The following is a 57104-nucleotide window of genomic DNA, read 5'->3' as shown; positions in this document are numbered from 1 at the left end:
GATCGCCGCCGAAACGGGCGGCTATCATTGCAGGATCCATGTGACGCTCACGTCGCCGGATGGCGCATGCGAACACACGTTCGCGCATAACAGGGCCCATGCCACCGAGCGCGAGGCCGCGGTCGAAGGGCTGCGAGCCGGGATGACGTGGGTCGAGATGAGGAAATCGAACACCTTCACGGTCTGAATCGCCGGCCGTCGCGGACGTGTCGCATCGACGATGATTTCCCGGGGCACGCAAGGCGACACGCGCCATCGCACGCATTCGTGTGACTACTCGTCCGCTGGATCTCGTGCGGAACCCGGTGACGACGGACGCGCGACGTGTTCGCCTTGCCGCTGGACATGATGCGCGACCGCGTCGGTCACGGTCGGAAAGAAGCTGGCTGATCCGAATACGTCGAACAAGCCGTAAGCGCGCAGGCGATCCTTCACCGGGCCCTTCATTTCCGCGAAATTCAGCGCGATGCCTTGCTCGCCGAGTTCCTCGCGAAGCGCCACGAGCCGGTCCGCCGCGCTGACATCGATATCGGTGACGGGTTCTGCCGCGACGACGACTCGATCGACCGGGCCCGTCGCTTGCGTGAGCGCAGCACGCAGATGCTCGCAGAAAATCTCGACATTGGCATAGAAGAGCGGGGCATCCCAGCGGAACAGCACGAGCCCGGGCGTTTGCACGGCGTCCGGATGTCGCGCAATGTCGTGATAACCGCGAACGCCCGCCAGCCGGCCAAGCACCGCATCGTACGGATGCCAGGCCCGCCAGACGAACGACAGCAACGACAGCGCGCTCGCAAGCAGGACACCCGGTACGACACCCATGCCGACGACGCCCGCAAGGCACAGCACCGAAATCAGGCATTCGCCGTGGCGCATTCGATAAAGTCGTACCACGCCGCGGACGTCGGCGATGCCGAACGCGGCGTAAATCACCACGGCAGCCAGCGCCGCACGCGGGACGAGCGTCAGCAGCGCCGGCGCGACAATGAGCAGCAACACGATGCAGGCCGCCGCGACGAGATTCGTGACCTGGCTTTGCGCGCCCGCGGCAATCGCGACGGGCGTGCGGGACGCGCTGCTGCTGACCGCGCAGCCCTGCATCACGCCAGCCAGCAGATTGGCCGCCCCCAATGCGACCAGTTCCTGGTTGCGGTCCGGCGTGTCGCCTGCACGAGCGGAAAGGGCGCGCGACAACATGCTGATGTCGGCGAACGACACCAGTGCCACGGCGACCGCGCCGGACGCGAGCGCGGTCACGTCGGCGAGCGACACGGCCGGAAGATGGGGCATGGGCGCGCCGGCGGGCAACGCGCCGACCGTCGCGACCCCGTGCAACGGCAATACGCGTGCGGCCAGGGTCGCCGCCAACACGGCGATCAATACGCCGGGCCAACGCGGCGTCACGCGTTTCATGGCCGCAATCGCCGCCAGAACGCCCACGCCCAGCACACACGCATCGATGGAAAACCGGTGCTCGACGAGGGCTCGCATGATGTGCGACAGGCTGGAGAACACGTCGTTACCCGGCACGGATATGCCGAACAGCTCTGGCAGCCTGCCGACTGCAAGGGCGATGGCGATGCCGTTCAGGTAACCGTACTGGATCGGGCGCGACAGCAGATCGGTGACGAACCCGAGGCGGAGCGTACCGAGCAGGATGCAGATCGTTCCGGCCGATAGTGCCAGCGCGCCGGACAGCGCGACGGCCCGCTGCGGATCATGGTCGGCGAGCGGCGCGATGGCCGCTGCGATCAACGCGGCCAGCGCGGAATCCGGGCCCAGGACGAGGATCCGGCTCGGGCCGAGCACCGCATAGGCGAGCAACGCGGCGATCGATGCGTAGAGCCCGGTGACGGCGGGCAGGCCGGCCGCTTGCGCGTAGCTCATGCCGACCGGAACCAGCACCGCGGAGAGCGCCAAGCCCGCATACAGGTCGCGCGAGAGCCACGCACGCCGGTAGTTCGCGAGCAGCGCGATTCCCGGGAGCATGCGTGCGATGCGTCCGGAAAGAGGCCGGTTCATCGCGGTTTCGTCACGGAAAAGCCGGGGCAACGGACATGGCTTGCCCCGGCAAGCGTGCATTCGACGGGATGCCGTCGGACCGTAACAGGCGCGCGAAACGCAAGAGCGGGAAGCGCCATTGCGCCGGATGACGGGAGCGCGGCCGCCTGACCGGATACCGGCGGCGCGACACGACGGCGCTCGACATCACGCAGCCTGGAGCGCCGAAAGCTGCAGCGCCTGGGCAAAACGGGCCAGCGAGGCAAGCGATCCCGTCACGCTTTCGTAGCGTTCGCGCCCGATCTGGGCATCGAGCATGACCATCATGCCGGCTTCGCGCGCAAGTGCGAGGAGCGTCTGCGTATCGGGTACCGTGCATCCTTGCGCAGCGGACCTCGAGGTGCCGGTGCGGCCGGCTGCCCGGCTTCCCGGTTCGAAACAAGACATCGCATGTGGCATGACGGCTCTCCTGGGCGAACGGCCGGGAATCGATGTGCGGTACGACCGGTCGTCGTGCATCCAGTATCGTTTCCGCTCCCGCGGGATTCAATCAGGCAGCCCCGAACCGCGTGTAGGAAACGGGCAGATAAAATCGGCCGATTCCTACATCGCGCGGCTCGCCCGTGAAGTCACGCGCCGCGGCGGCCGTGATCGCCGCTGCGCATACCAGCAGCCGATTGCGTGCCAGATGTCCTGCGCGGATTCGCAATAGACGAACAAGTCGAGATCGCTGCGATCGATCATCCCGTCGTCCGCGAGAAAGGCGAAATCGACGACGCGGCGCCAGTATGCTTCGCCGACGAGTATGACCGGAAGCGGCGCGATCTTCCGGGTTTGCAGGAGCGTCAGCACCTCGAACAACTCGTCGCAGGTGCCGTACCCGCCCGGGAAGAACACGGCGGCTTTCGCGCGTTCGAGCAGATGCAGCTTGCGGATCGCGAAATAGTGAAAGCGAAAGCACAGGGCCGGCGTGAGATAGGGATTGGGCGCCTGTTCGCGCGGAAGTTCGATGTTCAAGCCGATGCTCGGTGCTCCGTTTTCGTAGGCGCCTCGATTGGCGGCCTCCATGATGCCCGGGCCGCCGCCGGTGATCACGGCGAGCCTTGCCGTGCGGGTACGCCGGTCGGCACGTCCGACGATGCGCCCGAATTCGCGCGCGACGCGATAGTAGGCACTGTATTTGACCAGACGACTCGCGACCGCGACGGCGCGACGCCGGCGCGCATCGTGCGGCCGCTCCGCCAGCGCACGGCTCGCTTCGCGCAGCCGCGCATTGGCTTCGGCGGGCGCGACGATGCGCGTGCTGCCGTAAATCACGATCGTGTGGCCGATGCGTTCCTGCTGCAGACGCTCCTCGGCTTTCCAGTAGTCGAGTTGCAGCCGGATGCCCCGCATGCCGGGGCGCTTCAGGAGCGTCGTGTCTTCATCGGCCTGTAGGCAGTTCGCGGTGTCGGCCCGGCGCCGCATCCGCGGCGACAGCGGGCGCGAGGGGCGCGCGCGACGTTGCCGGGCCCTGACAGCGGTCGGTTTGACGGCGCTCATGGTGGAAGGGGGGGCTGACAAGGCCGGTTACTGACTCAGGACCCATTGCACCAGTTGACGGGCGTCGTCACGCGTGAGCGGCCCGCCGCGCTCGGCGGCGGACGGCATCGGCGTATCGCCCCAATGCGCGCGGCCGCCGAGGCGCAGCTTGATTTCGAGTTGCTCCTGGGCGTGCGGCACGCCCCGGTAACGTTCTGCAATCTGGTGGAACGATGGCGCAAGAAACGGCATGTCGGATGTATGACAAAACATGCAGTGCTGGGCATCGACGAGCGCGGTCGGTTCGGGCACCGCCGTCTGGGCGGCCGCGATGCCGGCCGTCGCGGCGAGCATGCAGGCGGCGAGTAGGCGCGTGACGTTCATGTTTTTTTCCTCGTCAGGACGAAAGCGGGCGCGGCGCGCGATCAGGAAATCACTTCGTCGAGCGGTCGGCGCGGCGAATGCTGCACATGCGGGCCGCGCCCGATGCGCAGCAGCAGTTGCGGATGCCCGCGAAGCGCGAGCATGTCGCACAGCTGCGCGCGCAGTCCGGCCGTCTCGATCGGCTGGTTCAGGTACGACGCCGTGTAGCCCGCACGCGTCGCGACGAGCAGCATGCGCTCGAGCGCTTGCCCGGCGGCGAGCCAGGCCTCGCGATCGTCGCGAGCCGTCGCGATGCAGACGATCAGCGGCGACGCACCGACGAGCTGGTGATGCAGCGCGGCCAGGCCGTTGCCGAGATCGAACGTGCGCACCGCGGTCGTCACGAGCGGCGCCGCGAAATCCAGCAGTGCCGGCACGCCGGCCGCGAACGCGGGCATGCCGTCGACGTGCCGGCGCGGATCGATCCAGCTCGCCAGTTCGCGCCGGAACCGCGGGTCGGCGAACTGCTGGCGATCCGCGTCGGCGATCACCTCGGCCACCCGCGCGCGCCGCGCGATCGAGTCGGCACAGGCCACGTCCGCGCCTTCCGCGGCGCCCGCCGCGATCAGCTCGTGCTGGAGCGCGTCCGGAACGGGTTCGGATTCGAACGGGGCGCGCGTCGTGACGCGCTCGGGGATCGCGGCGAACAGCGTACCCAGCTCCGCGTCGGTGTAGCCGTCGTCACACACGCGCACGAGTGCCAGGACGTCGGGATCGACGTCGGACGGGAACGCGCTGATCGTATGCGCGATCCCGGCATGATTGAGCGCGACGCGGAGGTTGAGCAACGCCGCCCCGCAACTGATGATCAGTTCGCGATCGTACGGATCGACCACGGGCAGCGCGCGAACCCGGTCCGCGCAGACAGCAATCGTCGTGCCGTCGACGATGAACCGCCACGGCTGGGAATTGTGGCTCGACGGCGCCAGCACCGCGTAGCCCAGCAGCGACCGCAGTCGATCGTCGAGACGGGGGCTTGCAGCAACGGGGGTAACGGATGTCATTCGGCAATCTCCAGGGAGCCGGCCAGCGGCGGAACGCCATTTCATCCTGTCAGCAACCGGCCGGCGGCCGTTGACCCACGTCAAGCCCGCGTCAGCGAGTCGTACGGACACGGTTCCAGGCGCCTACGCTTGGAACAAGCGAAGCGCGCGACGCCGATCGCGCGGGGGAGGCCCATATGCTTGCGATGATGTTCGACGGTACGACACCGGATTTGCGCGAGGCACACGTGCCGGACCCACGGCCCGCGGCGGGCCAGCTGCTGATCGACGTGCACGCATGCGGCGTGTGCCGTACCGATCTCCACGTCGTCGACGGCGATCTCGCGCATCCGAAGCTGCCGCTGATTCCGGGGCATGAAATCGTCGGGACGGTGCGCTCGCTGGGCGCAGGCGTGACGGGTTTCGCGGTCGGCGACCGGGTTGGCGTGCCATGGCTCGGCCGGACCTGCGGGCATTGCGCGTATTGCACCGCCGGACGGGAGAATCTGTGCGACAGCCCCGGATTCACCGGCTATACGATCGACGGCGGTTATGCCGAGCGCACCGTTGCGGACCACCGTTATTGCGTGCATCTGCCGCAGCGCTACGCCGACCGGGAGGCCGCACCGCTGCTTTGCGCCGGCCTGATCGGCTACCGTACGTTGCGCATGGCCGGCGACGCACGGCGAATCGGGATCTACGGGTTCGGCGCGGCAGCGCATCTCGTCGCGCAGATCGCACACCATGAAGGACGCCGGGTGTTCGCGCTGACGAAACCCGGCGATACCGCTGCGCAGCAGCTTGCGCTGTCGCTGGGGGCGGCATGGGCGGGCGGCAGCGACGAAGCGCCGCCCGAGACGCTCGACGCCGCGCTGATTTTCGCGCCGGTCGGCGCACTGGTGCCGGCGGCGCTGCGGGCGGTCGACAAGGGCGGGATCGTCGTGTGCGGCGGCATTCACATGAGCGACATCCCGGCTTTTCCGTACGCGTGGCTGTGGGGCGAGCGCCGAATCGCATCGGTGGCCAACCTGACGCGCGCGGATGCCGTCGCGTTCATGCGGATCGCCGACGCGACGCCGCTGCGGGTCGAAGCAACGCGCTATGCGCTGACCGACGCGAACCGCGCGCTCTCGGACCTGCGCATGGGGCATCTATCGGGCGCCGCCGTACTCGACATGCGCGGCTGAACCGCGCGACGTGCGAGCCGGAAAATCCGCGCGGTCAGATGCGCGCGAGTTCTTCCGAATCGACGATGCGGATCTGCTTGCCCTGCGCCGCGACGAGCCCTTTCTGCTGGAACTTCGACAGCATGCGGCTGACCGTCTCGAGTTTCATGCCGAGATACTCGCCGATCTCGTCGCGGGTCATCCGCAGCACGAACTCCGCGGCCGAGTAGCCGCGTGCCTTGAAACGCGTGGAGAGATTCAGCAGGAACGCGGCCACGCGCTGTTCCGCGCTCATCGTACCGAGCAGCAGCATCAACGCGGACTCGCGGACGATCTCGCCGCTCATCATCTGGTAGACGTGGTGCTGCATCGTCCGTACTTCTCGGCAAATCTGTTCGAGCTGGCCGAACGGAATGATGCAGACGGTGCTGTCCTCGAGCGCGATCGCATCGCCGTTGTGATGGCCGGTGTGCACCCCCTCCAGTCCGAGCGATTCGCCGACGATCTGGAAGCCGGTCACCTGCTCGTCGCCGTCGCGATGCATGACGACGGTCTTGAACGATCCGGTTCTCACCGCATAGATGCTGTTGAATGTATCGCCGGCCCGATACAGGGTGTCGCCGCGCTTGACATGACGCGTCGTGCAGATCATCGCGTCGACCCGCACGAAATCGTCGGGTGTCAGTTCCTGGGGCAGGCAAACGGCGCGCAGCGCGCACGAAGAACAGCGGGACGACGCGCGCTTCGGCTGGTCCGACCGCTCGACGGGGTGCAGCGGAATAAAGGGGCGCGACTGCGGCGGCATCGACACTTCGGCATGGCTCTGCATGATCTGCTCCGGTTTGTTGGGCGGCGGCGAATCGCGTGGGCACGGTCGCGCTGGCCGCTACGGGCGGCGTGAATCTTCGCCGCCTTCATCAAGGACGCGCCGCACCGGGGCGTCGGGACGACGATGCAGTCGAGGCAGGACTGCGCCGCCGCGCCGCTCCGGGAGGCACGCGTGTTTGTTTTTCTTGACGGGAAGTATGGACAGCCGGACGCGCGAATGTAATCAGCGGAAATGGAAGATTAAGTAGGCGTTGAAGAAGGGCTGTAGGGCAATTCCTACAAGCGTGCGGCGTCTTGTCGCGTTCAGGGTTCGTCCGTGTCGTCGAACAGCTTGTGGCGTACGGCGTAACGCACGAGCGCCGCATCGTTCGGCATCTGCATTTTCTCGAGGATGCGCGTCTTGCAGGTGTTCGCCAATCGGGGCGCATGCACGGGGCCGCCATGTCCGCCCCGAGGCCCGCTTGATCGGTGTCAACGGGCCGGACGGCGGCGGGCCCAGACTGAAGATCCCGATCCGGCCGGAACGGGATGGATAAACCGGGAGGCGCCATGTATGAACGGATCTTCGCCGCGCTCGACGACAGTCGCGGCGCACGGCTCGCGCTCGACGAGGCGATAACGCTCGCCCGCGCGTCGGGCGGCCTCGTCGTCGCCGTGTGCGTCGTGTCGGATACGCCGCGGCTGACGAATATCGACAGCGGCTACGTCGATCGGAGCGACCCGGGCGGAGTAGGGGCAGGCCGCGCGGCGACGGCGCTCGCCGATGCCGAGACCGCGTTCCGGCTGTGCGGGGTGCGCGGCACCGCGCAAACGATCGATGCGTGTGGCGAGAACGTGGCGTCGGTGCTGGCGCGCGCGGCCGCCGACTGCGATGCCGACCTGATCGTGATGGGGACGCACGGCCGGCGGGGTGTTCGCAGGGCGTTGCTCGGCAGCGTCGCCGAGTCGCTGCTGCGCACCGCGGACCGGCCCGTGCTGCTGGTCCGCGACGATTCGGGCGCGTCGTGATCCGCCAGGACGACGGGGCGGCCGACCGAGGCCGCCCCGTTCGCGTTCATGCTCAGTGCGACAGCAGCACCGGCACCGTCATGGTTTCGAGGATCGTGCGCGTCGCGCCGCCGAGTACGCGCTCGTGCGTCCGGGTATGGCTGTACAGGCCCATCACGATCAGGTCCGCGTGAAGGTCGGTGGCCCGGTTCAGCAGCGTCGCGCCGACGCCGACCGTGCCTGGGCGTGTCGTCGTCGAGAACGATGCGCGGATGCCGTGACGCTCCAGGTACGCGGCGACGTCCACGCCTGCCGGCGTCTTGTCCGGATCGGGTTGCCCGTGGCTGACCGTCTCGACGTTGACGAAGCGCGCACGCGCGAGCAGCGGCAGCGCGTCGGCCATTGCGCGCGCGGCTTCGCGTCCGCCGTCCCAGCCGATCAGCACGTTCTCGCCGATCTTGCGCACGTCGCCCGCGTACGGCACGACGAGCGCCGGACGGCCGCTGCCCATCACGACGTCCTCGATGAAATGGTGCGCGACGTGCGTCAGGCGGTCGTCCGGATCCTCCTGGCCGAGCACGAGCAGGTCGGCATGGCGCGCATGCAGGATCGCGGCGTCGGTCGCGGCGCCGGCGGGCGCCTGCCATTCGACGCTGCGCCCCGCGCGCTCGGCGGCTTCGAGGAATTTCTCCTCCGCGTCCTTGCGCCGCTGTTCGCACAGGCGCTCGTACTCCGCGAGCTTGAGCGGCTCGTCGGGCCGCCGCAACGGTTCGAAGAGATCCTGGCAGACCACGTACAGGCCGATCAGGTGCGCGTTCCAGCGTCCTGCGAGTTCGAGCGCCAGTTCGACGCGCGTCGCGCAACGATCGCTATCGTCGAGATGGACGAGCAGGGTCTTGTAGCTCATGACGGCTCCTTTTCGGTCGATGCGGCGGCGGGCGCCGCAGCGGACACCGGCGCGCAACTCGCCGGAATCATCAGCACGGGGCACGCGGCGCGCCGCAGCAAGCGCTCGGCGACGCTGCCCAGGACGAGGCGGCTGAAGCCGCGCCGGCCGTGGGTGCCCATCACGATCAGGTCGGCGCCGGCTTCCTTCGCGACGATCAGGAGCCGCTGCGCGACGTCTTCGCCGCCCGGATCGACATTGGCGATCCGCGGCGTGCCGGTTACGCCGCGCGCAGCCATGCGCTTCGCCGCGTCGTCGGTGACGCGCAGCCCTTCCTCGCGGAACGCGTCGATCAGGATCGACGGATCGTAGCCGTACATGTCGTAGGCCGGCACCAGGAAATCGACGACGTAGACCGGCGTGAGCCGCGCGCCCGATTCCGACGCAAGCGTCAGTGCGGCGTCGAGCGCGCGGGACGACGGTTCGCTGCCGTCGAGCGCGACCAGAATGTTCGAGTACATGGCGGTTCCCTCTGAACGCGTGTCAACGATTTCATCATCGGCGCACGCGCGCCGATCGCGCTGATCTGGATCAAGCGGCACCGTCGCGTCGCAGCAGCCGCACCGCATCGCGTGCCGCAATCCACGCTGCGTCGGCCGGCTCGACGACGAGCAGCGCGAGCGTACGCATCGGCGCTCTCAGTGCGACATCAGTACCGGCAGCGTCATCGACGCCAGCACCGTGCGCGTGGCGCCGCCCATCAGCAGTTCGCGCCAGCGCGGATGGCCGTACGCGCCCATCACGAGCAGATCGCTGCCCGTTTCGTACGCGCGCGACAGCAGCGTGTCGCCGATGGACGTGCCGGCGCCGCTATCGATGTCGAGCACGTTGACGTCCGGCGCGTGGCGCGCAAGCATCAGCGCGGCATCCGCGGCGGGAATGCGGGTGGTCGCCGCTTCGGAATCGCCGTCGACCACCGCGACGACCGTCGTGCGTTTCGCGTGCTCGAGAAAGGGCAGCGCGTCGTGCGCGGCGCGCGTGGCCTCGCGGCTGCCGTCCCACGCCACCAGCGCGCGTTCGCCGAGCGACGGGAATTCCCCGGCATACGGCACGAACAGCACCGGACGCCCCGCCGACAGCACGAGCGTTTCCGGAAACTGGTCGTCGATATAGGTTTCGGGATCGTTCGGGTCGCTCTGGCCCGCGATCACGAGATCCGCGAGACGCGCGAGACGCGGCACCGCGACGTTGGCGCGCTCGTCGGCGCGAATCCAGGCCGACGATACGCCGGCCCGTGCCGTTTCGGCATGAAACAGGCGTTCGAGCGCGGCGAGACGCTCGTCGCGCTGGTCGCGCTGTTCGCGAAAGTAATCGGCGGAACCGGCCATCACGTAAAACGAAGTCGGCTCCGGTGTGTAGATCGCGAACACCCCGGTCAGGTGCGCCTTGAAGCGCCGCGCGAGACGCAACGCGAGCTCGAGGCGCGAATGCGCGCGAACGCTCGTATCGAGATGCACGACCATGCTCTTGTAGCTCATCTGGATCGCTCCATCGACGGTGTATCCGCCATTGCAATTCAGTCTACGAAGCGGGCTTCCCGCGCGCTTGACGCAGATCAACGGCCGCCGTGCCGCACAGCCGCACAGTGAGGCGGTCGCGGCCGGTACCGGGCAGGCGGCGCAAGACGGGTGCCGCCCGGGGTGCAGCCGGGGGCCGACCCTTCGACCGAATCGACAGAGGGAAGACGATGACCACCGACGCTTTGACGACACCGAACGGCGCGTGCCGGGCAGCCTGCGACATCGCGCTGCGCCTGTTCGCGCTGAATCGCGACTGGCAGCACGAATGGCATGCGCTGACGGGACGGCGTATCGAGCGGGATCGCGACGCGGCGCGGCAGTTGCAGCAGGCGCTCGCGGAAACGCGCGAATGGACCGAGTTCGGCGCAGCGGCACAGCGCGTGATGCGCGATTATGCGATCGCGAGTGCCGCGATCTGGCAGGACGCCGTCGAATGGGGCATGCGCACGCAATACGAGGAGGCGGGGGTCTGGCGCACGTGGCTGCGCGAGTATGGCGCGGACATGCTGTCTCGCTACCAGACCGACTGGCTGCCCGACGTGAGCCGGCTGGTCGTGGTCAACGAAGCGAGCATGCCGTGGCACGAATGGATGGCGGCGTTCGGACGCGGCATGACGGACATGGCCGGCGCGAATGCGACGCAGGAGCACGATCATGTGCGCTGACCGTGTCGCATTCGTGACGGGCGGCACGGGCGGCCTGGGCGCCGCGATCAGCCGTCGTCTGCACGCCGCTGGCATGACCGTCGCCGTGTCGCACACGGAGCACAACGACCATATCGCGACCTGGCTGGTACAAGAACGCGAAGCAGGGCGCACCTTCCATGCGTTCGAGGTCGACGTCGCCGACTACGATTCGTGCCAGCACTGCGCGGCGCGCGTGCTCGCGCAATTCGGACATGTCGACGTGCTCGTCAACAACGCCGGCATCACGCGCGACGCCAGCTTCGTGAAGATGACCAAGAGCATGTGGGACGCGGTGCTGCGCACCAATCTCGACAGCATGTTCAACATGACGAAGCCGTTCGTGCCCGGCATGATCGAAGCCGGCTTCGGCCGCATCGTCAACGTCGGCTCGGTGAACGGCTCGAGAGGCGCGTACGGGCAGGCCAACTATGCGGCCGCCAAGGCGGGCATTCACGGTTTCACGAAGGCACTCGCGCTCGAACTCGCGCGACACGGCGTGACGGTCAACACGGTGTCGCCGGGCTACCTCGCGACCGCGATGGTCGAGTCGGTGCCGAAGGACGTGCTCGACACGAAAATCCTGCCGCAGATTCCGCTGGGGCGCCTCGGCAACCCCGACGAAATCGCGGCGCTCGTCGCGTGGCTTTGCTCGGACACGGGCGCATTCGCGACCGGCGCGGAATTCGACGTCAACGGCGGCATGCACATGCGATGAATGATTCCGTCATCCGCGTGCCGGTCACGCGCCGTCCGGCTGCCGACGCCGGTGAACTCGCGCAGGCCCCGCGTCCGTGCGCGGGCGAGCGGCCCGACGTGTCACCGGCCGAACAATGGGATCGCGCGGCGCGGGCGAGTCTGGCCGCGATGACACTCGGCTTGTCGCCGGTGTCGCTGGCGCTGGCCGTGATCGACTGGGGCGCGCATCTCGCCGTGTCGCCCGGAAAGTGCTTCGAACTGGCGTGGCAGGCATGGCGCGCGGCCGGTCCGTTGCCTGCGGCAAACGGCGCGTCCGACGACCCGGACGAGGCCGGGCTGACGGTGCATGCCGGGCAGGCCGATCCGCGTTTCGCCGCACCGGCATGGTCGAACTGGCCGTTTTGCGCGTATCGCGACGGCTTCCTGTCGATCCAGCACTGGTGGCACGATGCGACGCGCGGCGTGCGGGGCGTCGAGCGGCATCACGAGGCACTCGTCGGGTTCGCCGCGCGGCAATGGCTCGACGCATGCTCGCCGGGTAATTTCATCGCGACCAATCCGGTCGTGCTCGACGCGACGATACGCAGCGGCGGCGCCAATTTCGCGGCCGGTGCGCGGCACTGGCTGGACGATCTCGGCGCGCTGATCGATCGCGCCGGCGGCGCCGGTCCGCGCGATGGCCGGGCCTATCTGCCCGGGCGCGACGTCGCGATCACGCCGGGCCGGGTCGTGTGGCGCAACGCACTGTGCGAATTGCTGCAGTACGAACCGACGACGGCCGGCGTCGCACGCGAGCCGATCCTGATCGTGCCGTCGTGGATCATGAAGTACTACATCCTCGACCTGCAGCCGCACAATTCGCTGATCCGCTTCCTGGTCGACGCGGGCTACACCGTGTTCGCGATCTCGTGGCGCAATCCGGGCGCGGAGTCGCGCGATCTCGGGCTCGACGATTACCTGCGCGACGGCTGCCTCGCCGCGCTCGACGCCGTTCGCGAGCGGTGCGGCGAAGCCGTCCACGCGGTCGGCTACTGCCTCGGCGGCACGCTGCTGGCCATCGGTGCGGCGGCGCTCGCGCGCGACGGGCGGCAGCACGACGCGTTGCGTTCCGTCACGCTGCTCGCGGCCCAGACCGATTTCAGCGAACCCGGCGAACTCGGCCTGTTCGTCGACGCGAGCGAGCTGTCCGCGCTCGACGCGCTGATGTGGCGGCAAGGCTACCTGGACGGCTCGCAGATGTCCGCCACGTTCGAGCTGCTGAATGCGCGAGACCTGATCTGGTCGCGCATGATGAGCGAGTATCTGCTCGGCAAGCGCACGAAGCCGAACGACCTGATGTCGTGGAATGCGGACGTCACGCGCGTGCCGTACCGGATGCACACGGAATACCTGAAGCGGCTGTTCCTCGACAACGACCTCGCGGCAGGCCGCTATTGCGTCGACGGCCGGCCGGTCGCGCTGTCGGATATCGACGTGCCGATGTTCGTGGTCGGAACCGAGCGCGATCACGTGTCGCCGTGGCACTCCGTCTACAAGCTCCACCTGCTCACGCACAACGCGCTGACTTTCGTGCTGACCTCGGGCGGCCATAACGCAGGCATCGTGTCGGAACCCGGCCATCCGGGCCGCCACTATCGCCACGCCACCCGCGAACCGGGCGCGCCTTACCGCAGCCAGCACGACTTCGTGAACGAAACGCGCGCCGTCGACGGGTCGTGGTGGACGTGCTGGCGCGACTGGCTGCGCGCGCACGGGTCGGGCGACGTGCCGGCACGCACGCCGGACGCCGGCCTGGGGGCGGCGCCCGGCGCTTACGTGCTCGAAACATGAAGAACCTGACCGGCGGCGTTCTCGATCGCGCCGCTCGTTGTCGCGGCGGCATCGGGCCTGCGCATCGGCAGCGCTGCCGGCGCATGCGACGCCGGCCCGCAACGCGCACGCCGGGCCCGATCGACGAACGAACCTCCCTTTCGACGGAGACAATGCAATGAAAGCACTCGTATACCAGGGGCCGCGGCGCAAGGCGCTCGAACGGCGGCCGATGCCGGAGCTGCAGGCGCCGACCGACGCGATCGTCCGCGTGACGCGCACGACGATCTGCGGCACCGACCTGCACATCCTGAAGGGCGACGTGCCGTCGTGCGAACCCGGCCGCGTCCTCGGCCACGAGGGCGTCGGGATCGTCGAGCAGGTCGGCGCGGCGGTCGACTCGCTGCAGCCGGGCGATCACGTGCTGATCTCGTGCATCACATCGTGCGGCCGGTGCGAATACTGCCGGCGCGGCCTGTACTCGCATTGCACGACGGGCGGCTGGATCCTCGGCAACCGGATCGACGGCACGCAGGCCGAGTACGTGCGCATTCCGCACGCGCAGACCAGCCTGTACCGGCTTCCGCCCGGCGCGGACGAGGATGCGCTCGTGATGCTGTCCGACATCCTGCCCACCGGATTCGAATGCGGCGTGCTGAACGGCAAGGTGCAGCCGGGCTGTTCGGTCGCGATCGTCGGCGCGGGGCCGATCGGGCTCGCGGCGTTGCTGACCGCGCAGTTTTACTCGCCCGCGCAGATCATCATGATCGACCCGGACCGCAACCGGCTCGACGTCGCGCGGCGCTTCGGCGCGACCGACTGCTTCGACGGCGCCAATGGCGACCCTGTCGCGGACGTGATGAAGCTGACCGACGGCGTCGGCGTCGATTGCGCGATCGAGGCGGTCGGGATTCCGGCGACGTTCGAGATGTGCACGTCGCTCGTCGCGCCGGGCGGCGTCGTCGCGAACGTCGGCGTGCATGGCGTGAAGGCCGACCTGCATCTCGAGAAGCTGTGGGATCGCAACATCGCGATCACGACCCGGCTCGTCGATACGGTCAGCACGCCGATGCTGCTGAAGACCGTGCGCGCGGGGCGGCTCGATCCGAAGCGTTTGATCACGCACCGTTTTTCGCTCGACGACGTCGAGCGCGCGTACGACACGTTCGGCCGCGCCGCGGAAACGCATGCACTGAAGGTCATCATCGAAGTGGCGTGATGGCGGCGCGCGGCGCGGCGGGAGCGGGCGCCCGCCGCGCAGGATGACGGGACACGTGCGGCATTCGTGTGCCGCACGTCGTCAGGATGACGGCGCCGCCGATTCGCGCGTGTCGTCGCGCTCGGCTTCGTCGAGATCGACGGTCTGCCCGTAGGTCGGCACCTCGCACGGCCAGTGCAGGGTCTCGGCGATGCGCCGCCGCAGCGCATCGGCCGCCGCCGGCTCGCCGTGCGTGACGAAGGTCCGGAACGGCGCGCGCTGCATCGTGCCGAGCCACCGCAGGATTTCCTCGTAGTCGGCATGCGCGGACAGCGACGCGATCGACTCGACCCGCGCACGCACGCGCACGTATTCCCCATGAATCTTCAGCGTCGGCTCATGAGCCGCCAGCGCCGCGCCGCGCGTGCCCGCGGCCTGGTAACCCACCAGCGCGATCGTGTTGCGCGGATCGGGCGCATAGCGGGTCAGGTGATGCAGCACGCGCCCGCCCGTCGCCATGCCGCTTCCCGCAATGATGACCATCGGCCCCTGGTGGTCGGCGATCGCCTTCGACTGGTCGACCGTGCGGATCATCGTCGCCGCGTGGCCGAGCGCGTTCGCTTCCGACAAGGTCAGCCGGTGCTCGAGGACGTGGTGGCGATAGATCTCCGTCACGTCCGTCGCCATCGGGCTGTCGAGAAACACCGGCACGCGCGCCATGCGGCCGGCCGCTTTCAGGCGCGCGATGTAGTGCAGGATCTCCTGCGCGCGGCCGACGGTGAAGCAGGGGATCACGACCACGCCGCCGCGCGAGAAGGTGTTTTCGAACAGTGCCGCCAGCTCGGTCTCGGGGTCCGATGCCGGATGCAGCCGGTCGCCGTACGTCGATTCGACGACCAGGTAATCCGCATGCGCCGGCGGCGTCGGCGGCTGCATGATCGGGTCGTGATAGCGGCCGAGATCGCCGGAGAACGCCAGTACCTTGTGATCCCAGTGCATGACGACGCTGGCCGCGCCGAGGATGTGACCGGCGGGCAGCAGCCGGAACGACAGGCTGCCGCCCAGTGCGACGCATTCGTCGAATGCGGCGGGTTTCATCAGATGCAGCGCGCGTTGCGCATCGTCGGTCGTGTAGAGCGGCTGGGCCGGGTGGTGCTTCGAATAACCGTGCCGGTTCGCGAAATCGGCTTCTTCCTCCTGCAGCCGCGCGCTGTCGCGCAGCATGATGTCGCAGAGTTCGGCAGTGGCCTGCGTGCAGTACACCGGGCCGCGAAAACCGTCGCGCGCGAGCACCGGCAGGTAGCCGGTGTGGTCGAGATGCGCATGCGTGAGGACCACCGCATCCAGGGTGTCGGGCGCGATCGGCAGCGGGTTCCAGTTGCGCAGCCGCAGGTTCTTCGTGCCCTGGAACAGGCCGCAGTCGACCAGGACGCGCCGGTCGCGATGCTCGACCAGATACTTCGATCCGGTCACGGTTTCGGTCGCACCGAGAAAAGTCAGTTTCATGGCTTGCCCCGCCGGGAGTTGAGGAGTTCGGTGTTCCGATTACATCGCGTGTGCGCGCAATCGCTTTGACGGAAGTCAGGGATTGCCGTGTCCGCGTGCGAGGGAAGGCGCGCGACAGCGGCGATTCGACAGGAGAATGGCGGCGAGCGGCCGTCCGGCATGCGGGGCGCTCCGTTTCGCGGGCTTGATGTGCGTCAACCGCGCCCGTCGGCACCCACATACAGTCGACACCAAGGCTTGCGCACGTGGTGCGCGGAGCCGACCAGCGCGGGACGTTCGGAGGCCGGATGATCCAGCCGATGCCGCGCGTTTGCGTATGGAACTCACGGCGGTGCGAGGCGTTGGCGATGAAACGACGATGGTTGGCGATTAGCGTGCTGCTCGCGTTGAGCGCTTGCGCGGCAGAGGAGCATGTCGCCGCGTTCAGGAAGAAGGAAACGCAACTGCTCGAGACACGCCAGACGGCATTGCTGCGGTGTGCGACGCAATCCGAATGCGATCGTGCGTGGAATCGCACTCGGGACTTCATCGAAAGACATTCGTCGACCCGGATCACGCGATTCGGCCCGGACCTGATCGAAACCGCGCAGTCGCATCTGGCCGGAAACGTCTATCTGTGGGCGTCCCGCGCAGCGTCGGCAGACGGGAGCGCGACGATCCGGCTCAAGGCGATGTGCAAAGGCATGTACGACAGCAATGGCGGCCCGGGCTGGCAATACGACGGTTGCGCGACGCAGATCCTCGAGATACAGGAAGGCTTCCGCTCGCTCCAGGATCCGTCGTCTGCACAGGGAACGCCTCCAAGATAGTGCGACAGCGCGCGCGGCGCAGTGCCGCTCGCCGGGTCGGTCACGTCATCTGGCCGATCGTCTTGCGGAACCGCATCAGCGACAGCAGGAACAGCGCGCATCCGATCGCGAACAGCACCGCGAACTGTACCCAAACCGCATCGAAGCCGGCGCCGCGATACAGGATGCGCTGCGCCAGCTCGACGAAATGGGTGGTCGGCGCGGCCAGCATGATGTCCTGCACGGCCAGCGGCATGCTTTCTCGCGGCGTCAGCCCGCCTGAGAGCAACTGCAGCGGCAGCAACACGAGCACGAGCAGCATCCCGAACTGCGGCATGCTGCGCACGAGCGTCGCGAGAAAGATCCCCATCGACGTCGTCGCGAACAGGTGCAACGCCATCCCGGCGACGAACAGCGGCGCGGAGCCCGGAATCGGCACGTGCAATGCGCCGCCCACCACGAACGTCAGCGATGCGACGGCCGCAACCGTGACGACGAGCCCCATCGACCAGACCTTCGCGAGCATGATTTCCGCCGCGGTCACCGGCATGACCAGCAGATGCTCGATCGTGCCGTGCTCGCGCTCGCGGATCAGTGCCGCCCCGGTCAGGATCATCGACAGCATCGTCACGTTGTTGATCAGCTCCATCAGCGCGCCGAACCATACCTCGTCGAGATTCGGGTTGAAGCGCATCCGCATCGCGAGATCGACGGGCGGCCGCGGCGTGCCGCGATAGCGCCGCACGAACGCGTCGATCTCGCCGGACACGATCTGCTGGACGTAACCGCTGCCGGTGAATGCCTGGGTCATGCGCGTCGCATCGACGTTGAGCTGAATCGTCGCATGGCGGCCGGCCAGCACGTCGCGCTGGAAGTCCGGCGGAATGTCGAGCGAGAACGTGTAGTCGCCGTTGTCGAGACCGCGATCGGCCGCGACGGCGTCGATTATCGGCGGCGCCGCGAACTGCGGCGGGAAGAACGCCGCGGCGATGCGCGCCGACAGCGGCGACGCGTCCTCGTCGACGATCGCGATCGGCACTTTGTGCAGCGTTTCCGGGCGAGCGGTGGCGGCGACGTAGATCGACGCGCTGAACGTGTAGACGATGAGCGCGAGCAGGATCGGGTCGCGGGCGAGGCTCCAGAGTTCCTTGATGCCGAGCCGGTAAATGGCGAGCAGGCGCGACATGGTCAGCGCTCCTGTTTGCGCAGCAGGAGACCGGTCATGATCAGGATGACCGGTGCCGCCGCGAGCAGCGGCCAGAACTGGGACGACAGGTCGGCCAGCCCGAGCGCCTTGTTGTATACGCCGCGGCTGATCGCGAGCATGTAGGTGGCCGGGTAGACCGTCCCGACCCACTTGCCGCTGCCTTCGAGCGACGACAGCGGCGTGAGCAGGCCCGAGAACTGCACGACGGGGATCAGGGTGCCGATGATCGTCATGAAGATCGCGGCGATCTGGCTGCGGGTGAACGTCGACGCGAACAGCCCGATGCCCGTGGCCACGACGTTGAATATCAGCACCGCGGCCGCCAGCGTCGCGAAACTTCCCTTGATCCGCACGCCGAACACGACGTCGGCCAGCACGACCATCAGCAGGAAATTCAGCATCGCCAGCATCACGTAGGGCGCCTGCTTGCCGAGCAGGAATTCGGCCCGCGTGACCGGCGTCACGTACAGGTTGACGATCGACCCGAGCTCCCGTTCCCGCACGACGGCGAGCGCCGTGAGCATCGCGGGCAGCATCAGCAGCAGCATCGGCATGATCGCCGGAATCATCGCCGGCAGGCTCTTGACGTCCGGGTTGTAGCGATAGCGGACGGCGACGTCGACCGCGGGGGTGAGCGACGCGCCGAGCCGGCGCTTCGCCTGATCGCGCAGCCAGTTCTCGTGCATGCCGGCGACATAGCCGCGGATCGTCTCCGCGCGCATCGGCATCGCACCGTCGACCCATGCGCCGATCTCGACGCGCCGGCCGCGCGCGACATCGCGTGCGAATCCGGGCGGGATCTCGATCGCGAGCGACAGGTGGCCGCCGCGCATGCGGCGATCGATGTCGCGATCGTCCACGAGCGGCGCGCGCGGCACGAAGTAGCGCGAGCCGGCGAGGTTCTGCGCATAGTCCTGGCTCAGGATCGACTGGTCGCGGTCGAGCACCGCGAACGTCAGGTTGTCGACGTCGAGACTGATGCCGATACTGATCACGCACATCAACACGAGCGAACCGAACAGCGCCAGCGTCGCGCGCAGCGGGTCGCGTCGCAGTTCAAGCACCTCGCGCCACAGATAACTGCCGGCGCGCGCCGGGCTGAACCACGCGGCCCCGTGGCTCGTGCCGGCCGCCTCAGGCGGCGCGGCAAGCCAGCCGGCGTCGGACGGTGCCTCCGTCAACGCGCCGTCCGCTTGCTGCGCATCGGTCAGGTATCCGATGAACGCCTCCTCGAGCGTGCCGGCGCCGCGCATGCGAACCAGTTCCGCGGGCGCGGCGCTCGCAAGCACGCGGCCCGCGTGCATCAGCGAGATGCGATCGCAGCGCTCGGCCTCGTTCATGAAGTGCGTCGAAATGAAGATCGTCACGCGATCGTGCCGCGCGAGCTCGATCATCAGTCGCCAGAAATCGTCCCGCGCGACGGGATCCACGCCCGACGTCGGCTCGTCGAGGATCAGCAGTTCGGGCTTGTGCACCATCGCCACCGCGAGGGACAGCCGCTGCCGCATGCCGAGCGGCAGCCGCTCGGGCAGCGCGTCGAGCGCGTCGGCGAGCCCGAAGCGCTCGACCATTTCGGCAACCCGTCCGGATACCTCCGGCTCCGGTACGCCGAACAGGCGCGCATGCAGCACGAGGTTCTGCCGGACGGTCAGTTCGCCGTACAGCGAAAAACCTTGCGACATGTAGCCGACTCTCCGGCGGGTGTCGATGTCGTCCGCGGCGACCGGTCGACCGAATAGCGTCGCGGTGCCTTCGGATGCGGGGAGCAGCCCCGTGAGCATCTTCATGGTCGTCGATTTGCCGCAGCCGTTGGAGCCGAGAAAACCGAAGATTTCGCCCCGGCGGATCTGCAGGCTCACGTGATCGACCGCGACGAAATCGCCGAACCGCATCGTCAGCGCATCGGCCTCGATCGCATAACCGGCGGAAGCATCGGGCTGAAAAGGCTCGATCCGGATCGGCTGGTGCCCGCGCCGGCGCGCGTCCGGGAGCAACGCGACGAACGCGGCTTCCAGCGTGTCGCAACCGGTATGGGCGAGCAGTTCGCCGGGGCTGCCCGTCGCCAGCACGCGGCCGGCGTCCATCGCGATCAGCCAGTCGAAACGCCGCGCCTCGTCCATGTACGCGGTGGCGACCAGTACGCTCATCGCCGGGCGAGCGGCGCGAATGCGTCCGATCAGATCCCAGAACTGCGCGCGCGAGAGCGGATCCACGCCGGTCGTCGGCTCGTCGAGGATCAGCAGGTCGGGATCGTGGATCAATGCGCAGCACAGGCCGAGCTTCTGCTTCATGCCGCCGGACAGTTTGCCGGCGGGACGGTCGAGGAACGGGTGGAGGCCGGTGCTGCGCGTAAGCGCGTCGATCCGGCGGCGGCGCTCCGCCGCATCGTGGCCGAACAGTCTCGCGAAGAACTGCAGGTTTTCCTCGACCGACAGCGTCGCATACAGGTTCCGGCCCAGGCCTTGCGGCATGTATGCGATCCGCCGGCAGACGCGTTCGCGGTGGCGCCGTGACGACAGATCCCCGTAGAGGGTCCAGACCTGACCCTGCTGGACCTCGCGCGCGCCGGACGCGAGCGCGAGCAGGCTCGACTTGCCGACCCCGTCCGGCCCGATCAGCCCGACCATGCGGCCGGCCGGAATCTCGAGCGTCACGTCGTCGAGCGCGTACTTGCCGCCATATCGCAACGAGACGCCCGACAGCCGGACGACCGTGCCGGGTGCACCCGCAACAGGCGGGCCTTCGGTCGATCCGGCGTCGGCGCCGGCCGGCGACATCGATTTCATTGCGGCACCCTGATCGCGAGGCGCTCGGGCCACGCCATGCTCGGATCGACCTTCAGCCACGCGACACCCGGCAGCCCGGTCTTGACGAGCTTCAGATGGCGCTGCAGCAGATCGCGGTCGATGCGCGCCTTGACGCGAAACATCAGCTTCTGCCGCTCGGTGGCCGTCTCGACCGTCTTCGGCGTGAACTGCGCGGTGCTCGACACGTACGACACGCGTGCCGGAATCACGTATTCCGGCGCCGCGTCGAGCACGATCCGCACGTCGGCGCCGAGCGGCACTCGACCGACGACCGTTTCGGGCAGGAAAAACGTCATGTAGACGTCCGACAGGTCGACGACATTGAGCACCTTGCCGCCTGCCGGCAGCACCTCGCCCGATTCGGCCACGCGATACTGGACGCGCCCGTCGCGCGGCGACGTCAGATCGCTGTCCGAGATGTCGGCCTGCACTCGCGCGACGGTCGCCTGCGCGGCCGTCACGGCGGAGCGCGCCGCAACCAGCTGGGCCTTCGTGGCGTCGATCGCGGCCTGGGCGGCTTCCGCCTGCGCGCGCGCGGCGCTCACGGTTGCCCGCAGGCTGCCCGCGCGCGCGCGATCGTCGTCGAGTTCCTGCAGCGACGACGCCCCGTCGCGCGACAGCGTCTCGGAACGCGCGAGCCGCCGCGTCGCCGCATCGAGTTCGCTTTCCCGCTGCACGACGACAGCCGTCGCCGCTGCCTTGTCGCTGCGCCGCTGCGCGACCTGCGCGTCGATGCTCGCCGCGGTGTTCACCGCCTGCTGCTCCCTGGCGCGCGCTTCGTCGAGCTGCGCCTGCAGGACGACGACGTCCATGTGCGCGAGCGGCTGCCCGGCCTTCACGAAGTCGCCTTCGTCGACGAGCATCGCGGCGACGCGCCCCGGCAGCTTGGTCGCGACGTCGATCTCGGTCGCCTCGATCCGGCCGTTGCCGCTCACCAGGCCGGCATCCGCGTGTCCGTCACGCCAGCGTGTCCACCCGTAGTAGATCAGGCCGATCGCGAGCACGGCGGCGCCTGCACCGATCAGAAGAGGGCGCTTGATGGTTTTCATCGTCTGGAATCCGGATCGGTCGAAGTGTTGATCGGCGACGCGGCGGCCTCGTCGTCCTCGTGCGTTGCGCCGCCGAGCGCGCCGTACAGCGCGACGCGGCTCGACAGCAGCGCACGGCGCGCCATTACCCATTGCTGCTCGGCGTTCATCAGGTCCCGTTGCGCGTCGAGCACTTCGAGAAACCGTGTGGCACCGCTGTCGTAGCGCAGCTTCGCGAGGCGTGCCCGTTCGGTTTGGGAGGCCAGCGTGGCGCGCTCGATGCGTACCTGGTCGGCCAGCCAGTAGCGGGACGCGAGCGCGTCGGACACGTCGCGGAAGGCGCCTTGCAGCGTCTTTTCGTACTTCGCGAGCGCCTCGTCGCGCTGCGCATGCGCAAGGTCGAGATTCGAGCGATTTCGGCCGCCGTCGAAAAGCGGCAGCGTCACGGTGGGAACGATCGACCATACGCCGGCGCCGGACGACAGCAGATCATGCAGCGCGCTGCTGCCCGAGCCGATCGAGCTCGTCAATGCGATGCGGGGAAAGAATGCGGCGCGCGCCGCGCCGATGTTCGCGCGCGTCGCCTGCAATTCGCGCTCGGCTGCAATCACGTCCGGACGGTTGGCGAGCAGCGAGGAGGGCAGGCCGGGGGCGAGCGACGGCGTCACGGCGCCGTCGTCGAGCGCGAGCGGCGCGTCGGGCAGATCCGGCGGCCCGCCGACGAGCAACGCCAGCGCATCGGCAGCCGACGCGCGTGCCTGCTGCAACTGAACCCCAAGGGATTCCGCCTGTTGCAGCAGGATCTCCGATTGCGTCAGGTCCAGTCGCGAGATCGCGCCGGCCGCATGACGAAGCCGGAAAATCCGCAGCGATTCGCGCCGCGTGTCGATCGTCGCGCGGGTCAGCGCGATGCGTTCGTCGAGCTCGCACAGGGTCAGGTACGCGTCCGCGACCGCGGTGATCACGCTCAGCGTCGCGGCTCGCCGGGCCGCATCGCTCGCCAGGTAACGCTGGAGCGCCGCGTCTTTCAGGTTGCGCACACGGCCCCAGAAATCGATTTCCCATTGCGTCTCGGCCAGCCGAACCTCGTAGACCTGGCCGATCATGGGCGTCGGGGACAGGAAGCCGCCCGGGGTACGAAACCGTGCGTAGGCCGCGCCCGCATCGATCGACGGCCACTGGTCCGAGCGGCGGATGCCATAAACGGCGCGTGCCTGCTCGACGCGCGCGACGGCCGCGCGCAGATCGCGATTGTCGGTGAGCGCCCGCGCGATCAACGCGCGAAGCCGCGCATCGACGAAGTACTGCTGCCACGCCGGCACCTGAGCCGCGGCCAGGGCGTTGGCGTTGGCGTTGACGGATGGATCCGGAAATGCGGCAGGGATCGGCGCGGCGGGACGCTCGTCGGGCGGTGCCAGCGACAGGCATCCCGAAAGCAGTCCCGCGCCCGTTGTCATCGCAACGAAACGCACGCACCGCGCAACGGCAATGTGGAAGTCAGCGGGAAGCGCGATGGCGCGCATGGAATGCCTCGGTAAATACGGAAACACGGGATGGCGCCGCCTCATGGCGTCGCCGCTTCGGGTTCACTTATATCCGACGAGTGCGGTTCCCCCCCTTGATCTGTGTCACTTCGACGGAGATGCGTTTCGAGCGGTGCTTCGCTTGACATCTGCGCCGGGCATGTATCAAACCCACGGGTTGCGTCGTACGCCGGGCTTGAGCAAACCGCCGGGGGGGAGAAGTGCAAAGCGTCGACGCCTGCGCCAATCCACCGCCGACCGCTTGCAGGCTCCCCGCTCTTCTCTGTTGCAGCCCCCTGGTTTCCGCTTGACATGAGTCAACCGATACCGGCGATTCGGTACCTACTATCGTCATTGGAATCGACGGGCGCCGCGATCCGATCGCGCGATATCCGGTTTTCTTCGATCCGAACCACATCGATCGATATAAGCAGGACTCCAATTTTTCCCGATTGGACCACGGTTTGTTACCGACGCGTTTCCCGTTCGCATTGACGAAAAACGCATCGGCCGGTTGCGCTGCCGGCAGCCGGGAAGAGTGCCCGTCACGGTGCGACGTTGCAGCGATCCAGTCGCATGCCGTGGCCAGGCCAAGTCAACGCATTCGGAGAACTGGTATGAGCCAACCTGTAGTCGAAAAACCGCCGGTCGACGGCAAGCAGCCGTCGAAGCCGGCGGCAGGCGGCCCGGAAACGCGCAAGCTCGGCCTGCTGCTGCTGAGCGGCATCGTCGTCGGTTCGATGATCGGCGGCGGTGCTTTCAACCTGCCACAGAACATGGCCGCGGGCGCCGGCCTGGGCGCCATTGCGATCGCATGGGCCATCACGCTCGTCGGCATGTTCTTCATGGCCAACGCGTTCCGCACGCTGGCGGACCAGCGTCCCGACCTGACCGCCGGTATCTATTCCTATGCACGGGAAGGTTTCGGCAAGTTCGCCGGCTTCGAGATGGCGTGGGGGTATTGGCTCAGTTCCGCATTCGGCAACGTCGCGTTCGCGGTGCTGATCATGCAGACGCTGGGGTATTTCTTTCCGGTGCTCGACGGCAAGAACTGGCAGTCGATCGTGGGCGGTTCGCTGTTGATCTGGGTATTGCACTTCATGGTGCTCTCCGGCGTGAAGCGGGTGGCGATCCTCAACACGATGGCGAGCGTCGTCAACATCGTCACGCTGTCGATCGCGATCGTCGTGATCGCGCTGTTCTTCCAGAAAGGGCACTTCACGTTCGACGTCTGGGGGCAGCAGCAACACCTGGGCGGCACGCTCGCGCAGATCAAGAGCACGATGCTGGTCACGCTGTGGGTGTTCATCGGCATCGAGGGCGCCGTGGTCGTGTCCGATCGCGCGCGCAACCAGCACGAAGTGGGTACCGCGACGTTCATCGGGCTCGCGGTCTGCACGACGCTCTACTTCCTGCTTTCGGCGCTGCCGTTCGGCGTCATGTCCCAGCACCAGTTGGCCGGCCTGCAGAATCCGTCCTCCGCGTATGTGCTGGAGCAGCTCGTCGGGCACTGGGGCGCGATCTTCATCGTCGTCGCGTTGCTGTTTTCGGTGCTGAGCTGCTGGCTCGCCTGGACGGTGCTCGTCGCCGAACTGCCTTATGCGGCTGCCAAGGACAACATTTTCCCGCGCTTTCTGTCCCGCGAGAACCGGCATCACGCTGCCGCGCCGTCGTTATGGCTGTCGAGCGCGGTGATGCAGGTCATGATGTTCGTCGTGCTGTTCGCGCATGACGCGTGGATATGGCTCATCAGCGTGGCCGGGGTCATGATCCTGCCGCCGTATCTCGCGAGCACCGGCTTTCTGTGGAAGTGCGCCACGCAAAAGAGCTTTCACGAGCGGGCGGGCGAGGGCAAGCGCGCATCGATCTGGACCGGCGTGCTGGGAACCGTCTATGCGGCCTGGCTGCTTTATGCGGCCGGCCCGACCTATCTGCTGATGTCCACCATTTTCTTCGTCGTCGGCATCCCGGTGTTCTGGTATGCGCAGCGCGAGAAGGACCCGCAGTCGAACGTCTTTACCGCTCGCGAACGCGTCGCGGCCGTCGTGCTGCTTGCGGTCGCGGCGAGCGCGGTCGTGCTGTTCGCGAAGGGCATCGTGTCGGTCGGCTGATGCGCGCGCCCGCCGGCTTCCGGGTTTCGACAGCGTGACCCGGAATCGCGACGGCAGGCATGGACGCGACGGCCGCAGGCGATTCCCGACCGCCGTCGCGATCGAACCACTACTTCAGGATCAAGGACAATCAAACCATGACATTGGGCGTTCACTCCGAAGCCGGCAAGCTGCGCACCGTGATGGTGTGCGCGCCGGGCCTTGCTCATCGGCGGCTCACGCCGGCCAACTGCGGCGCCTTGCTGTTCGACGACGTGCTGTGGGTCGACAAGGCGATCGAGGATCACCAGACCTTCGTGCGCGTGCTGCGCGAACGGGACGTGGAAGTGCTGGAATTCCAGCACCTGCTGGCCGAAGTCTGCCTCGATACCAACGCGCGAGACTGGATCCTCGATCGCCGCATCACCGAGGAGGAGGTCGGCACCGGCATGTTGCGGGAGCTGAGGTTATGGCTCGAATCGATGCCGGCGCAGCGGCTTGCCGAGTTACTGATCGGCGGCGTCGCGAAATCGGAGCTGCCGTTCGACGCGCACGGCCTGTTCGGCGGCTATCTGGAGCGGTCCGACTTCGTGATTCCGCCGCTCGTGAACCTGATCTTTCAGCGCGATCCGAGCGCCTGGATCTACGGCGGCGTGACGTTGCATCCGATGTTCTGGCCGGCGCGACGCAAGGAAACGCTGCTGCTCGCGGCGGTCTATGCATTCCATCCGCGTTTTGCAGGCCAGGTTCGCACCTGGTGGGGCAATCCCGACGTCGACCACGGCGCACAGACGCTCGAAGGCGGCGACGTGATGGCGATCGGTAACGGCGTGGTGCTGATCGGCATGGGCGAGCGTTCGAGCCCGCAAGCCGTGACGCAGGTGGCGCGCGCACTGTTTGCCGGCCATGGCGCGAAGCGCGTGATCGCCTGCCAGTTGCCGAAGTCGCGCGCGTCGATGCATCTGGACACGGTGTTCTCGTTCCTCGACGCGGACTTCGTCAGCATTTATCCGGACGTGGCCGACGAGATCCGCTGCACGAGCCTGTACCCCGGCGACGCGCTCGGGCAGGTGCGCTACGAGCGCCACGACGGCCGGTTCCTGGAAGTCGTGGCCAATGCGCTCGGCGTCGGCTCGCTACGCGTGCTGACGACGGGGGGAGACCGCTATGAGAGCGAACGCGAGCAATGGGACGACGGCAATAACGTGCTCGCGCTGGATCGCCGCGTCGTGCTCGCCTACGACCGCAATACCTACACGAATCGCAAGATGCGCCAGGCCGGCGTCGAAGTCATCGAGCTGCCGGGCGGCGAACTCGGCCGCGGGCGCGGCGGCAGCCATTGCCTCAGCTGCCCGGTGGCGCGCGATCCGATCGCGCTCTGACCGCGCATTCGACCGATATCGACAGACGGAATCTCACCATGTTCAACGTACACAACCGCAGCTACCTGACGCTGATCGACTACACGCCGCGCCAGATCCGCTATCTCCTCGACCTGTCCCGCGACCTGAAGCGGGCGAAATATGCGGGCACCGAGCAGCCGCGCCTGACGGGCAAGAACATCGCGCTGATCTTCGAGAAGACCTCCACGCGCACGCGCTGCGCGTTCGAGGTCGCCGCGCACGACCAGGGCGCGCACGTCACCTATATCGACCCGACCGGCTCGCAGATCGGCCACAAGGAATCGATGAAGGACACGGCGCGCGTGCTGGGCCGCATGTACGATGCGATCGAGTATCGGGGCTTCGGCCAGGCCATCGTCGAGGAACTCGCGCAGTATGCGGGCGTGCCGGTCTACAACGGGCTGACCGACGAATTCCATCCGACCCAGATGCTGGCCGACGTGCTGACCATGCACGAGCACAGCGACAAGCCGCTGCACGAGATCGCGTATTGCTACATCGGCGACGCGCACAACAATACCGGCAATTCGCTGATGATCGTCGGCGCGAAGCTCGGCATGGACGTGCGTCTGTGCGCGCCGCGGCATCTGTGGCCGCACGACGAGCTGATCGCGCAATGCCGCGAGATCGCCGCGAAAACCGGCGCCCGGCTCACGCTGACCGAGCAGCCCGCGGAGGCCGTGAAGGGCGCGGACTTCATTTATACGGACGTGTGGGTGTCGATGGGCGAGCCCGAGGAGGCCTGGGTCGAACGCATCCGCACGCTGCTGCCCTACCAGGTGAACGCCGCGCTCCTGGCGGCAACCGGCAACCCGCGCGTGAAGTTCATGCATTGCCTGCCGGCGTTTCATGACGCTCATACGGTAGTGGGCAAGCAGCTCGCGGATCGCTTCGGATTGACCGACGGCGTGGAGGTCACCGACGAGGTATTCGAGTCGGACGCGTCCATCGTCTTCGAGCAGGCCGAGAACCGGCTGCATACGATCAAGGCCGTGCTGGTCGCGACGCTGGCGAACTAGGGGAGGAATGAACCGATGCGTATCGTGGTCGCTCTGGGTGGCAACGCGCTGCTGCGACGCGGCGAGGCGATGACCGCCGCCGCACAGCAGGAAAACGTGAGACTGGCCGCCGCCCAGCTCGCGGGCATCGCGCACGGCAACGAACTCGTGATCGTGCACGGCAACGGCCCGCAGGTCGGCATGCTCGCGGCATTGTCCGGGCAGGTGCCGGCTGCCGAACGTTTCCCGCTCGACGTGCTCGACGCCGAGACCGAAGGCATGATCGGTTACCTGATCGAACTGGAGTTGCGCAACCGGCTGTCTGCATCGCGCCCATGCGCGACGCTGCTGACGATGGTCGAGGTCAGTGCGGCCGATGCCGCGTTCGACCGACCCGACAAGCCGGTCGGCCCGGTGCTGACGCAGACGGCTGCGACCGAAGCGGCGCGTTCGAATGGATGGACGATCGTCGCCGACGGCAGCGGTTATCGTCGTGCCGTGCCGAGCCCTCGACCGCTGCGCTTTCTGGAGATCGAACCGGTGCGCGCGCTGCTCGCGACCCAGGCTATCGTGATCTGCGCGGGTGGAGGCGGCATTCCCGTCGTGAAAGCGGACGACGGTCGGCACCGGGGAATCGAGGCGGTGATCGACAAGGACCGCAGTGCGGCGCTCCTCGCTCGCGAACTCGACGCGGACCTGTTCGTGATCGCAACCGACGTGGCTGGCGTCTACCTCGACTGGGGCACGCCCGACGCACGCCTGGTCCGGCGCACGTCGCCGGAAGCGCTCGCGGCGCTGCAGTTCGCGGCCGGATCCATGGGGCCGAAGGTCGAGGCAGCCTGCGACTTTGCGCGGACAACCGGGCGACGCGCGGCAATCGGCGCGCTCCCGGATATCGCGCGGCTCGTCGACGATACGGCGGGCACATCGGTTCTGGTCAGTCAGGCAAGCATGTTCGTGGAGCGATGAGGCCTCGCGCGACGCTGGTTGCCAAGGTGCGGCTCCGAGCATTGCTGACGACGGAGTGAAGAACCGGCTCGCCGATTCCGTCGGGCGCGTATCGTGAAGCATCCGAACACCGGTACGCGCGTTCATTCGATCGCACGGACAAATGCCTGCATCAGGTGAAGTTCGTTCGTGCTTCATCGTGACGCCCTGACGCTCGTGCGGATCCATTCCTGCGTGTCGCCGAAGATTCAGTTGCCCGTCTCACGCGCACCGAGCGGGCCGGCGTGCGCTTGAGCGCCCCGGCCCGCCTGATGCCGCCGGAGCGGGGCGGTTGCGACGCAGCGGTCGGTGAGGGTTGCTTCGTCGCGGCTCCCGCGGCACTCCGGCCTGTCCGGTTTCACGGTGAAAGCGTGCGATCCGCTGCTTGACCACGGTCGACGCGAACCGCCGGTTCGTCACGCGACCGGCGCCGGTTGTCGGGCGGCGTCGGCGATGTCCGTCGGTTGACGCACATCAACGACGCAGGGCTGTCGGCACGGAAGATGGATGTACGAGTACGAAATCAAGTATTGCGAGCGCACCACACTGATGAACCGGCTCTGGCCATCAATCGGCGCAATCAACAGGAGCGGAACATGGGAATCTGGATGCAAATCGCCTACTTCGGCTTCGCCGGGTCGACTCAGCTGGAGGCGGAAGCGAGCATCCAACTGATGCGTCTCGAGCCGTTCGGTACGCAACTGGCCGGCTGCCATCTCGCGATCGAGGCCATGGGTGCGTCGACTCGCCAGCCGAAGTATGACGTGCGACTCGATCTGATCACGCGCAACGGGGAATTCCGTCCGGTTCCGCATATGACGGGCGTGGACCCCATGGACGCGCTGGAGCGGGCATTCGACCTTGCCGAGCGGCAACTCGCCACGACCGCGGCCACTGGAACCCATGAGAACCCGCGCTGACACGTCCTGCCCATCGAGCGGGATTCGCCATGGCCCGCTGCGCCGGCCCGCCGCGGTTCACAGCAGTTCCCGGCGGTTCGCGACGCGTGTACCGGTCCGCCGCAGCAAGGGAGACGGTGCGGTCGGCAGTCCTGGTCCAGCTAGCTTTCTTCGTCGCCCGTGAAGACCTCGTGTTCCGGCATCTCCGCCGTATCGTCGACACACTGCACCCGCCATGCGCCAGGCACTGGCGCCTGCCGGGCATCGCGCAACCAGCGCGCGATGCCGGCCTGGCCTTCGAACGGCCCGGACGGTGCGTCGAGATCGAAATCGTCGAGCCAGCACAGGGCGCCCGCGTTGTCGGGGCCCGTCATCACGGTGGCGCCGTCTTCGCGGACGAGCATCCCCCACACGGGCAGGTCCATCCCTGCATGACCTTCGCGCGACCAGCGACGCATGGCCGTGTCGATCCAGAGAATGGCATAGGCCGAAGGGGTGTCGCAGGCGAAAGTATCGAGATGCAGGGTGATTCGCACGATGGGCTCCGAATCGACGAAGGAGGGCGGCCGCCGTCACCGGCGGGTCGCGGCTTTTACTGGCTCATGACCCGGCGAATCAGCGCATGCTCGGAGCACAGCGGGCCGCCGTGCTCGGCGGACAGCGGCATCGCGGTATCGCCCCGGTGCGCGCGGCCGCCCGGTCTCGGCGGGTCATTGGAGCGGTAGTCGTCGCGCGGTGTCCGGCAAGTAGTCCGACTCAGTTTATGCGCGGCCCCGAGCCGGCGATTGATGCAGGTCAAACGCCGGAACGCGCTTGCCGACCGGTTCCTGTCGAGCCGGCCCGCGGCCGGACCGGAATCGGCAGGGATCGAAAGTCAGCCGGCGTTTGGAGAACGGCCGTAGGGGTATGCCAACGGTCTTTGTGCTCACGCATAGGGCCTGAGCGATCTCGGCAATCGTCTCGCCGGCGCCGTCCCTGGAAACGAACCGACGCGCGGATGCTTCGTCGCGTCTGCGGCGGCGCGCCCCCGTTCCGCGCGCAACGCGGCCAGCAGCGGCCGCCAGTATCCCGCCGACCGGAACCGTTCGATCGGCACCTCGGTGTCGAAGGGAAGCGAGATCGCCGCTTCGTCCGGCGTCAACGGCTCGGCGTCGCGCCACTGCGCGTCCAGCACCGCGGGCCCGGCATCGGACACGTCGTTTCCGGCCAGCCAGCGCCGCTTGACGCGTTCGGCCATGCAGGTCCGGCCGGCGCGGAAATCGAGGATGAACACGGGTACGCCAAGCGCCCCGGCCAGCGCGACGAAGCGCGTACGGCGGGCATGGGCCAGGAAGGTGGCGTCGACAATCGTCGGGTAGCCGGCCCGCAGCGTGGTCTCCGCGATCTCGCGCAGCCGATCGTATTGGGCATCGATCGCGTGCGCCGCATAGGCGCTGTCGGACAATGCGCCGAGCCCGACGGGGGCGAGCGGATGCGTGCGTTTGCGCTCGCTGTCGCTCGACACGCGAACCGCGCCGATCAGATCGGCGAGCGCGCGGCTTGCGACGGATTTGCCGGAGCCGGACGCGCCGTGGCATAGCAACAGATACGGCGGTGGCCTGTCTGCGACGCGCGCGGCGAGCGCAATGTAACGTCCGGCCGCGCGCAGGTCGTCGCTTTGCGCCGATGTGAGTCGCGGGCCGCCCGAGCCGGCGCGCAGCACGGCCACCTGCGCGCGCACCAGCGCGCGATAGCCGACGTACAGCGGCAGCGCCGCGAGGCCGGCAAAATCGCCGGTCGCCTCCAGCCAGCGATTGAGCAGGCGATAGGCGAGGTCGGCGCGGCCGTGCGCACACAGATCCATCGCCAGGAATGCCAGGTCGTTGACGACGTCGATCCAGCGAAGTGCGTCGCTGAATTCGATGCAGTCGAACATCAACACGTCGGTGCCCCGGCGGACCAGATTGCCGAGGTGCAGGTCGCCATGGCAGGCGCGCACGAAGCCGTCCGCCCGGCGCGCGTCGAGATGACGGGACAGTGCCATGCAGTTGCGTCGGTAGCTGTCCTGCAGCGTGGCCGGCAGGGCCATGGGCCGGACCGCGAGCGACGCGAGCACGGCGTCGAGTTGCGCGTTCAGCAAGGCCGCGCTGCCGAACGCGGTGGACGGCACGTCCTTGCTGGCGCGCGCATGAAAGTGCGCGAGCCGGGCCGCGACGCGGTCGATATCCGCGTTCGTGAGCGCTCCCGCCGCAAGCAGGCGGGAAAACAGCGCTGCCTGGTCGAAACGGCGCATCTTCACCAGATAGTCGATGGCCGCCACCGCACGCGTATCGCAGCCGGCAAGCCGGCAACCGCGCCGCGTGCGTTCGAGCGGCATGACGTCCAGATAGAGTTCGCGCGCCAGCGGCCGGTTCAGGACCAGCTCGGCGGCGCAGCTGCGCCGCCGGGTGGCGAGGGGTCTGAAGTCGGCAAAGCCCAGGTTGAGCGGCTTGAGCCGCTTGTAGGCGAAACGCCCGGCCAGGTAGATCACCGAGAGATGCGTCTCGATTCGTTCGATCCGGCCGGCAGGGTGCGGGTAGGAGGACGCGCGCCGCAGCGCCGTGTCGAGCCGCCGCGCGTGACGGCGGGCGGCCCGCAACTGGTTCTGCTTTCGCGCCGGGCCTAAACGCCGGGGGATCACGGCAAGCGACATGATTTCCCTGGGATTCGACAATGAATCGCGCATGGCGGGCGGCCGGCCGCCGGATGCGGCTGGCGCCACCGATGCGATGCCGCCGCCTATCAGATAGAACCGACCATTGTCCCGATCGATGCCCGCCGCGCGTCGACGAGCGGCTCGATCCGAATCCCGTGCGCGGCGTTGCATGGAAAAGCTCCTGTTCAGATTGAATGGATCCACTGTCGACGTCCACGGACGCGCCGAATCGCGCTGCCGCAATTCGCGAGCGCCCGCACCACGATATCCGCGTTCCGGACACGGCAATTGAGATGCGTCAACCGATCCGGCTGGCTGCATGGTCGGCTCCGCGCTTGCTCAACGAGCCGTCCAGCGTGCCAGCAGTCAGAAACACGACATCTGTAAATAGCCAGAACACGACATTTCTAAAAAGCTACTACAATTTTCCGTTCGCTAATTATGATTATGTCAAATTAGATACTCACATCCGAAAACCCCTGATCCCACCGCCAACAACCCGCCCGCGGCCCTCAATCCACCTCCAGATCCCCAACCGTTTCCGCCCGCCGCGCGTCGCGCCTCGTCATCGCAGCGTGCCGTCCACGCCGGCCGACGGACACCACCACGCGAAACGCCACCGGCGCGAACACGAGCCCGAACATCGTCGCCGCGAGCACGCCCCCGAACGCGCCTGTGCCGATCGAACGCCGGCTTTCCGCACCGGCGCCAGTCGCCAGCACGAGCGGCACGACCCCGAGCAAAAACGCCATCGACGTCATCACGATCGGCCGGAATCGCGCGGCGGCCGCGTCGATCACCGCTTGCCGCAGCGGCACACCGCGCCCGGCGAGATCGCGCGCGTACTGCACGATCAGGATCGCGTTCTTCGCCGCCAGCCCGACCACGGTGATCATCCCGACCTTGAAGTACACGTCGTTCGGCATCCCGCGCGCGAGCGCCGCCGCGATCGCGCCGATCATGCCGAGCGGCACGATCGTCAGCACGGACAGCGGAATCGACCAGCTCTCGTACAACGCGGCAAGCGCCATGAAAACCGCCAGCACGGACAGCCCGACGAGCAACGGCGTTTGCCGCGCGGCAACCTGCTCCTCGCGCGCCGCATCGACCCAGTCGAAGCCGATCCCGGCCGGCAGCGTGCCCGCCAGCCGCTCCATCTCCGCCATCGCCGCGCCCGAACTCGTGCCGGTCGCCGCCCGGCCGCTGATGTCGAGCGACGGATAGCCGTTGTAACGATTCAGCATCGCCGGCCCGATCGTCCAGTGCGGCGCGGCGATGGCCGATAGTGGAACCATGTCCCCGGTGCGGTTCGGCACCGTCAGCGCCATCAGTTGCGCATCGGTCGCGCGTGCGACCGGCTCGGCCTCGACGATCACCCGCCGCATCCGCCCCGACGCCGGAAAATCGTTGACGTAGTTCGAGCCGAACGTGCCGCCCAGGAGGCCCGCGATCCGCTCGAACGGTACGCCGAGCGCATACGCCTTCGCGCGATCGACATCGAGTTCGACACGCGGCGCGTCCGGCAGGTCTTCGAAATGCACGGTGGCCAGCAACGGATCCACCTTCGCGCGTTCGGACAGCTGCTCGCGAGCCGCCTTCAACGCGTCGAGCCCGACGCCGCCCCGATCCTCGAGCCGGAACGTGAATCCGTCGGAATGCCCGATGCCGCGCACCGACGGCGGCAGCGACGCCTCGACGTCGCCGTCGAGGATCGTGCCGAAACGCCCGTTGAGCCGGTCGCGCAACGCGATCGCGTCGACGTCGCGCTGCGCCCAGTCCTTCAGCTCCACGAACGCCATCCCGACGTTCTGTCCGCTGCCCGCGAAACTCCAGCCGATCACGCTCGTCACGTTCGCGATCGCCGGCTCCGCGCGCAGGATCGCCTCGACACGCTCGACGACCGCAAGCGTGCGCGCCTGCGTGGCGCCCGCCGGCAACTGGATCATCACCTGCAGTTGCCCCTGGTCCTCGGTCGGCAGGAAGCCGCCCGGCATCATCCAGTACAGCAGCCCGCATGCGATCACGAGCGCCGCGTACACTGCCACGACCATGCCGGTGCGGCGCACGGCGAACACGGCGATGCGGCGATAACCCGTTTCGACGCGTGCGAACGCCGCACCGAACCGGTCGGCCAGACGCGCGCCGATACCGCGTCGCCGCGCGCGGCCGGTTCCGCCATCGTGTCGCACGACCGGCTTCAGCAGGTTCGCGCACAGCGCGGGCGTGAGCGACAGCGCCATGAACGACGACACCAGCATCGATGCGATCATCGCCACCGCGAACTGCCGGTAGATGCCGCCGACGGTGCCCGGGAAAAACGCCATCGGCACGAATACGGCGGTCAGCACCGCGGTCACGCCGACGATCGCCCCGCCGATCCGCTTCATTGCGCGGCGCGTGGCGTCGCGCGGCGACACGCCCTCCTCCATCACCCGGTGCACGCTCTCGACGACGACGATCGCGTCGTCGACGAGGATGCCGATCGCCAGCACGAGACCGAACATCGTGAACACGTTGATCGACAGTCCGAACGCCCACATCGCGACGAACGCGCCCATCAGCGTGACGGGAATCACGACGGTCGGCACCAGCGTGTAGCGCAGATCGCGCAGGAACAGCCACATCACGCAGAACACCAGCACGACCGCCTCGACGAGCGTCAGCACAACCTCCCGGATCGCGATCGTCACGAAATGCGCACCGTCGAACGGAATCTCGATCGCCACGCCCGGCGGCAACACCCTCGACAACTCGGCGAGCCGCGCACGAATCGCGTTCGACGTTTCGAGCGCGTTGCCGCGCGGGCCGAGCTGGATGCCGACCGTGGCCGCCGGCCGGCCGTTCAGTCGCGAATAGAACGAGTAGTCGTCGCGGCCGAGTTCGACACGCGCGACATCCGCGACGCGCACCGCCGAACCGTCCGTCTTCGACTTCAGCACGATCCGGCCGAACTCGTCCGGCGACGCGAGCTGCCCCTTGACGACGATCGACGCGGTGAGTTGCTGGCCGCCGGGGAACGGCGCATCGCCGATCGCGCCGGCCGTCACCGTCGCATTCTGCGTGCCGATCGCCGCGATCACGCCGTCGGCGCCGACACCGTATTCGCGCAGCTTGTGCGGATCGAGCCAGACGCGCAGCGCCTCGTCGGCGTCCCACAGTTCGGCCGCGCCGACGCCCGGCGCACGCTTCAGTTCGCGCAGCACGTAGCGGTTCAGATAATCGCCGAGTTGCGCGGAATCGCGCGTGCCGTCGGTCGACGTCAGCGTGACGAGCATCAGGAACGTGTTCGCCGCCTTGAATACGCCGATCCCTTGCTGGACGACCTGCTGCGGCAACCGTGACTCGACCTGCTTCAGCCGGTTGTTCACGTCGACGAGCGCGATGTCCGGATCGGTGCCGGGCGAAAACGTCACGTCGATCTCGAGGTTGCCGTGACCGTCGCTGCTCGTCTCGTAGTACAGAAGCCCGTCGGCGCCGTCGAGGCTTTCCTCGATGATGCTGCCGACGTCGCCGTCGACCGTCTCGGTCGACGCGCCCGGATACGCGGCCGTGATCACGACCCGCGGCGGCGCAAGGCGCGGATACTGCGCGATCGGAAGCTGCGGAATCGCGAGCACGCCCGCGACGACGATTGCGAGCGCAACGATCCACGCAAAGACGGGACGATCGATGAAGAACGACGGCATCGGCATGCGTCAGCGAACCGCCGGCGTTCCGGCGCGGGACCGCGGGACCGTATCACCGTCGGCACCGCCGCACGGAGCGTGGGTGGCCTGGGCGCGCTTCGCCCGGTTCATGTCAATCATCGGTTCCCTCTTGCGGGCCGCGCACCGGAGCCAGCATCGACGACGCAAGCAGCGCGCGTGTATACGGATGGGACGGCGCATGCAGCACGTCGAGCGTATCGCCCTCCTCGACCACGCGCCCCGCCTTCATCACGACGACCCGGTGGGCCATCGCACGCATCACCGCGAGATCGTGCGTGATGAACAGGTAGCTCAATTTGTACTTCTTTTGCAGAATCGTCAGCAGATTCAGCACCTGCTTCTGGATCGACACGTCGAGCGCGCTCGTCGGTTCGTCCAGCACCAGCAATTCGGGCTCCACCGCCAGCGCACGTGCGATCGCGATCCGCTGCCGCTGGCCGCCGGAGAATTCGTGCGGATAACGCAGCATCGACTCGGCCGCCAGGCCGACCTCCTGAAGCAGCACGGCGATTCGCGCGCGGCGCGCGTCCCCGGCCACCTGCGGCCGGTGCACGGCGAGCCCCTCGCCGACGATCTGCTCGACCGTCATCCGCGGCGACAGCGAGCCGAACGGGTCCTGGAACACGACCTGCATCCTGCCGTACAGCGCGCGCCTGCCACCCGTCGTCCGCAGCGCTTCCAGCGGCATGCCGTCGATCTCGATCGAGCCGGCCGCCGGTCGCTGCAGGCCGAGCACAGTCGCCGCAAGCGTCGATTTCCCCGAGCCCGACTCGCCGACGATCCCCACCGTTTCGCCGCGCCTCAGGTTCAGCTTCACGTCGTGCACGGCCCGGAACGTCGTCTTGCCGAGCACCGCGCGCCAGCCCTTCGCCGCGATGCGGTAATCGACGGCGAGGTCCTGCACGTCGAGGATCGTCGGTGCGCCAGCTGCGACCGGCTCGACGTCCCGCTGCGGCGCGCTGTCGAGCAGCCGGCGCGTATAGGCGTGCTGCGGCGCGGCGAACAGCGCGTCGGTCGTGTTCGTCTCCACGAGCACCCCCTGCTCCATCACGGCCACGCGCTGTGCAAAGCGCCGCACGAGATTCAGGTCGTGCGTGATCAGCAGCACGGCCATCCCGCGCGCGGCCGCCTCCTGCTCCTGCAGTTCGATCAGCAGATCGACGATCTGCTGGCGCACCGTCACGTCGAGCGCCGTCGTCGGCTCGTCCGCCAGCAACAGCCGCGGCCGGCACGCCAGCGCCATCGCGATCATCGCGCGCTGCCGCTGCCCGCCCGACAACTGATGCGGAAAGCTGTCGATACGCCGCTCCGGCTCCGGAATCCCGGTGCGCCGCAGCAGCGCGATCCCCCGCTCGCGCGCGTCGCCCGGCCGCAGCCCCTCGTGCAGCCTCAAGCTCTCGGCGATCTGCTTGCCGATCGTATACAGCGGATTCAGCGCGGTCATCGGCTCCTGGAACACCATCGCGATGTCGGCGCCGCGAATCCCGCGCATCTGCTGTTCGGACTTCGCGAGCAGGTCCTCGCCGTCGAACAGCATCCGTCCCGACAGTGTCGCGTGCTGCGCGAGGCGCAGTATCGACAGCGCCGTCACGCTCTTGCCCGACCCCGATTCGCCGACAGCGCCACGCGCTCGCCGCGCCCGATCGACAGGCTCAGGTCCTGCACGGCCGCCTTCGCGCCGAAGCGTGCCGAAAACCCGTCGATCTGCAGCAACGCGTTCGCCATCATCGCCCCCCACCGAACGCCGAGCCGCGCGAGCGCGTGTCGAGCGCGTTGCGCAGTGCGTCGCCCATGAACGTGAGCAGCAGCAGCGTGACGACCAGCGCCGCGAACGCGGAGATCGAGATCCACCACGCGTCGAGGTAGTTCTTGCCTTCCTGCAGCAGCTCGCCGAGGCTCGGCGTCGGCGGCTGCACGCCGAGGCCGAGGAAGTCGAGGCTCGTCAGCGACAGGATCGCCGCGCTCATCCGGAACGGCAGGAACGTGATCACCGGCGTCAGGCTGTTCGGCAGCACGTGCCGCCACATGATCTGCCAGTTCGATAGCCCCATCGTGCGCGCGGCCTTCACGTAGTCGAGCGCGCGGTTGCGCAGGAACTCCGCGCGCACGTAATCGGACAGCACGAGCCAGCCGAACATCGACAGCAGGATGAACAGCAGCCACAGCGACGGCGTGAAGATCGACGCGAAGATGATCAGCAGGTACAGGTCCGGCAACGCGCTCCAGATCTCGATCAGGCGCTGCCCGACCAGGTCGGTGCGGCCGCCGTAGAAGCCCTGCAGCGCGCCCGTCAGCACGCCGACCAGCACCCCCGACACGGTCAGCGCGAACGCCATCAGCACCGACAGCCGGAACCCGTACAGCAGCCGCGCGAGCACGTCGCGCCCGAACTGGTCGGTGCCGAGCCAGTTGCTCGCCGACGGCGGCGCCGGATACGGCTGCGATGCGAAGTAGTCGATCGTGTCGTAGCGGTAGCGGTTCGGCGGATAGACCGCGAAATTGCCGTGCGACTCGAGCTTCGCGCGCATGTAGGGATCGAGATAGTTCGTCATCGCGGGAAAGTCGCCGCCGAACGCGGTCTCCGGATAGTCCCTCACGATCGGAAAGTAATAGTGCCCGTCGTAGCGCACGAGCAGCGGCCGGTCGTTCGACAGGCCGTCGGCACACAGGCTGAGCACGAACAGCGCCACGAAGATCACGAGGCTTGCATAGCCGAGCGGCTGCGCGCGAAAGCGCTGCCACGTGCGCCGCCACGGCGACGGCGACGGCGCGCACGCGGGATCAGTGGTCCAGGCGGCTGAACTGGATACGGGGGTCGACGACGACATAGCAGATATCCGCGATGAGCTTGGTCAGCAGACCGATCAGGGTGAACAGGAACAGCGAGCCGAGCACGACCGGATAGTCGCGGCGGATCACCGAGTCGTACGACAGTTGCCCCATCCCGTCGAGCGAGAACAGCGTCTCGATCAGCAGGTTGCCGTTCAGGAACGCGCCGACGAATGCCGCCGGCAGCCCGGTGAGCAGCGGGATCGCCGCATTGCGCAGCACGTGCTTCCACAGCACGTCGCGCTCCGGCGCTCCCTTCGCGCGCGCGGTCAGCACGTACTGCCGGCCGATTTCCTCGAGGAACGTGTTCTTCGTCAGGATCGCGACGATCGCGAAATTGCCGATCACCGCCGCGGTCACCGGCATCGCGATGTGCCACAGATAGTCGAGCGTCCTGCCGATCAGCGTCAGGTCGTCGAAGTTGTCCGACGTGAGCCCGCGCATCGGAAACACCTGCCAGAACGTGCCGCCGCCGAACAGCATCAGCAGCAGCACGCCGAGCACGAAACCCGGCACCGCGTAGCCGGTCAGCACCAGCACGCTCGTCACGGTGTCGAACCGCGAGCCGTTGCGCACCGCCTTCGCGATGCCGAGCGGTACCGACACGAGATAGGTGAGGATCACCGTCCACAGCCCGAGCGTGATCGAGACCGGCAGCTTCGACCGGATCACCGCCCACACGCTCCGGTGCGCGAAGTACGACTGGCCGAGGTCGAACGTCGCATAGCTTTTCAGCATCAGCAGATAGCGCTCGAGCGGCGGCTTGTCGAAGCCGAACTGTTTGCGGATCTGCTCGATCTGCTGCGGGTCGACGCCCTGGCTGCCGTGGTAGCCGCCCCCGCTTCCGCCCGCCTCGCCCCCGTGCGCGCTGCCGTGGCGCAGCTGCGCGAGCACCTGCTCCACCGGGCCGCCCGGCACGAACTGCGTGACCGCGAACGTGATCGTCACCACCCCGATCAGCGTCGGGATCATCAGCAGCAGCCGCCTGAATATGTATGCCAGCATCGTTGCTCCCCGTCAGGCCGCCGGAGCGGGTCGTGCCGCCGGCTTCTTCACGTACCAGTAGTCGATGATCCAGTCCTCGTACTGATAGGAGTCCGGCACGATCGCCGGGTGGCCAAGCGTCGCCTTGTACGCGATCCGCGCGTTCGGCAGGTAGTACTGCGGGATCAGCGCGTACAGGTTGATCAGCACGCGGTCGAGCGCGTGCGTGGCCGTTTCGAGATCGTCGAGCGTGTCGGCCGCGAGCGCCGCCCGAATCAGCGCATCGACGGCCGTCGACTTCACGCTCGGATAGTTCTCCGAGCCCGGCTGCGATGCGGCCGCGCTGCCGAAACGGCGCGTCAGTTCCGCGCCCGGGATCGTCACGGGCAGATAGATGTACGTCGTCATGTCGTACTCGAAGTTGTCGAGTCGCTTCAGGTAGACGGCGCTGTCGATCTCGTGCAGGTACGCATGGATGCCGAGCGTCGCGAGCGCCTGCGTGTACGGCAGGATCAGGCGGTCCATGCCCGGCTGATCGTCGATGATCTCGATCGTCATCGGCGTACCGTTCGCGTCGCGCAGCGCGCCGTCGCGGTAATGCCAGCCGGCCTGCGCGAGCAGGTCGCGCGCTTCCTTCAGGTTCGCGCGCAGCGAGCCCGGCGGCAGCGTCGACGGCTGGCCGACCATCGGCCCGAACACCGCCGGCGGCAGCGTCGACCGGAAGGGTTCGAGCAGCGCGAGCTCCCTGGCGCTCGGCACGCCGGACGCCGCGAACGGGCTCGCCTCCCAGAAGCTGCTGGTGCGGCGATACTGCCCGTAGAACATCATCCGGCTCATCCAGTCGAAGTCGAACGCCAGCGCGAGCGCATGCCGTACACGCACGTCCTGGAACATCGGCTTGCGCATGTTCATCAGGAAACCCTGCATCTGCGCGGGGCCGTCCGGGAATTCCCCCTTCTTCAGCATGCCGTTGCGGAAATTCTTGCCGACGTACTTGCGGGCCCATTGCGTCGAGCTGTACTCCATGCGCGCGTCGACATCGCCGGCCTTGAACGCCTCGAGCGCCGTGTACTGGTCCAGGTACAGCTTGAACGACACGTGGGCGAAACGAAACATCCCGCGCCGCGACGGCAGGTTCGCGGCCCAGTAGTGCGGGTTGCGCACGTATCGGATCTGCTTGTCGTTCTTGCGCTGCTCGATCAGGTACGCGCCGCTCGCGATGGGCGGCACGGTCGCGAGCTGGTCGAACGGCGGCCGCGTGCCGTCCACGCGTTGCCCCCATTTCGGCGAGAACACCGGCAAGTCGCCCGCGATCAGCGCCGCGTCGCGCTCCGCGTGCTTGAATTCGAAGCGGATCGCATGGCTGTCGACCACCACCGCGCGCTTGATGATCGAGAACTGCGCGTTGTAGATCGGCGACGCCTGCGGGCTCGTCAGCGTGTCGAACGAATACTTGACGTCTGCCGCGGTGATCGCGTCGCCGTTCGAGAAACGCGCGGCCGGGTTGATGTGGAACGTCGCCGACAGCCGATCCGGTGCGACCTCGACGTCGTCGGCGATCAGCGCGTATTCGGACGCGAGCTCGTCCCAGCTGCGCTGCATCAGCGTGTCGAACATCAGGTTCTTGATGTCCGGCGCGGGCGAGCCGCGCACGAGGAACGGATTCAGCGAGTCGTAGCTTTGCGCTTCGTCGTAGTTTTCGAAATTCAGCGTACCGGTGTCCGGCGCATCCGCATCCGCGTAATCGAAATGCGTGAAGTCCGGCGGATATTTCGGCTGGTCGTATTGCGAAATCGCCGACACCGCGAACGCGGCCCTCGGCATGGCGCCGGCCGACGCGAGCAGCACCGCGCATGCGAGCAGCACGGCGCGCGTGCCGTTGCCCATCAGGTATGCATGGCGCGGCACATGTGCCCCTCGCCATTTCAACAGTGTCATGGTCAGTCTGTCCGGAAGCGTGCGGGCGCAATGCCTGCGCGCGGTCGATGCCTGTGCCGGACACGGCATGCCGCCCGCGTCCTGCTGGTAATTCGTGCTGCAAACGATCCGACAAGCTGCGCCGTCGCGGTCCCATTCGCAGACCGTCGTGGCGCCAGGCGAAAAAAGGCCGCTCCAAAGAAAGGGGGGGTGGACGTGGAGCGGCCGGTCTAAAGCCTGTCAGTGCATCGCGATCGCCGTCAGAACTTGTACGTCGCGCCGACCTGCGCGAAGCGGCCGATGTACGAATACACCGACGTGTCGTACCCGCTCTGGCTCAGCGTGCCGTTCGCGAAGATCGGATCGTACGGCGGCGTGCGGTTGAAGATGTTGTCGATGCCGCCGTAGATCGTCCAGTTCTTGAAGCCCGTGTACGTCAGCATCAGGTTGAACTGGCTGTACGAACCGACCTTCGGCGGCTCCGGCAGCAGGTTCTGCGCGTATGGGCCCGTGAACTGCCACGTCAGCGCCGCATCGAACTTGCGATAGTTCCAGTCCAGCGTCGTGTTGCCGCGCCAGCGCGGGAAGCTGCCGCCGAACGGCTGCGTGATCGTGAAGTTGTTGCCCGCGCCGTTCACCGGTGCGCCGCCCGGGAAGCCGATCTTGTAGCTGTTGATGTACGCCCAGTCGCCCGACAGCGTGAGCATGCCCCAGCCCTTGAGCGGCAGCCCCTGGCGGAACGTGCCTTCGAAGCCGTTCGTGTCGAGGTAACCGAGGTTCTGGTACGGAATCACCTTGTACAGCAGCTGGCCGGTCGTCGGGTCGGTCACGACCTGCGACGGCTTGCCCTGGCCGATCACGTTGTCGATGCGGATCTTGTACCAGTCGAAGCCGATATCCGTGTAGCGGGCCGGCGAGACCTGGAAGCCGATGTTGAAGTTGCGCGTGCGCTCCGGCGCGAGATTCGGGTTGCCGACCGTGATCGACGTGTAGTTCTGGCCGGTGGCCGGGTCGACCTGGATGCCGAGCGTCTGCGACTTGCTGTCCTCGACGAAGGTCGGCGCACGGAACCCGCGGTTGTACGACGTATACAGCGTGAGCGCCTTGATCGGCTGGTAGCGCAGCGCGAAGCGCGGCGAGAACGCACCGCCCACGTCCGTGTAGTGGTCGTAGCGGCCTGCCTGGCTGAACGTCAGGTTCTCCAGGATCGGCACGTTGATCTGGTAATAGACGGCCGCGACGTTGCGCGCGCCGTTCACTGTCTGCAGATCGGGCGAGATCACCGCGCCGCTCAGGTATTCGGAGCCCGGTGTCAGCGTTTCGCTCTGGTGCGTGAACTGCGCGCCGAAGCCGATGCCGACGTCACCGGTCGGCAGGTGGAACAGGTTCGGCGTCGACAGCGTCGCGTCGATCGTGTCGAGCTTCGAGATGCCGAGATTGTTCGCTTCCTGGTACAGGCCGTTGAACGCGCTCGGTGTCGCCGCCGGATTCGCGAAATTCAGCGTGCCGTTCTGGTAGATGTTGTTCAACGCGTTCACGTTCAGCTGGTTCGTGAACACGTTCGATACGGTGCTCTGCGAATGGCTGACCGAGGTCGCCCAGTCCCAGTCGCCGTACGGCAGCGTAAACGAACCCTTGATACCGGCCGACGCGCGCCAGTAGTTGGCCCAGGTCTTCTGCGCGACCGTGTTCGGGAACGCGTAGGTCAACGGCGTCGCCGCGCCCGTCGTGTTGTACGGGTTGCTCACCGGTACGACCGTGTTGAACGGCGACAGCAACTGCGTCTGCGGATTCCACACCAGCGCCGGATTCTGCGGGTTGCCGATCACGTTGTTCCACAGGCCGTTGTTGGTCGTGGTCGTGTTGTAGCTCTCGAGGAAGTCCGCGAAGGCCGTCGTCGTGTCGTTGATCTTGAAGTCGCCATGCAGCTTCGCGTTCAGGCGCTCGGTCATCGGCAGGATCGACGTGCTTTCGGCCGTGTTGTACGAGCAGATCGTGCCCGGCAGGCCGGCCGACAGCGAGTTCGGCGCGGCCGGTCGGACCGCCCCGCCGAACGGGCAGCCGCTCAGCGCCTGCGCACTGCCGTCGGGCATGTTCCAGTAGGACGGCGCGAGCAGCGAAAAGCCGCCCGGCTTGCCCGTGAAGTCCTGGTTGCGGGTCGAATCGCGATCAGCAAGGGTAAAACCGTTCGACTTGTAGTAGCTGAGCGCCGCTGTCACGTTGAAGCGGTCGGCGTTCAGGTCGCCGAAGCCGCCGAGCACGCCGAACTTCGTCGTGCCGTCGCCGTTGCCGGCGTTGATTGCGCTGCCGATGCTGCCGTCGAGCTGCAGCCCGCGGAAATTGTGTTTCGTGATGATGTTGACGACGCCGCCGATCGCGTCCGACCCGTATTGCGACACCGCGCCCGTCTTCACGATTTCGATGCGCTCGATGTCGTTGAGCGGCAGCGTGTTGAGGTCGAAGAACGAATCGACGCTGTTCGAGAAGAACGCATACGGTGCCACGCGCTGGCCGTCGATCAACACGAGCGTGTATTTCTCGGACAGGCCGCGCAGCGCGATGCCGGCCGCGCCGGCCGCGAAGTTGCCCGACTGCCCTTCGCCCCAGCTGTTCGCCGAGTTGGCCGTCGCATTGCGCAGGAAGTCGGCGACGGTCACCGCGCCGCTGCTCTGGATTTCCTTCGGCGTGATCGTCTGCACCTGCTGGAAACCGGTCTTGTCGGATTGCCGGATCAGCGAGCCCGTCACCTCGAAACGCTTGATCTGCGCGACCTTGCCCTGCCCGTTCGCGCCGGGTGTGGCAGGCGTCGCCTCGGTTGCCGCACCGGACGCCGCGGCCCCCGTTGCAGCGGCGGCATCCGGCGTGCTGCCCGCCTCCTGTGCGACGGTCACGGGCGCGCCGTTCGCGACCGCATCCGCGATCGCGACGGCGCCCGGCGCCGGCTGGCTCTGGGCGAACGCCGGCGGCACCAGTGCGGCCGTCAGCGCCAGTTCCGCCCAGACTATCCTCTTGATGGCCAACGCCAAAACTCTCTGCTTCATCTTGTTCCCTCTCGCTCGTAGTAAGACCCCACCTGCAGTGCGCCGGAACCTTGTGAATTCCTTGCGCGTCCTGGGCGCCGGTGTATCGGAACCCGCGATTGCCACTCTTCCGACTGCCATGACTCCAACGGATCGGCCTCGGGGCACCCGTGCCAGTCAGCACCACCGTCTTTTATGATTTTGATTCGTCATACTTATTACCTACATTGAGCGCACTTCCCTGCTACCTCCCGATTCGATGGACGGCGAATCCTGCTGGCGACGAGCATGTCTCGCGCGCCGTACCGCGTGCCATCCGCTGTCGATCGGGTACTTCTCCTTCATCGCGGCGCGCAGCGCCGGCCGCCCCCGGCTAGAACAACCTCGGCGTGCCGACCCAGACGATTGCCGCCTCTTCATCGGCCGTGTTGTGCCACGCATGCGGCATCGTCGATTCGTAATGCGCGGTATCGCCCTCGTTCAGCGTGAGCGTGCAATCCTCGAGGGTCAGCGCGACCTGCCCGCGCATCACATAGACGAACTCCTCGCCCGCATGCGTCGTCATCTCGGACGGCGACTGCCCTGCCGGCATCCGGACGAGAATCGCTTCGAGCTTGCGGCCATCCACCAGATTCGTCAGCCTGGCGAACTGGCTGGCCGAGTTCGCGAACTGGAAATACTGCAGCGCGTCCCTGCGGCACACCGAGCGCGCTTCCGTCGGCGTGTCGATGAAATACTGCATCGTCACGCCCAGCGCCTTCGCGATCCGGACCAGCGACGTGATCGATGGCGTTGCCCGCCCGCGCTCGACCTGCGACAGGAACGGCTTCGAAATGCCGGCGATCGTGGACGTTTCGTCGAGCGTGAGTTTCAGGCGCTGGCGCAGCGCCCGGATCTTGTTGCCGAGCGACACGGCAACGAGCACCGACTCATCAGGGGGCAAAACCATGGAAAGTCGGAGCCTCGCAGTCGAAATCGATTTGATGTCGGCGATCCTTGACCGATGCGATGACGCGATCGGCCCGGCGCGATACCCGGCTGCGCGCTGCCGCTGCGTGCAGGCGGCGCGCAGCTCAGCACGGCACCGTCGCCGCACGGTCGCGCAGCCTTCGGATATTTCATTCGGTTTACTAACTAACAAGGCTGCCCCTTTTCTTCGTTTAACCTGACCGTCAGGCACTCGTGCTGACGTACTGCCGCGGCGGCCCGCCGCTTTTCGACCGCGCCCGTGTTGCGCGCCGTCGCGCCCTTCCGTTGCGTTACCGGGACGCCACCGCCGTCCAGAGTTTTGCCAGGTCGCCGGAACCGTCGGCTCCCTTGACCGTGCGCAGCACCTGGACCGCGCGCGCCTTCTGACCGGCCACGTAGTACGCCTCGCCGAGCCGCAGCCGCGCCACGTCGGGATGCTCGAGCCCGCCCTTCGCGATCGCCTGCTCCATCATCGGCAAGCCCTGCTGCGGGTGGCCCGCAAACACGAGGTTCATGCCCGCGTCGATCGGCGCCGCCGGCGCGGCGGCGTCCCCGCCCGGTTGCGCGCGCTTGGCGGCGAGCGCCTGCAGCCGCTTCTCGCGGTCCGCCTGCGCGTCCTTGCCGAGTACGCCGGACGCGAACCCCTGGTCGATCACTTGCTTGCCTTCGGCGGGAGACCCTGCAACCAGCGCGAGCTGCGTCATCTCCATATACGCGTCGGCCGTCGCGAGCGACCCCGTCGCCCGGCGCAACCGGTAGATGTCGAGGTCGAGCGACGACAGATACCCGGGGTTGCCGCGAATGGCCGTGACCAGTTCGTCCCAGTACGCGGGGCTCGGATGGTAGGCCACCAGCAGCCCGAGCGCACCGCGGTATGCGCTGCCGTCCTTCATTTTCTGCGCGCACGTCGCGAGCATCTGCAACTGCCCTTCATCCGGTGCGTGTCCGCCATTCGCCTGCGCGTCCGCGCTCGCCTTCAACTGGCTCACGACCGGCGCGCAATCGCTCGACAGGTAATACGACTGCGTGAGCAGCGTGCGCATTTCCGGATCCGTCCCGCCCACCTTCAGGTAGCGCTGCGCGGTCCGGATCGCCAGCGGGTAGTTCTTCTGCTGGAAGTAGATGCCGGCGAGCGCCGCCGTCGTCCGCTGCTCGTCCTCGCCCGACAGCCGCCCCGAGTTCAGCACGGTCTCATACGCCTGCGCGGCCGTGCCGGACTCGCCGGCCGCCATCGCCGCCGCACCGCGCATCTCTTCCACCATGTACGTTTCGTACGGCGTCCGGCTGGGCACGGCGGCGGCCTGTGCGATCCTGCCGAGCGCCTCGCGATACTTGTGCGCCCGGTACAGCTCCTGCGCCGCCGCCAGCGGTTTCGCCACGTCCGGCCGCAGCGCGTCCGCCGGCAGCGCAGGCCGGCCGAGCAGGCATGCCGCGCCGAGCGCGGTCACCGCCATCATCCGTTTCCCTCGTCGCTGGTTCATCGGCTCGTCCGTTTCGTCATTGCATGAACTGCTCGTTGCCGATCAGACCGATCTTGGTCGCACCCACGCGTTGCGCGGATGCCAGCACGGCCGCCACGTCCTTGTACGGCACCAGCTTGTTGGGCCGCAGATGGATCTCCGCCTGCACGGGTTCCGCCGCCACCTGGGTCAGCTTCGCCTCGAGCGCCGCGCGGTCCGGCACCGGCGCGCCGTTCCACGTCGTCGTGCCGTCGAAGTCGATGTCGATCTGCACGATTTCCGGCGGTGTCGCCGGCGGCGGCGGATTGCCCGCCGGCAAATCCATCTTCACCGAATGCATCTGAATCGGGATCGTGATGATCAGCATGATCAGCAACACCAGCATCACGTCGATCAGCGGCGTGGTGTTGATGTCGACCATCACGTCCGGTTCCGCATTGCCTCCGCCCGAAGGCACGTTCATTCCCATCGTCGACTCCTGTCGATCCGAGTAAGTGCTTCAGCACTTACTCTGCCCCATGCTTCGCATCTGATCCCATGCTTCGCGGTCGATCAGCGTTAGCGCTTTAGCGGTTATGTCGGCTGGAGTGGGTGCTTCGGCACTTACTCCGGCCCCATGCTTCGCAGCAATTCCCGTGCGACGCTAGCCACCGCGCGCCGGCGGCTCCGTAATGAATGACAGCTTCGCGATCCCCGCACGCTCGCACATCGTGACCACCCGGCCGATGAACTCGTAGCGCGTGTTCTGGTCGCCCCGCACGTGGACGCTCGGCTGCGGCTGCTGCTGCGACACGCCCTTCAGCTTCGCGAGCAGCGTCGACGCATCCACCAGTTGCTCGCCCCAGAAGAAATCGCCATCGCGGTTCACCGCGATCTCGATGCTTTTCGGCGTCGTCTGCAGCGGCTGCACCGTCTCTTTCGGAAGCTGAAGCTGGATCGTGTGCGTCACGACCGGAATCGTGATCAGAAAGATGATCAGCAACACCAGCATCACGTCGACGAGCGGCGTCGTGTTGATGTTGGCGATCACCTCGTCGCTATCGTCCTGCCCGACGTTCATGGCCATCGCGCGTCTCCGTCAGCCGATCAGTTCGCGAGCGATGCCGCCGGCGCCGACGCGCGCACCGGGCGCCGGTTGCCGGCCAGCAGCACCGTGTGCAGTTGCGCGCCGAAGTTGCGGACGCGTTCCATCACGGACTTGTTGCGCCGGACCAGGAAGTTGTAGCCGAGCACCGCCGGCACCGCGACGGCAAGGCCGATTGCGGTCATGATGAGCGCCTCGCCCACCGGGCCAGCGACCTTGTCGATCGACGCCTGGCCCGCGATGCCGATCGCCGTCAGCGCGTGATAAATCCCCCAGACGGTGCCGAACAGCCCCACGAACGGGGCCGTCGAGCCTACCGTTGCCAGAAAAGCAAGCCCGTCCTGCATCCGGTTCGACACGTTCGTGATCGAGCGCTCGACCGATACGTCGATCCACGTGTTGCGATCCACCGCTTCCAGCAGTGCGTCATCGTGATGCTCGCCGGCCTCGATCGCCGTTTCGGCGATGAAGCGGAACGGCGACGCCTCGTCGAGCAGCCTGGCGCCCTCCGCCAGCGACGGCGCGGTCCAGAGCTGGGCGTCCGCCAGCTTCGCGCGACGATTCGCGCGCAGCTGTTCCAGGAACTTGGTGATCATGATGTACCAGCTTCCCATCGACATGATCACCAGCAGGATCAGCACGAAACGCGCGACGAAGTCGCCGTTCTTCCATAGCGCGCCGAGGCCGTACGGATTCTCGACCGCTTCCGTCGTGGCCGGCGCGGGCGGCGGCGCCGGCTCGGCGGCGGCCGGTGCCGGTGCCGGTGCCGGCGTGGCCGACGGTGCCGCGGCCTGCGCCGACGTGCCGGCCGCCCCGCTTGCCTGCGCATGAGCGAGCTGCGGTGCAACGAACCCGTCGACTGCCGCGACGGACATCAACATGCTTGCCGCCAGCGCGGCCAGTGAACGCTTCGTCATACCCCACTCCAGTTCTTTCGGTGAACTTAATACTTAAGTTCGATATGGTTTTCCTCGACCCGGCGCGTGCCGGGCCGCCCACTGCATCAATTCAGATTGAACGAGAACGGCACCTGGACCCGTACCGGCTGGCCCTGCGCGACGCACTTGAACCGTTTCACGGTGTTGTAGGCGGCGCGATCGAGGATCGGATCGGCGGACTGCGCCACGCGCTCGTTCGTGATGTTCCCTTCCGCATCCACGACGAATTCGATCGTCACGTCGCCCGTGATGTTGTTTTCCTGCGCTTCCTTCGGGTACTGGATCGACGCGCGCAGCGTGTCGGAATTCGGGCAGACGACACCTACGTCATGGCTGACCGGCTTGGCCGGCGCCGGAGCGGGCGCCACGACCGGCGCCTGCACGGCCGGCGCGGAAGGAACCGGGGCCGACTGGTGCGTGATCGTCGCCTGCGGCGGCGCCTGCACCGGCACTTCCGGCGGCGGGACGAACGGCGGTGGCGGCGGCGCGAATTTCGGCGGCGGGAGCTTGACGACGGGCATCGGCGGCGGCGGCGGCGGCTTGACCGGCTCGATGATGCGGGTTTCGATCGGATGCTGGATCACCTGCACGACTTTCGTCGCGAGGCCGTTGAGCAATGCGTAGATCAGCACTGCATGCAGTACCAGGACGATTCCGATGCCGCCGAACCGGCGCACCGGATTCTGCTGTTTCTTGCCGAACTCTCGCGGACGCCCCAGCGTAGCCAGTCCGCTGTTCGAAGTAGTCAAACCTTCTTCGACTTTCATGCCCACCATGCATCCCCCAAGCGATTCGCCCAGTTTCGGGTTGCTGCCGGAGACGGAGCCAGGTCGGCATCGCCACCGCATCAACCCGAACATTTCATTTCAAATTCAATTGGCAATCCGAATTGAAAGAATCACATTCGAATTCCAATTCATTCTTTTTCAAGGAATCGTTCCGGCCGGCGCGGCCCGGTGTCACGCCGGAAATCCACGCGCCTGCACGGTCAGGCAATTGTCAGCTGTGCTGGCGCGACTTCGTGTTTCGTATGACGATTCGCCGTTCGTTACGCGGTGATGTCAATGGCGCCGTTCACTTGGGTGCAGAAGATAGCAAGGAAAAAATTTTGCCGTCAAACTTTATTTGATGCCCGAATACAAAGTTTGGAGGATTTATTCAAGTAATATTTTGGTAAGCAGAAGTCCATATTTTATTATTGAAACGGTAATTGATTTGTATGGGTATATACGAAATCGAATGTTGAATCATTTCGACATAAATATCCGCATATTTCCCACGCCGCACCAAAATGGTTCACCCCTGAAGCGACGTGCAAGGCTTATCCCTTCATGTCGCCAATGCCGACATCGGTCGTCCAGTGCCTGCGCTCACCCGCCTCTAGTCGCCGACACCGCTCCCGGGACACATCGAGAGCACGAATGGCCCGCGTCACAATTGATCTTCAGTCCGATACAAACAGAAGAAGGACCTTCACCACGTGAAAGCCCTCCAAACCATTTCGGATATCGAATTAACTGTGGAGGATGACAAGCGAAGCCCCGGCGCACGAACACGTCGCCCACACTTCGGCACGCACACGTGCGCGCCAGCCCAGCGCGTCACCGCACGCGCCGCGCAATCACGACTGCATACCCTGCATCTTGTGCGAAAAATGCGCGCGCTCGGCCGTCTCCATCAGCGCCAGGAACTCGTCCTGGGTCATGTGGATCAGCGCTTCGTGGTCGCCGGCCTCGAAATAAACATCCGGCTGCTGCGCGAGGCGTTCCTCGAGGAACGTTTTCATCCCGTACGCCATGCAGACCGGCGGCAGCGCGCCCATGTCGCAATCCTTGAACAGTTCGCGCAACTCGACCTCCCGGGCGAGCACGAGATGGCGGCCCGTTTTCACCCAGAGATCCGACAGGCGCACGGCGTGCGTCGTCGGCAACACGGCGGCGACGTAGCCCTCGTCGTCCTCGAGGAGCACGGTTTTCGCGAGGCGATCGCCGGGAATATGCGCGGCGGCGGCCGTCTCCATGCTCGTATGGCTATAGGGGTGGTACACGACTTCGTACCGCGATGACTTCTGGCGCAGGCAATCCTGCAGGGTGGCAGATACAGGCATGGCACACCTCGTCTGGGCGAATCGGGCGAACGGAGTTCGCTCCGGATTTGTTCAGCATAGGTCGCATTTGGGCCGATGGAAATCGCCGCTTCGCCCCTTCTTCATTCAGGCTCCCCCTCCGGTTCCAACCCCTTTTCGCGCAGCCATTCGCGGTTGAAAAGCCGCGCGCGATAGATGTCGCCGCGATCGCACAGCAAGGTCACGATCGTGTGTCCCGGGCCCATCCGGCGCGCTAGCCAGACCGCCGCCGCGACGTTGATGCCGCTCGATCCGCCAACGTACAGCCCTTCTTCGCGCAGCAGCCGGTAGACCATCTTCACGCACTGCGTATCGTCGATCCGCACGGCGTCATCGATCGGCGCGCCGGCGAGATTCGCGGTGACACGCGTCGAGCCGATGCCTTCGGTGATCGAGTTGCCTTCGGCGCCGAGATCGCCCGTTTTTACGTAACCATAGAGCCCGCTGCCGTGGGGATCGGCCAGCACGATCCGGACCTCCGGATTCTGCTCCTTCAGGTAGCGGCTCACGCCCGCCAGCGTGCCGCCCGTGCCGGTCGCGCAGACGAACGCATCGACCGTGCCCGCCGTGTCGCGCCAGATTTCCGGCCCGGTCGTCTCGTAGTGCGCCTGCCGGTTGACGACGTTGTCGAACTGGTTGGCCCATACCGCGTTGTCGAGTTCGTCCGCGAGCCGCCCGGCAATCTTCTGATAGTTGTTCGGGTCGCGGTACGGCGCCGCCGGCACCGGGCGCACGTCGGCGCCGAGCGTGCGCAGGATCGCCATCTTGTCCGGCGATTGCGTGTCGGGAATCACGATCACGCAGCGATAACCGCGCGCCGCGCAGATATGCGCAAGACCGATGCCCGTGTTGCCCGCCGTGCCCTCGACGACGGTGCCGCCCGGCTTCAGCGCGCCACGCTGCTCGGCGTCGCGGATGATGTAGAGCGCCGCGCGATCCTTCACCGAGCCGCCCGGATTCATGAATTCCGCCTTGCCGAGGATCTCGCAGCCCGTTTCCGCGCTGAGCTTCGCCAGCCGGATCAACGGTGTGCGACCCACACAGTCGACGAAGCCCTGTCGCACGTCCATGTCCCCCTCCTTTGCATTCGCGCTCGCGGCACCATACACAACGAAGGATAGGACGCGCCCGCCGCTTTCGGCGCCGGCCGCCGCGTACTAAGCTTGGAGAGCCCATTGCGGCGCGCGCCGCATCGCCAGACGAGGTCCGCCATGCTGCAATTGCAAACCGTCGCCGTCGACAAGCCCGAGGCCATGAATTTCATCCTCGGCCAGTCGCATTTCATCAAGTCCGTCGAGGACATCCACGAGACGCTGGTTAGCACCGTGCCCGGCATCCGTTTCGGGCTCGCGTTCTGCGAGGCATCGGACAAGCGGCTCGTGCGCCGTTCGGGCACCGATGCGGAACTCGTCGAACTCGCGTGCCGCAACGCCAGCGCAATCGGCGCCGGGCACGCTTTCATCGTGTTCCTCGGCGACGGTTTCTATCCGGTCAACGTGCTAAATGCGATCAAGGCCGTGCCGGAGGTCTGCCGGATCTACTGCGCGACCGCGAACCCGACCGACGTGATCGTCGCGGAAACCGCGCAAGGACGCGGGATCGTCGGCGTCGTCGACGGCTTTCCGCCGCTCGGCATCGAGAACGACGACGACGTGCGCTGGCGCAAGGATCTGCTGCGCACGATCGGATACAAGGCGTAGACGCGGGCCGCCGACGCGGACAGTTCATGATCGCGTCGCCTCTGCCGGGGCCTTTCCTGCAGACTTTGCTGCATCAAAGGCGCGTTCCCGCGCGGGATTTCAGGACGCAGGAAAGTCGGACCGTTAGTTGCAATCGGGGGAACGTGGATACACTTCCGCTTGCGTCGCGCCGCTGCCGCCCGGCTGTCCTATACTGGCCGCAGCAGACCGACCGACGGCCGTACCGACGCACCGTCCACAGCCGCCGCCCCTTCCCGGAGCAACGCATGCATTACCAACTGATCTACGAACTCGTCGACGATTACCTGTCCCGTCGCGAACCGTTCCGCGCCGAGCATCTCGCGCTCGCGCAGGCCGCGACCGAGCGCGGCGAACTCGTGCTCGCCGGTGCGCTATCGGACCCGGCCGACCAGGCCGTGCTCGTGTTCGAAGGCGATTCGCCGGAAGCGGCCGAGTCGTTCGCGCGCGCCGATCCGTACGTGCAGAACGGCCTCGTGAAATCCTGGCGCGTGCGCCCGTGGCGCGTCGTGGTCGGCAAGCACGCGCCGCGCTAGGCACGAAGAACGGCTACAGCCACCCTGCCCGCTTGAAACGCCACCACAGCGCGAAATCGGCAACGACCATCACGGCAATACAGCCGTAGAAGCCGTATTTCAGGTGCAGTTCGGGCATGTTCGCGAAGTTCATCCCGTAGATGCCGGCGATCATCGTCGGAATCGCGAACAGCGCGGCGAACGAGCCGAGCCGCTTGGTCACCTCGTTCTCGGCGAGCGAGATCATTCCGAGGTTGACCTGGATCGCCGTCACGACCATCTCGCGCCGCCCTTCGATCGTCTTCACGATCCGCTGCAGATGGTCGTACACGTCGCGGAAGTAATGCTCCATCCCGCTGCATATCTGCGGGATGCGGCCGCCCGTGAGCTTCGCGAGCGGCTCGATCAGCGGCGCCGTGTGCTGATGCAGCAACACGAGGCGGCGCTTCAGCGAATAGAGATCCTCGATGATCGCGCGCGACGACGCGGGCGTGGCCTTCGTGAAGATGCGGTCCTCGAGTTCCTCGAGCTCGGCGCCGAGCGTTTCGAGGATCGGGAAATATCGGTCGACGACCTGGTCCATCAGCGCGTAGAACACGAACGCCGAGCCTTCCTGCAGCAGATGCGGCTCGCGCTCGCAGCGCTTGCGCACGTCGCGGAAGTCCTGCTCGGTGTGGTTGCGGATCGACAGCACATAGTTCGGGCCGACGAACACGTTCAGTTCGCCGACCTTGAGTTCGTCGTCATCGTCGAGCTCGACCATATGCAGCACCGCGAACAGCGAATCGCCGTACTCCTCGATCTTCGGCCGCTGATGCCCCTTGCGGGCATCCTCGAGCGCGAGCTCGTGCAGCCCGAACTCCTCGCCCATCAGGTCGATTTCGTCGGGCGTCGGATCCTTCAGCGCGACCCACACGAAGCATTCGGGCTTCGACACGTAGTCGCTGATGGCGTCGATATCGATGTCGGCCAGCTTGCGGCCGTCCTGGTATGCAGCACAGTTGATCAGCATGTTGTCCGTGATGTTGCGGTTTACGCATCAGTTTACCGGTTTGCTGCACGGCCGGCCCGGCTTGCGCGGCACACCGATATTGGTCATGATCGGGCTGCGTGCACCGCAGCACGCACACCAACGCACTTCGGCACGTACGCCGCACGGCCGTGCGGCCCAACCGTCAAGGAGACAGACCCATGTGGTATTTCTCGTGGATACTCGGCATCGGCGTGGCACTCGGCTTCGGCATCATCAACGCGATGTGGCTGGAAGCGGAAGTGTTCTCGCGCGGCGACAAGCGCAGCGACACGTCGAGCCAGGGGGCGGGGAGCAAATATTCGTGACGCACCTGGTGTTCTTCTGCGGTCACGCCGGCACCGGCAAGACCACGCTCGCGAAGCGGCTCATCGGGCCGCTGATGCGCGCGACCGGCGAAGCTTTCTGCCTGCTCGACAAGGACACGCTGTACGGCCGCTACAGCTCGGCCGCGATGGGCGCGCTCACCGAAGATCCGAACGACCGCGACAGCCCGCTCTACCTGAAACATCTGCGCGATCCCGAATACCACGGCCTGCTCGACACGGCCCGTGAAAATCTTGCGCTCGGCATCAGCGCGATCGTCGTCGGCCCGCTGTCGCGCGAAGTGCGCGACCGGCGCATCCTCGACCGCGCGTGGCTCGGCATCGCGCCCGACGTCACGCTGACGGTCGTCTGGGTCCATACGTCGGAAGACGTCGCGCACGCGCGGATCGTTGCGCGCGGCAACCCGAACGACGCGTACAAGCTCGCGCACTGGGACGAATACCGGCAGCGCCGCTTCGTACCGACCGGCCACGAATGCGACGGCATCGTGATGTTCGACAACACCGCACCGTCCGACGCGGACGTCGACGCATTGCTGTACCGCATCGTGCCGCCCGCGCCCGCCGCGACGATCGTCCCGCCGCTGCCGGCCTGACCGGCACCGGCGCCCTTCTCTCCCCCCCAAAAAACAACGCCGGAAGCGCTGCTGCGCTCCCGGCGTCGTACGGCCCTCGTGCCTGAGACTGGCGGGTGGTCAGGCCACCGCGTGCACGCGCTCCATCGTGCCGCCTTCGTACAGCTTGCCGAAGCGGTTCGACAGGAACGCCTTCAGCGACACCTTTTCCTGCGGGATGAAACCGCTCTGCGGCAGCTTCTTCTCGCGGAACAGATCCAGCACCGCGCACATCGCGCCGGCCGTCGTGATCTGGATCGCGCTCATGTGCATCCCGCACACGTCCTTTGCGAAGATCTTGCGCGTGAACACGTCCTGCACGAGCTGGCCGTCCTTCACGCCCGTCACCGTGACGAACACGAGCACGACGTCCTGCTTCGTCGACGGCACCGCGCGGCGCATGATCGACTTCAGCGTGTCGCGGTCGGTCGACAGGCGCAGGTCCTCGAGCAGGAACTGGACGAGCTCGCGGTGGCCCGGGTAGCGCACCGACTTGTAGTCGAGCGTCTCGACCTTGCCCGACAGCGTCTCGCACAGCGTGCCCAGGCCGCCCGACGTGTTGAACGCTTCGTATTCGGTGCCGTCGAGCGAGAAGTGCTCGAGGCCTTCGAGCGGCTGCACCCACTGCTTGCGGCCGTCGCGGATCGCTTCGCACGGCTGGCAGTATTCGTTGATCAGGCCGTCGACGCTCCACGTCAGGTTGTACTTCAGCGCGTTGGTCGGATACTCGGGCAGCGCGCCGACGCGCATCTTCACGTCGCGCACTTCGCTGAAGCCGTTCACGAGTTCATGCGCGGCGATGCCGATGAAGCCCGGCGCGAGGCCGCATTGCGGCATGAACGCACGGTCCGAACCGTCGGCCAGTTCGCGGATCGCGTGGGTCGCGCGCACGTCTTCGGTCAGGTCGAAGTAATGGACGCCGGCAGCCTTCGCGGCGGCGGCGACGTTGACCGCGAGGTAATAAGGCAGCGCGTTGACGAGCGCATCGAAGCCCTTCACTGCTTCGCGAATCGCGTTCGCGTCGGCTGAATCGACCCGTTGCGTCGCGATGCCTTCGCGCGACAGCTTTGCGAGCGCATCCGCATCGCGGTCGAACGCGACGACTTCGTAGTCGCCCGTTTCACGCAGCATGTGAGCAATGGTGTGGCCGATCAGACCTGCGCCGACGATGGCGATTTTCATGCGCTTATCTCC

Annotated in this window: 49 protein-coding genes and 2 pseudogenes (1 of these 51 running past the window's edge); 18 read left to right on the top strand and 33 right to left on the bottom strand. The window is 66.9% G+C overall.

Annotated features, from left to right (window positions below; all coding sequences use genetic code 11):
• A protein-coding gene (locus ACNQQL_RS26415; RefSeq protein ID WP_072441134.1) for a hypothetical protein crosses the window boundary here: on the top strand, positions 1 to 187 show its 3' portion. It extends 53 nt beyond the left edge of the window; 187 of the gene's 240 nt are visible here — the last part of the coding sequence; its start codon lies off the left edge, out of view; its stop codon occupies positions 185 to 187.
• Positions 188 to 273: 86 nt separating this feature from the next.
• On the opposite strand, the gene ACNQQL_RS26410 is transcribed toward ACNQQL_RS26415, so the two are convergent.
• The 5 genes from ACNQQL_RS26410 to ACNQQL_RS26390 all read right to left on the bottom strand — a co-directional run bounded on the left by ACNQQL_RS26410 (position 274) and on the right by ACNQQL_RS26390 (position 4949).
• Positions 274 to 2022 (bottom strand): SulP family inorganic anion transporter, encoded by a 1749-nt coding sequence (locus tag ACNQQL_RS26410; protein WP_347066807.1) that lies wholly within the window; start codon positions 2020 to 2022, stop codon positions 274 to 276.
• Positions 2023 to 2208: 186 nt separating this feature from the next.
• The gene (locus ACNQQL_RS26405; RefSeq protein ID WP_347066805.1) at positions 2209 to 2460 is read right to left on the bottom strand and encodes a hypothetical protein; all 252 of its coding nucleotides are present in this window, start codon (positions 2458 to 2460) and stop codon (positions 2209 to 2211) included.
• A 144-nt stretch (positions 2461 to 2604) separates the two neighbouring features.
• Entirely contained in the window at positions 2605 to 3543 is a 939-nt protein-coding gene (locus ACNQQL_RS26400) for a TIGR00730 family Rossman fold protein (RefSeq protein ID WP_416392718.1), read from the bottom strand.
• A 27-nt stretch (positions 3544 to 3570) separates the two neighbouring features.
• A complete protein-coding gene (locus ACNQQL_RS26395) occupies positions 3571 to 3906 on the bottom strand; it encodes a c-type cytochrome (protein WP_204423372.1) in 336 nt (111 codons plus the stop codon).
• A 41-nt stretch (positions 3907 to 3947) separates the two neighbouring features.
• Positions 3948 to 4949, bottom strand: coding sequence for an Acg family FMN-binding oxidoreductase (locus ACNQQL_RS26390; RefSeq protein WP_347066802.1), 1002 nt, complete (start codon positions 4947 to 4949; stop codon positions 3948 to 3950).
• 176 nt (positions 4950 to 5125) lie between these two features.
• Between ACNQQL_RS26390 and ACNQQL_RS26385 the strand changes: the two genes are divergently transcribed.
• The gene (locus ACNQQL_RS26385) at positions 5126 to 6115 is read left to right on the top strand and encodes a zinc-dependent alcohol dehydrogenase family protein (protein WP_072441146.1); all 990 of its coding nucleotides are present in this window, start codon (positions 5126 to 5128) and stop codon (positions 6113 to 6115) included.
• Positions 6116 to 6149: 34 nt separating this feature from the next.
• On the opposite strand, the gene fnr is transcribed toward ACNQQL_RS26385, so the two are convergent.
• Positions 6150 to 6923, bottom strand: a complete 774-nt coding sequence (fnr, locus tag ACNQQL_RS26380; protein WP_204423375.1) for a fumarate/nitrate reduction transcriptional regulator Fnr — start codon at positions 6921 to 6923, stop codon at positions 6150 to 6152.
• A 302-nt stretch (positions 6924 to 7225) separates the two neighbouring features.
• Positions 7226 to 7330 (bottom strand): annotated as a pseudogene (locus tag ACNQQL_RS26375) (DNA-binding response regulator); the annotation flags it as partial.
• A gap of 141 nt (positions 7331 to 7471) precedes the next feature.
• On the opposite strand from ACNQQL_RS26375, the gene ACNQQL_RS26370 reads away from it, so the two are divergent.
• Positions 7472 to 7930 (top strand): universal stress protein, encoded by a 459-nt coding sequence (locus tag ACNQQL_RS26370; RefSeq protein WP_347066799.1) that lies wholly within the window; start codon positions 7472 to 7474, stop codon positions 7928 to 7930.
• Positions 7931 to 7982: 52 nt separating this feature from the next.
• Here ACNQQL_RS26370 and ACNQQL_RS26365 read toward each other — a convergent pair whose 3' ends face one another.
• The 3 genes from ACNQQL_RS26365 to ACNQQL_RS26355 form a co-directional block, all read right to left on the bottom strand.
• The gene (locus ACNQQL_RS26365) at positions 7983 to 8816 is read right to left on the bottom strand and encodes a universal stress protein (protein ID WP_347066797.1); all 834 of its coding nucleotides are present in this window, start codon (positions 8814 to 8816) and stop codon (positions 7983 to 7985) included.
• On the bottom strand, positions 8813 to 9316 hold the full coding sequence (locus ACNQQL_RS26360) for a universal stress protein (protein ID WP_347066795.1): 504 nt from the start codon (positions 9314 to 9316) through the stop codon (positions 8813 to 8815). Before ACNQQL_RS26360 ends, ACNQQL_RS26365 begins: the two co-directional genes overlap by 4 nt.
• A gap of 177 nt (positions 9317 to 9493) precedes the next feature.
• Entirely contained in the window at positions 9494 to 10333 is an 840-nt protein-coding gene (locus ACNQQL_RS26355) for a universal stress protein (protein ID WP_347066793.1), read from the bottom strand.
• A gap of 209 nt (positions 10334 to 10542) precedes the next feature.
• Between ACNQQL_RS26355 and ACNQQL_RS26350 the strand changes: the two genes are divergently transcribed.
• The 4 genes from ACNQQL_RS26350 to ACNQQL_RS26335 all read left to right on the top strand — a co-directional run bounded on the left by ACNQQL_RS26350 (position 10543) and on the right by ACNQQL_RS26335 (position 14785).
• Positions 10543 to 11040, top strand: coding sequence for a hypothetical protein (locus tag ACNQQL_RS26350; protein WP_347066791.1), 498 nt, complete (start codon positions 10543 to 10545; stop codon positions 11038 to 11040).
• Positions 11030 to 11776: an acetoacetyl-CoA reductase gene (gene phbB, locus ACNQQL_RS26345; RefSeq protein WP_072441168.1), complete on the top strand. Its 747-nt coding sequence runs from the start codon at positions 11030 to 11032 to the stop codon at positions 11774 to 11776. Before ACNQQL_RS26350 ends, phbB begins: the two co-directional genes overlap by 11 nt.
• Entirely contained in the window at positions 11773 to 13587 is a 1815-nt protein-coding gene (locus ACNQQL_RS26340) for a PHA/PHB synthase family protein (RefSeq protein WP_347066788.1), read from the top strand. Before phbB ends, ACNQQL_RS26340 begins: the two co-directional genes overlap by 4 nt.
• A gap of 157 nt (positions 13588 to 13744) precedes the next feature.
• On the top strand, positions 13745 to 14785 hold the full coding sequence (locus tag ACNQQL_RS26335; protein WP_072441170.1) for a zinc-dependent alcohol dehydrogenase family protein: 1041 nt from the start codon (positions 13745 to 13747) through the stop codon (positions 14783 to 14785).
• Between the two features lie 81 nt (positions 14786 to 14866).
• Here the strand turns inward: ACNQQL_RS26335 and ACNQQL_RS26330 are convergent, their stop codons facing one another.
• A complete protein-coding gene (locus ACNQQL_RS26330) occupies positions 14867 to 16270 on the bottom strand; it encodes an MBL fold metallo-hydrolase (RefSeq protein WP_347066787.1) in 1404 nt (467 codons plus the stop codon).
• A 287-nt stretch (positions 16271 to 16557) separates the two neighbouring features.
• On the opposite strand from ACNQQL_RS26330, the gene ACNQQL_RS26325 reads away from it, so the two are divergent.
• A complete protein-coding gene (locus tag ACNQQL_RS26325) occupies positions 16558 to 17079 on the top strand; it encodes a hypothetical protein (protein WP_347066785.1) in 522 nt (173 codons plus the stop codon).
• Between the two features lie 40 nt (positions 17080 to 17119).
• Here the strand turns inward: ACNQQL_RS26325 and ACNQQL_RS26320 are convergent, their stop codons facing one another.
• From ACNQQL_RS26320 to ACNQQL_RS26305, 4 genes are read right to left on the bottom strand one after another with little or no spacing between them, the layout of a single operon-like run.
• On the bottom strand, positions 17120 to 18244 hold the full coding sequence (locus ACNQQL_RS26320) for an ABC transporter permease (protein ID WP_347066783.1): 1125 nt from the start codon (positions 18242 to 18244) through the stop codon (positions 17120 to 17122).
• Between the two features lie 2 nt (positions 18245 to 18246).
• Positions 18247 to 21051 (bottom strand): ribosome-associated ATPase/putative transporter RbbA, encoded by a 2805-nt coding sequence (rbbA, locus tag ACNQQL_RS26315; RefSeq protein WP_347066781.1) that lies wholly within the window; start codon positions 21049 to 21051, stop codon positions 18247 to 18249.
• Positions 21048 to 22121: an HlyD family secretion protein gene (locus ACNQQL_RS26310; protein ID WP_072441179.1), complete on the bottom strand. Its 1074-nt coding sequence runs from the start codon at positions 22119 to 22121 to the stop codon at positions 21048 to 21050. Before ACNQQL_RS26310 ends, rbbA begins: the two co-directional genes overlap by 4 nt.
• Positions 22118 to 23623 (bottom strand): efflux transporter outer membrane subunit, encoded by a 1506-nt coding sequence (locus ACNQQL_RS26305; RefSeq protein WP_347066779.1) that lies wholly within the window; start codon positions 23621 to 23623, stop codon positions 22118 to 22120. Before ACNQQL_RS26305 ends, ACNQQL_RS26310 begins: the two co-directional genes overlap by 4 nt.
• A gap of 617 nt (positions 23624 to 24240) precedes the next feature.
• Here ACNQQL_RS26305 and ACNQQL_RS26300 point away from each other — a divergent pair.
• The 5 genes from ACNQQL_RS26300 (at position 24241) to ACNQQL_RS26280 (ending at position 30021) form a co-directional block, all read left to right on the top strand.
• Complete coding sequence (locus ACNQQL_RS26300; RefSeq protein WP_347066777.1) at positions 24241 to 25734, top strand: basic amino acid/polyamine antiporter; 1494 nt, start codon at positions 24241 to 24243, stop codon at positions 25732 to 25734.
• A 137-nt stretch (positions 25735 to 25871) separates the two neighbouring features.
• A complete protein-coding gene (locus ACNQQL_RS26295) occupies positions 25872 to 27095 on the top strand; it encodes an arginine deiminase (RefSeq protein ID WP_347066775.1) in 1224 nt (407 codons plus the stop codon).
• A 38-nt stretch (positions 27096 to 27133) separates the two neighbouring features.
• The gene (locus tag ACNQQL_RS26290) at positions 27134 to 28135 is read left to right on the top strand and encodes an ornithine carbamoyltransferase (RefSeq protein ID WP_347066774.1); all 1002 of its coding nucleotides are present in this window, start codon (positions 27134 to 27136) and stop codon (positions 28133 to 28135) included.
• A 15-nt stretch (positions 28136 to 28150) separates the two neighbouring features.
• Positions 28151 to 29083 carry a carbamate kinase gene (locus ACNQQL_RS26285; RefSeq protein ID WP_347066772.1) on the top strand — a complete coding sequence of 311 codons (933 nt, stop codon included), beginning with the start codon at positions 28151 to 28153 and terminating at the stop codon, positions 29081 to 29083.
• 626 nt (positions 29084 to 29709) lie between these two features.
• On the top strand, positions 29710 to 30021 hold the full coding sequence (locus ACNQQL_RS26280; RefSeq protein ID WP_347066832.1) for a hypothetical protein: 312 nt from the start codon (positions 29710 to 29712) through the stop codon (positions 30019 to 30021).
• 140 nt (positions 30022 to 30161) lie between these two features.
• Here the strand turns inward: ACNQQL_RS26280 and ACNQQL_RS26275 are convergent, their stop codons facing one another.
• The 14 genes and pseudogenes from ACNQQL_RS26275 to ACNQQL_RS26210 all read right to left on the bottom strand — a co-directional run bounded on the left by ACNQQL_RS26275 (position 30162) and on the right by ACNQQL_RS26210 (position 50349).
• Positions 30162 to 30536, bottom strand: a complete 375-nt coding sequence (locus tag ACNQQL_RS26275) for a DUF3564 family protein (protein ID WP_347066770.1) — start codon at positions 30534 to 30536, stop codon at positions 30162 to 30164.
• Between the two features lie 389 nt (positions 30537 to 30925).
• Entirely contained in the window at positions 30926 to 32671 is a 1746-nt protein-coding gene (locus tag ACNQQL_RS26270) for an AAA family ATPase (RefSeq protein ID WP_416392720.1), read from the bottom strand.
• Between the two features lie 515 nt (positions 32672 to 33186).
• Positions 33187 to 36360: a multidrug efflux RND transporter permease subunit gene (locus ACNQQL_RS26265; protein WP_347066830.1), complete on the bottom strand. Its 3174-nt coding sequence runs from the start codon at positions 36358 to 36360 to the stop codon at positions 33187 to 33189.
• 112 nt (positions 36361 to 36472) lie between these two features.
• A pseudogene (locus tag ACNQQL_RS26260) lies at positions 36473 to 38106 on the bottom strand (ABC transporter ATP-binding protein).
• Positions 38106 to 39209: an ABC transporter permease gene (locus ACNQQL_RS26255; RefSeq protein ID WP_347066766.1), complete on the bottom strand. Its 1104-nt coding sequence runs from the start codon at positions 39207 to 39209 to the stop codon at positions 38106 to 38108. The pseudogene ACNQQL_RS26260 and the gene ACNQQL_RS26255 overlap by 1 nt, the downstream one beginning before the upstream one ends.
• Positions 39163 to 40215, bottom strand: a complete 1053-nt coding sequence (locus ACNQQL_RS26250; protein WP_347066764.1) for a microcin C ABC transporter permease YejB — start codon at positions 40213 to 40215, stop codon at positions 39163 to 39165. Before ACNQQL_RS26250 ends, ACNQQL_RS26255 begins: the two co-directional genes overlap by 47 nt.
• 12 nt (positions 40216 to 40227) lie before the next feature.
• Complete coding sequence (locus ACNQQL_RS26245; RefSeq protein WP_347066762.1) at positions 40228 to 42132, bottom strand: extracellular solute-binding protein; 1905 nt, start codon at positions 42130 to 42132, stop codon at positions 40228 to 40230.
• Positions 42133 to 42371: 239 nt separating this feature from the next.
• Positions 42372 to 45152, bottom strand: coding sequence for a TonB-dependent receptor (locus tag ACNQQL_RS26240; RefSeq protein WP_347066761.1), 2781 nt, complete (start codon positions 45150 to 45152; stop codon positions 42372 to 42374).
• Between the two features lie 352 nt (positions 45153 to 45504).
• Positions 45505 to 46080 (bottom strand): XRE family transcriptional regulator, encoded by a 576-nt coding sequence (locus ACNQQL_RS26235; protein ID WP_347066759.1) that lies wholly within the window; start codon positions 46078 to 46080, stop codon positions 45505 to 45507.
• Between the two features lie 310 nt (positions 46081 to 46390).
• The gene (locus ACNQQL_RS26230) at positions 46391 to 47581 is read right to left on the bottom strand and encodes a tetratricopeptide repeat protein (RefSeq protein WP_347066758.1); all 1191 of its coding nucleotides are present in this window, start codon (positions 47579 to 47581) and stop codon (positions 46391 to 46393) included.
• 16 nt (positions 47582 to 47597) lie between these two features.
• Positions 47598 to 48029 (bottom strand): biopolymer transporter ExbD, encoded by a 432-nt coding sequence (locus tag ACNQQL_RS26225; RefSeq protein ID WP_347066756.1) that lies wholly within the window; start codon positions 48027 to 48029, stop codon positions 47598 to 47600.
• Between the two features lie 174 nt (positions 48030 to 48203).
• A complete protein-coding gene (locus ACNQQL_RS26220) occupies positions 48204 to 48626 on the bottom strand; it encodes an ExbD/TolR family protein (protein ID WP_072441203.1) in 423 nt (140 codons plus the stop codon).
• Positions 48627 to 48646: 20 nt separating this feature from the next.
• Entirely contained in the window at positions 48647 to 49561 is a 915-nt protein-coding gene (locus tag ACNQQL_RS26215) for a MotA/TolQ/ExbB proton channel family protein (protein ID WP_347066753.1), read from the bottom strand.
• Between the two features lie 86 nt (positions 49562 to 49647).
• Positions 49648 to 50349, bottom strand: coding sequence for an energy transducer TonB (locus ACNQQL_RS26210; protein ID WP_347066751.1), 702 nt, complete (start codon positions 50347 to 50349; stop codon positions 49648 to 49650).
• Between the two features lie 122 nt (positions 50350 to 50471).
• Here ACNQQL_RS26210 and ACNQQL_RS26205 point away from each other — a divergent pair, with 122 nt between their 5' ends.
• The gene (locus tag ACNQQL_RS26205) at positions 50472 to 50711 is read left to right on the top strand and encodes a hypothetical protein (RefSeq protein ID WP_347066749.1); all 240 of its coding nucleotides are present in this window, start codon (positions 50472 to 50474) and stop codon (positions 50709 to 50711) included.
• Between the two features lie 492 nt (positions 50712 to 51203).
• Here the strand turns inward: ACNQQL_RS26205 and ACNQQL_RS26200 are convergent, their stop codons facing one another.
• Both ACNQQL_RS26200 and ACNQQL_RS26195 read right to left on the bottom strand, forming a co-directional pair.
• On the bottom strand, positions 51204 to 51689 hold the full coding sequence (locus tag ACNQQL_RS26200; protein ID WP_072441209.1) for an aminoacyl-tRNA deacylase: 486 nt from the start codon (positions 51687 to 51689) through the stop codon (positions 51204 to 51206).
• Positions 51690 to 51790: 101 nt separating this feature from the next.
• Positions 51791 to 52777, bottom strand: a complete 987-nt coding sequence (locus ACNQQL_RS26195) for a cysteine synthase A (protein ID WP_072441212.1) — start codon at positions 52775 to 52777, stop codon at positions 51791 to 51793.
• A gap of 141 nt (positions 52778 to 52918) precedes the next feature.
• Between ACNQQL_RS26195 and ACNQQL_RS26190 the strand changes: the two genes are divergently transcribed.
• Complete coding sequence (locus ACNQQL_RS26190; protein WP_347066746.1) at positions 52919 to 53407, top strand: adenosine-specific kinase; 489 nt, start codon at positions 52919 to 52921, stop codon at positions 53405 to 53407.
• 266 nt (positions 53408 to 53673) lie between these two features.
• Positions 53674 to 53961 (top strand): YciI-like protein, encoded by a 288-nt coding sequence (locus ACNQQL_RS26185; protein ID WP_072441215.1) that lies wholly within the window; start codon positions 53674 to 53676, stop codon positions 53959 to 53961.
• Between the two features lie 13 nt (positions 53962 to 53974).
• Here the strand turns inward: ACNQQL_RS26185 and corA are convergent, their stop codons facing one another.
• The gene (gene corA / locus ACNQQL_RS26180; RefSeq protein ID WP_347066742.1) at positions 53975 to 54952 is read right to left on the bottom strand and encodes a magnesium/cobalt transporter CorA; all 978 of its coding nucleotides are present in this window, start codon (positions 54950 to 54952) and stop codon (positions 53975 to 53977) included.
• Between the two features lie 179 nt (positions 54953 to 55131).
• Between corA and cydX the strand changes: the two genes are divergently transcribed.
• Both cydX and ACNQQL_RS26170 read left to right on the top strand, forming a co-directional pair.
• The gene (gene cydX, locus ACNQQL_RS26175; RefSeq protein WP_204423409.1) at positions 55132 to 55278 is read left to right on the top strand and encodes a cytochrome bd-I oxidase subunit CydX; all 147 of its coding nucleotides are present in this window, start codon (positions 55132 to 55134) and stop codon (positions 55276 to 55278) included.
• Positions 55275 to 55892, top strand: a complete 618-nt coding sequence (locus tag ACNQQL_RS26170; protein WP_347066740.1) for an ATP-binding protein — start codon at positions 55275 to 55277, stop codon at positions 55890 to 55892. The genes cydX and ACNQQL_RS26170 overlap by 4 nt, the downstream gene beginning before the upstream one ends.
• Positions 55893 to 55991: 99 nt before the next feature.
• Here ACNQQL_RS26170 and ACNQQL_RS26165 read toward each other — a convergent pair whose 3' ends face one another.
• Positions 55992 to 57092 (bottom strand): saccharopine dehydrogenase family protein, encoded by a 1101-nt coding sequence (locus ACNQQL_RS26165; protein ID WP_034181371.1) that lies wholly within the window; start codon positions 57090 to 57092, stop codon positions 55992 to 55994.
• Between the last annotated feature and the right edge of the window lie 12 nt (positions 57093 to 57104).

This window comes from Burkholderia sp. LFS061, assembly GCF_047978125.1.
Classification (GTDB): domain Bacteria; phylum Pseudomonadota; class Gammaproteobacteria; order Burkholderiales; family Burkholderiaceae; genus Burkholderia; species Burkholderia pyrrocinia_C.
The sequence above is the reverse complement of the archived record's forward strand: the minus strand, read 5'-3'. Positions and strand labels throughout refer to the sequence as shown.

Bases quoted from the DNA above. Each gene is read 5' to 3' on its own strand.
- ACNQQL_RS26410 (WP_347066807.1), bottom strand. From the start codon at position 2,022: ATGAACCGGCCTCTTTCCGGACGCATCGCACGCATGCTCCCGGGAATC.
- ACNQQL_RS26405 (WP_347066805.1), bottom strand. From the start codon at position 2,460: ATGCCACATGCGATGTCTTGTTTCGAACCGGGAAGCCGGGCAGCCGGC.
- ACNQQL_RS26400 (WP_416392718.1), bottom strand. From the start codon at position 3,543: ATGAGCGCCGTCAAACCGACCGCTGTCAGGGCCCGGCAACGTCGCGCG.
- ACNQQL_RS26395 (WP_204423372.1), bottom strand. From the start codon at position 3,906: ATGAACGTCACGCGCCTACTCGCCGCCTGCATGCTCGCCGCGACGGCC.
- ACNQQL_RS26390 (WP_347066802.1), bottom strand. From the start codon at position 4,949: ATGACATCCGTTACCCCCGTTGCTGCAAGCCCCCGTCTCGACGATCGA.
- ACNQQL_RS26385 (WP_072441146.1), top strand. From the start codon at position 5,126: ATGCTTGCGATGATGTTCGACGGTACGACACCGGATTTGCGCGAGGCA.
- fnr (WP_204423375.1), bottom strand. From the start codon at position 6,923: ATGCAGAGCCATGCCGAAGTGTCGATGCCGCCGCAGTCGCGCCCCTTT.
- ACNQQL_RS26370 (WP_347066799.1), top strand. From the start codon at position 7,472: ATGTATGAACGGATCTTCGCCGCGCTCGACGACAGTCGCGGCGCACGG.
- ACNQQL_RS26365 (WP_347066797.1), bottom strand. From the start codon at position 8,816: ATGAGCTACAAGACCCTGCTCGTCCATCTCGACGATAGCGATCGTTGC.
- ACNQQL_RS26360 (WP_347066795.1), bottom strand. From the start codon at position 9,316: ATGTACTCGAACATTCTGGTCGCGCTCGACGGCAGCGAACCGTCGTCC.
- ACNQQL_RS26355 (WP_347066793.1), bottom strand. From the start codon at position 10,333: ATGAGCTACAAGAGCATGGTCGTGCATCTCGATACGAGCGTTCGCGCG.
- ACNQQL_RS26350 (WP_347066791.1), top strand. From the start codon at position 10,543: ATGACCACCGACGCTTTGACGACACCGAACGGCGCGTGCCGGGCAGCC.
- phbB (WP_072441168.1), top strand. From the start codon at position 11,030: ATGTGCGCTGACCGTGTCGCATTCGTGACGGGCGGCACGGGCGGCCTG.
- ACNQQL_RS26340 (WP_347066788.1), top strand. From the start codon at position 11,773: ATGAATGATTCCGTCATCCGCGTGCCGGTCACGCGCCGTCCGGCTGCC.
- ACNQQL_RS26335 (WP_072441170.1), top strand. From the start codon at position 13,745: ATGAAAGCACTCGTATACCAGGGGCCGCGGCGCAAGGCGCTCGAACGG.
- ACNQQL_RS26330 (WP_347066787.1), bottom strand. From the start codon at position 16,270: ATGAAACTGACTTTTCTCGGTGCGACCGAAACCGTGACCGGATCGAAG.
- ACNQQL_RS26325 (WP_347066785.1), top strand. From the start codon at position 16,558: ATGATCCAGCCGATGCCGCGCGTTTGCGTATGGAACTCACGGCGGTGC.
- ACNQQL_RS26320 (WP_347066783.1), bottom strand. From the start codon at position 18,244: ATGTCGCGCCTGCTCGCCATTTACCGGCTCGGCATCAAGGAACTCTGG.
- rbbA (WP_347066781.1), bottom strand. From the start codon at position 21,051: ATGAAATCGATGTCGCCGGCCGGCGCCGACGCCGGATCGACCGAAGGC.
- ACNQQL_RS26310 (WP_072441179.1), bottom strand. From the start codon at position 22,121: ATGAAAACCATCAAGCGCCCTCTTCTGATCGGTGCAGGCGCCGCCGTG.
- ACNQQL_RS26305 (WP_347066779.1), bottom strand. From the start codon at position 23,623: ATGCGCGCCATCGCGCTTCCCGCTGACTTCCACATTGCCGTTGCGCGG.
- ACNQQL_RS26300 (WP_347066777.1), top strand. From the start codon at position 24,241: ATGAGCCAACCTGTAGTCGAAAAACCGCCGGTCGACGGCAAGCAGCCG.
- ACNQQL_RS26295 (WP_347066775.1), top strand. From the start codon at position 25,872: ATGACATTGGGCGTTCACTCCGAAGCCGGCAAGCTGCGCACCGTGATG.
- ACNQQL_RS26290 (WP_347066774.1), top strand. From the start codon at position 27,134: ATGTTCAACGTACACAACCGCAGCTACCTGACGCTGATCGACTACACG.
- ACNQQL_RS26285 (WP_347066772.1), top strand. From the start codon at position 28,151: ATGCGTATCGTGGTCGCTCTGGGTGGCAACGCGCTGCTGCGACGCGGC.
- ACNQQL_RS26280 (WP_347066832.1), top strand. From the start codon at position 29,710: ATGCAAATCGCCTACTTCGGCTTCGCCGGGTCGACTCAGCTGGAGGCG.
- ACNQQL_RS26270 (WP_416392720.1), bottom strand. From the start codon at position 32,671: ATGTCGCTTGCCGTGATCCCCCGGCGTTTAGGCCCGGCGCGAAAGCAG.
- ACNQQL_RS26265 (WP_347066830.1), bottom strand. From the start codon at position 36,360: ATGCCGTCGTTCTTCATCGATCGTCCCGTCTTTGCGTGGATCGTTGCG.
- ACNQQL_RS26255 (WP_347066766.1), bottom strand. From the start codon at position 39,209: ATGTCGTCGTCGACCCCCGTATCCAGTTCAGCCGCCTGGACCACTGAT.
- ACNQQL_RS26250 (WP_347066764.1), bottom strand. From the start codon at position 40,215: ATGCTGGCATACATATTCAGGCGGCTGCTGCTGATGATCCCGACGCTG.
- ACNQQL_RS26245 (WP_347066762.1), bottom strand. From the start codon at position 42,132: ATGACACTGTTGAAATGGCGAGGGGCACATGTGCCGCGCCATGCATAC.
- ACNQQL_RS26240 (WP_347066761.1), bottom strand. From the start codon at position 45,152: ATGAAGCAGAGAGTTTTGGCGTTGGCCATCAAGAGGATAGTCTGGGCG.
- ACNQQL_RS26235 (WP_347066759.1), bottom strand. From the start codon at position 46,080: ATGGTTTTGCCCCCTGATGAGTCGGTGCTCGTTGCCGTGTCGCTCGGC.
- ACNQQL_RS26230 (WP_347066758.1), bottom strand. From the start codon at position 47,581: ATGAACCAGCGACGAGGGAAACGGATGATGGCGGTGACCGCGCTCGGC.
- ACNQQL_RS26225 (WP_347066756.1), bottom strand. From the start codon at position 48,029: ATGGGAATGAACGTGCCTTCGGGCGGAGGCAATGCGGAACCGGACGTG.
- ACNQQL_RS26220 (WP_072441203.1), bottom strand. From the start codon at position 48,626: ATGGCCATGAACGTCGGGCAGGACGATAGCGACGAGGTGATCGCCAAC.
- ACNQQL_RS26215 (WP_347066753.1), bottom strand. From the start codon at position 49,561: ATGACGAAGCGTTCACTGGCCGCGCTGGCGGCAAGCATGTTGATGTCC.
- ACNQQL_RS26210 (WP_347066751.1), bottom strand. From the start codon at position 50,349: ATGAAAGTCGAAGAAGGTTTGACTACTTCGAACAGCGGACTGGCTACG.
- ACNQQL_RS26200 (WP_072441209.1), bottom strand. From the start codon at position 51,689: ATGCCTGTATCTGCCACCCTGCAGGATTGCCTGCGCCAGAAGTCATCG.
- ACNQQL_RS26195 (WP_072441212.1), bottom strand. From the start codon at position 52,777: ATGGACGTGCGACAGGGCTTCGTCGACTGTGTGGGTCGCACACCGTTG.
- ACNQQL_RS26190 (WP_347066746.1), top strand. From the start codon at position 52,919: ATGCTGCAATTGCAAACCGTCGCCGTCGACAAGCCCGAGGCCATGAAT.
- ACNQQL_RS26185 (WP_072441215.1), top strand. From the start codon at position 53,674: ATGCATTACCAACTGATCTACGAACTCGTCGACGATTACCTGTCCCGT.
- corA (WP_347066742.1), bottom strand. From the start codon at position 54,952: ATGCTGATCAACTGTGCTGCATACCAGGACGGCCGCAAGCTGGCCGAC.
- cydX (WP_204423409.1), top strand. From the start codon at position 55,132: ATGTGGTATTTCTCGTGGATACTCGGCATCGGCGTGGCACTCGGCTTC.
- ACNQQL_RS26165 (WP_034181371.1), bottom strand. From the start codon at position 57,092: ATGAAAATCGCCATCGTCGGCGCAGGTCTGATCGGCCACACCATTGCT.